The sequence below is a fragment of the Bacillus sp. RZ2MS9 genome, from assembly GCF_001816185.2.
GTDB lineage: Bacteria > Bacillota > Bacilli > Bacillales > Bacillaceae_G > Bacillus_A > Bacillus_A cereus.
On the sequence record NZ_CP049978.1, the window covers coordinates 660343 to 718013 of the forward strand.

Below are 57671 nucleotides of genomic sequence, written 5' to 3' on the forward strand. Positions count from 1 at the left end.
TGTAATCATGACCAGCCTCGCATCGTGTCACGCTTTGGTGATGATGGAAAGTACCGAAACGAATCTGCAAAAATGTTAGCGACAGCCATGCACATGCTGCAAGGAACGCCTTATATTTATCAAGGGGAAGAAATCGGTATGACGAATCCTAAATTTGAGTCCATCGAGCAATATCGTGATGTAGAATCGTTAAATATATACGATATAAAGCTAAAAGAAGGGCTATCAAAAGAAGAGATTATAGGGATTTTAAAGCAAAAATCTCGTGACAACTCTCGCACTCCGATGCAGTGGAATGAAGAGATGAACAGTGGTTTTACAACAAGTACACCTTGGATTTCAGCGGCTGAAAATTTTAAAGAAATAAACGTAGAGAAGGCATTAGAAGATAAAGAGTCCGTATTTTATCATTATAAAAAGTTAATAGAGCTTAGAAAAACGTATGATGTAATTACAGAAGGAGAATATGCTATTTTGGATAAAAATGATCCTAAAATTTGGGCATATACTCGTACTACAGAAAGTGAAGTACTACTTGTTATAAATAACTTCTATGGAGAAGAAATAACGTATTCAGTACCAGCGCACGTTCAGTTAGATGGAATGAAACAAGAAGTACTACTGTCGAATTATAAAGATGCCAGCAAGGATATTGCAAAACTTAACTTAAGACCATATGAATCAATTGTGTATCGATATACGAAATAAAAAGGTTGTATGCCCGAGCGGCATACAACCTTTTTATTTTAAGACACCACTATACAAAATGCTTACTTCTACTTCAGGTTTGAATTTTACTTTTGCATAATCTTTATTCCAATTTTTTTTCTTCCATAAGTTAGGATGATAAGCGATAAGATGTCTTCCAATACCGAAAGCATCACAATTTGCTTTTTGTAGTTTTTGTGTTATTTTTTTCGCTTCTTTCGTGAGTTGTTTAGAAAGTTCTTTATTTAGTTTTTCTCTATCGTCCATTGTATACATATTATCTCTTGGAGATTCAAGTGCTATAACTTTTAATTGGAGCTTAATGTGAGCATAAACATTTCCTTTTTTATCTGTTGTTATTTTTAAGTCGCGTTTTAATTTTCGATTACTAATCTCCATTGTTAAATAATCAGATGTCTTCTCAGATTCATCACTAGTCAGTTTTTGGGTTATACGGGCACTTGTTCCCATTTTTCCGGTTAATAACACGAATAAAACAGATTGTTGCAAAGGTAAATGCCCAGTTAATTTATCATTGTTAAATAAAGCTAACCCGTTTGTAACTACTTCTTTTCCTTTTATTTTTATAGAAGGAAGGGTAAAGTCTTTACCGGGATCTAACATTTTTGTAGCAGCTGTTTCTAAAGTTTCTTTTGGAAATACACTCATATCTTCTAAGCTTTTCACTTTTTTCTTTAGAAAATCTCCAATTAGTAAATTTCCTATTTTCTTTTTTTTGAGTATCTCCGATGTTTCACCATCTACTGCAATAAGTTTTACTAAAGCAGTTGGGTTTGTTGGATCTCGAAAGCTGACATCTAAATAGGGGAGTATACCCTTTTTTAGAATTTTGGTTCCGAGTAATTGAACACCATATTTAAAATAGCGAATATTCCCAGTCACATTTTTTTTTAGGGCATCGCCTGTATCCATTATGTTATGCCCGGTTGCTGAATATATTTCATTCTCAAATGAAGATTGCTCTCCGCTTGAACTTTTTACGAGCTCGATTGTTTGCTGGAGTTTATTCTCTTCCGTAATATCAGCTCCAACGCTATAAGCTAAACTTGCCTCCCTTAATGGTTCTTGATCCCAACAGCCAGAAAGGAGGGAACTAGTACATAATATTAAAAGTAATTTAACTCTTTTTGGGAACATACTGTTCTCCTTTCTTCTTTCTTATTATTGAATAAAGTAGAAATAAAAGAGGGAGGACAACGATGAAAATATAGGTGAACTTATCAGTGAAAGTTGAAATTACTTTTAATTCTTCAGGTGTATCTATAAATAAGGCTACACTAAAAGCAATAATACCAACGATTGGAACAGCCTTTTTATGATTAGCAAGGTTGAATATATGTCCAATTCCGATTGAAGCAGCGCAGTAATAACTAGCAATAGAAGCGACAACTGTTATCATCCAAATTGGGATGAAGATTAGGTCCGTTCGATCTATAATTCCAATATGCAAGGAGCGTAATAAGTAAGCAACTGGCTCTGGAATAAGCTCAATTTGCTTTGGACTAAATACGATAAAGCAAATCCAAACGGTAAAAGTATAAAAAAGAGTTACAAATCCATTGGCGATAGAAATGGCCTTCAGTTTTGCAATAGAACTCCCATTTACTTTTGGGAAAGCGATAAGAATAATTTCAAAACCATACATGGCTGTAATTGTTTCCTTGGATGCTTGAATTATATTCCACCATCCGGCTTCTGTAATAGGAAAAATATAAGAGAAATCAGCTCGTGAAAGCCCTAGGGCAATTAAAAGAGCCATTGGAATAATGAGAATAGAGGCCATGACATAAAATCGTACGATGACTTTAAATGTGTTATAAGCTACATAACAACAAGCTACTGTACATAATATGAGAATTGCAGACCACGGAGTTGCGTGTAAAACCCATACTTTAATGACGTTACAAGCATTCAACATAACCGTCATACCGATAAGGGTAAAATAAAAAACATAAGAAAAGCCCAATAGTTTTCCTAACTTATTACCAAATAGCATACAAACACTTTTATACATATCTGCATCAGGAAATCGTTTTAAGAAAAGCCACATAAGTAAAATAATAAGTTGAATGGCAAGCCCCGCGATGAGCGCAGAAATCCAACCACCACCTTTTGCTATCGGATGAAGCCGGTTAGGTAGAGATAGTATACCGACCCCAATTTGGCATTGAATAACGAAAAAGGTAAATTGAACAAGTGAAATTTTACTTTGCGTGTTTGTCACCGTCCTCATCCTCTCTCGTTACATGTTGGCGCTGCATTTTTTTCGGTTTTGGATCATGTGGTCTTTCCCAAAATGACCAAATTGGTAGTCTTATGAAAGAATCTTTCATATCTTTAATCCGCATCGGGGCAACAGGAGAAAGATATGGTGTATGAAATGAATGAAGCTGACATAAGTGAACGAAAGTTATAATGAGACCGAATGATATTCCTACATATCCGAATATGGCAGCAAGGAGCATTAATGGAAAACGAAGAATCCGAACTGCTGAACTCATATCGTTTGATGGAACGAGAAAAGATGAGATTGCAGTTAAAGCTACAACGATGATCATTGTGTAAGAAACGAGTCCAGCTTTTACAATTGCATCCCCAATTACTAAACCACCTACAATACCGATTGTTTGTCCAACGCGGCTCGGCAAGCGAATACCAGCTTCTCGTAATAACTCGAAAATTAACTCCATTAAGAGAGCTTCAAAAATAGGAGGAAGCGGTACTTTCTCTAATGAAGCTTTAATCGTATACACAAGTTCGAGCGGTAACACATCAGGATGAAAAGCAACAGTTGCAATATATAAAGCTGGTAAGAGAAAGGCAATTAAAAAACTTACTAAGCGAATCATTCGGACGAAAGAACCGACAATCCAACGGTTATTATAATCATCTGGTGATTGATAGAAAGCAAATAATGTAACAGGAACGATGAGCACTGTTGGATCTCCATCAGATAAAATAGCAACACGCCCTTCCATTAAATTAGCAACAGTTCTATCTGGACGCTCTGTATTTAATTGCTGCGGAAATGGGGAGAAAGACGTGTCCTCTATAAATTCTTGTATGTATCCTGGTGGCATAAGTGCATCCGTTTTAATGGTTTCCAATCTTCTTTTCACTTCTATAACTAAATCGTCATTCGCTATATTTTGCATATAAGTAATTGCCACTTTCGTGTGCATTTCTTCACCGAGTGTAAAATACTTAACAACTAAATTTGGACTCTTAATGAGTTTACGAATAGAGGTTAAATTAGTTGCTAGATCCTCTACAAAACCAGTATGTGGACCGCGCACAACTCCTTCATTATCAGGCTCTGCTATATCTCTCTTTAAAGATAAGGTTGTTTCGAAAATACAAAAACTGTCGACGTGTTCATGAAAATATAAGGATTTACCTTGTAATAAAAGTTGTATCCCATAATTTAAATTCGTTTCTTTTTTCATATTTAACGTAGAAAAAGCTTTATCTAAAGATAAATCTGATCGCGTTAATAATGGCTCAAGGACTAACTGATGAATTAGATTTGGATCTGCTAAAGATTCGATATATAAGATTGCTCCTTTTCCGTTTTGAAAAGGGAGATCTAATTTTTTTATATCATCAGAATGAGAAAGTTTATTTTCAATGTAATTAATGTTCTCCGGAAGTGATGGAAACATATGCTTTTGGTTTTTACTCTCTTGTTGTTCTTTTTGCTCTGTCATAATTTCCACCTCTCTTAAAGTGCAATTGTTTCTGTTAATTTTTGTCGTTTGTGAGAAATTTATGCTTGAATTATTTTAAAAAAAGAGGATTGAAGGTTACGTTACATTGTCTTTTGTGCATTATTCAATTTCATAGCAGTACTTCTAACATTTGTGTCGAATTAAGAAGATATATAGGAGGGATATATATGGAAATAGCTGTAGAACGTGTTTTTACGAAAGAGATTTTAAAAAGAGCAGCGAATTTGTTTCATGTAACAGTGGAAGAAAAGCCACTTGGAGATTTTGAGAATTATATTTTTAAGGCGAAGGGTGATAATGATGAAGATTACGTATTACGTTTAACACATTCTTCTCATCGTTCTAAACAAGAGGTAGAGGCCGAACTAGATTTTTTACGATATGTTGCGGAGAATGGGGCAAAGGTAGCAGGACCTCTTTATTCAACGTCTCGAAATCTCGTAGAAAAAATCGTAGCAGAGGATGGAACGTTCTTTTCCGCTTCTTTATTTACATATGCAAAAGGTGAGCAAGTAAAAGGAGAGGAATCGCCTTATTGGGGCGAGCCTCTCTTTGAAGCATGGGGAAAAGCGATTGGGCAACTGCATCGCCTTACAATGGAATATCCTAAAACAGACTATCGTGATACGTGGGAAGAAGACGAGAGTGGGATTGTTAATGAACTAGAAGATGATCAAGTGAAAAAAATCGCTGCGGTATTAATGGATGAGATAAAGGCTCTTTCAATTGAAAGAGAAACGTTCGGCCTTATGCACGGGGATATTCATCCAGGTAATTTTCATTATGATGGTAAAGAGTTAACAATCTTTGATTTTGATGATGCAGCTTATAATTACTTTATACATGATTTAGCGATGGTTCTTTATTACTCTGTTCTATTTACACCGTGGACAGCAGAAGAGAAGACAGATTTTGCTCGTAAACAGTTACAAGTGTTACGAAAAGGATATGAGTATGAGCACAGGCTGGCGGATAGTTGGTATGACTCGTTGCCACTATTTTTGCGTTTACGTGATATAGGTTTATATGGAACGCTTCAGAAGAAGTTTAAAGGGAAAGATATGCCTGATAACTTCTTGAAATTATCAGAAGAGCTATACGAAAGAATTATTAAAAGAGAAGCAATTGTGAATATATAATACATTTAGTTCAAAACAAAGTATATAAAACAAATATATACTTTGTTTTTTTATACAAAAATATGTTTACTTTATTAAAATAATATTGTCCTAGATTCGGTATGCACTTATAATTTTATATATATTCTGAATATTCTTTATAAAGAAGGAGGGGGAATGTTGGAAACTTTCGTAAATTGGTTAAATAATATTGTTTGGAGTCCAGCACTTGTTTATTTATGTTTAGGAGTAGGTTTATATTTTTCTATTCGAACGAAGTTTTTACAAGTAAGGCACGTAGGAGAAATGGTGAAGCTGACATTTCAAGGAGAAAAATCAGAGGCTGGTGTTTCTTCATTCCAAGCGTTAGCACTTTCGTTATCAGGACGTGTTGGGACAGGGAATATCGCTGGGGTAGCAACAGCGGTTGCATTCGGTGGACCAGGAGCTGTATTTTGGATGTGGGCAGTAGCCTTTTTAGGGGCAGGATCAGCTTATGTAGAATCAACACTCGCGCAAATATATAAGACGAAACATCAAGGGCAGTTTCGTGGTGGACCTGCTTATTACATCGAAAAAGGTCTAGGAGTTAAATGGTATGCTTTAGTATTCGTTGCAGCGACAATTCTTGCAACAGGACTTTTACTACCAGGCGTACAAGCAAATAGTATTGCTGTAAGTTTAGAAACGGCTTTTAGTATTAATACTACCGCATCAGGGGCTATATTAGTTGTCGTATTAGCTCTTATCATTTTCGGTGGAGTAAAGCGAATTGTTAACGTAGCGCAAGTTGTCGTACCTTTTATGGCAATAGGCTATATTTTAGTAGCTTGCGTCATTGTTGCTATGAATATTGAAAAATTGCCAGAAGCATTTATGTTAATTATAAGAAGTGCATTTGCATTAGAAGCTGCTTTCGGCGGTATTATCGGTTTAGCAATCTCTTGGGGGGTAAAACGTGGTATTTATTCCAATGAAGCAGGACAAGGGACTGGACCACACGCAGCAGCAGCAGCCGAAGTATCACATCCAGCTAAGCAAGGTTTAGTGCAAGCATTTTCCGTTTACATTGATACATTATTTGTTTGTTCAGCAACAGCATTTATGATGATTATTACAGGCATGTATAACGTATTTGATGCAAGCGGAAAAAACTTTATCGTTAATAAACTAAATGGTGCTCAGCCAGGACCAGGATATACACAGGCGGCGGTAGAATCTGTTTTCCCTGGATTTGGAAACGGTTTCGTTGCAATCTCGTTATTATTCTTCGCGTTTACAACAATTATGGCGTATTACTACATTGCAGAAACGAATATTGCGTACTTAAATCGTGATAAAGACCGTCCTTGGATGTCTATGGTACTAAAGTTTGTATTTTTAGGAGCTGTATTCTATGGATGTATAAAAACAGCAGCAACGGCTTGGGCTTTAGGCGACATTGGGGTAGGAATTATGGCATGGGTAAATATCATTGCGATTTTACTATTACAAAAACCTGCATTAGTCGCATTAAAGGATTATGAAAAACAGAAAAAAGAAGGAAAAGATCCAGTATTCGATCCAGGGTCATTAGGAATTAAAAATGCTGATTTTTGGGAGCATGAATACGGGAAAGATAAGAAAGAAGAAGTATCTTAACAGAATAGAAATGAAGAAGCAAAGGGGAAACTCTTTGCTTTTTTTTATGGACAAATTGAAGCTAAAAGTTATTTTTGGGACTATTTTTGAATATAAAAAGAATGTACATGCATTGTTAGGGGAAGGGGGAGTATGTTGATAGAATTTCGTAATGTAAATAAATATTATGGTAACTTTCAAGTTTTGAAAAATATTAATGTGCAAGTGAAAAAAGGCGAAGTGGTAGTAGTTGTCGGGCCTTCAGGATCAGGAAAAAGTACATTGCTTCGATGTATAAATCAATTAGAGGCAATTACAGATGGAGAATTAATTGTACAAAATACAGAGGTACACAATAAAAAAACGGACATGAATGAATTGCGGCGAAATATTGGGATGGTCTTTCAACATTTTTATTTATATCCACATAAAACGGTTCTGCAAAATATTACATTAGCACCGATTAAAGTAAATAAAGTTTCCAAAGAAGAAGCAGAGAAAACAGCAATGTTTTATTTAGAGAAAGTAGGAATCCCGGAGAAGGCTAACGTATATCCACATCAATTATCCGGAGGACAACAGCAACGGGTGGCAATTGCTAGAGGACTTGCAATGCAGCCGGAAATTATGCTATTCGATGAGCCTACGTCTGCTCTTGATCCAGAGATGATTGGAGAGGTACTTGATGTTATGAAAGCACTGGCTAAAGAAGGGATGACAATGGTCGTTGTCACGCATGAAATGGGATTTGCTAGAGAGGTAGCAGATAGGATCTTATTTATGGATGATGGTCAAATTATTGAAGATACAACACCGGCGCACTTTTTTGCAAACCCTGAACAAGAAAGAGCCCGTTTATTTTTAAGTCGGGTGCTAAATTATTAGAGGAGGAATTTCATGCTTAAAATGAAAAAATTATTTACTTTAATCGTATTTTCATGTTTATTTGTGCTTGTTGTTGCTGGTTGCGGAAGTAAGAAAGATGAGGCAAAGGAAACAAATACGAAGCAAGGCGGGGCTGTTGAGCAAATTAAGAAACGAGGGAAATTAGTAGTTGGGGTGAAGAATGATACGAATTTATTTGGATTAAAAAATCCTTCAACAGGGCAGGTAGAAGGATTCGATGTTGATGTCGCGAAGGCACTTGCGAAAAAGATTCTTGGAGATGAAAAGAAGCTAGAGCTGAAAGAAGTAACGTCTAAAACACGTATTCCAATGCTGAAAAATGGTGATATTGATGCAATTATTGCAACAATGACAATTACGGAAGAACGCAAAAAAGAAGTGGATTTTTCAGATGTATATTTTAAAGCAGGACAATCGTTACTTGTGAAAAAAGGAAGCAATATTAAGAGTGTCGATGATATAAAACAAGGCGTTAAAGTATTAGCTGTAAAAGGGTCAACATCTACAAATAACATTCGTCAAAAGTCACCAGAAGCGACTGTATTAGAGTTTGAAAATTATAGTGAGGCATTTACAGCGTTAAAGGCAGGTAAAGGTGATGTGTTAACGACAGATAATGCGATCCTTTACGGAATGGCAAAACAAGATTCTAATTATGAAGTAGTAGGAAAAATTTTCACAGATGAACCGTATGGAATTGCAGTGCAAAAAGGGGCAGATGATTTAACGAAAGAGATTAATACTTTAATTAAAGACATGAAAGCAAGCGGAGAGTATGACAAATTATATGAGAAATGGATTGGACAAAAACCAGAAAAGTAGATAGTAAAAGTGAGAGGATGAGAGTACTCATCCTCTTCTTGTAAAGAAAGAGGGGAGAATATGTGCCTGATTTTTCTATATTAACGAATAACATTGATATGTATTTAGAAGGATTTAAATATACAGTTATGTCTAGTGTAATTGCATTGATAGGTAGTTTTATTTTAGGAGTAATTTTGGCAGTAATGCGTATTGCACCTATTCGTATTTTAAATTGGATAGGATCAGCTTTTGTGGAGTTTGTAAGAAATATTCCACTCGTATTAATTGCATTTATATTCTATTTTGCTTTACCTGTAATAGGAATTACTTTAAATGGTTTTGTAGCAGGAACAGTTACGCTTACGGTATATACGGCAGCTTTTATTGCAGAAGTAATTCGCGCTGGTATTTTATCAGTTGCGAAAGGGCAGATGGAAGCTGCTCGCTCTTCAGGGCTAACGTATGTGCAGGCGATGTATTATGTTGTCTTACCCCAAGCAGTGAAAATTGTAATTCCCCCTTTAGGAAACCAGTTTCTCAATTTAGTTAAAAACTCCTCAATACTTGGAATTATTGCTGGTGCTGATTTAATGTATCAAGGAGATTTAATTTCAACGAAGACGTTTGTTACGTTTGATGTTTATATATTTGTCGGGATGTTTTATTTAATATTAACAATTCCGCTCAGTATGCTAGTGCGTTATTTAGAAAAACGCTTAGCAAAGGAGGCGGTGTAAATGGATTTCAAGGGAGCAATTACAGGAGATCATATTCTATTTTTATTAAAAGGATTACTTATAACATTAGAGGTAGCGCTCATAGCAATTGTACTTAGTTTTATTATTGGAAGTGTAATCGGTATATTGCGCTACACGAAAATACCTGTCGTCTCACAAATATTAGGAGTTATAGTTGAAGTGATTCGAAACTTACCACTACTGTTAATTATATTTTTCACGTATTTTGCACTTCCAGAAGCAGGCTTGAAATTAGAAATTATAACAGCTGCAATTGTTGCTTTAACAATATTTGAGGCAGCAATGATATCTGAAATTGTTAGAAGTGGTCTATTGTCTATTGAAAAAGGGCAGGTTGAAGCCGCAAGATCTTCGGGATTAACTTATGTGCAAGCGCTGTGGCATATTATTTTGCCACAAGCATTAAGGAGAATGGTTCCGCCGCTTGTCAGTCAATTTATTTCATTGCTGAAGGATACGTCGCTAGCGGTTGTTATATCACTCCCTGAGCTTATGCATAATGCTCAAATTATTAGCGGGCAAAATGTGAATTACATGATTCCAACATTTATATTAGTAGCTTGTATGTACTTTATCGTAAATTATAGTTTATCAATTTTATCGAGAAGATTAGAACTTCGTTGACTCTTACAATATATGTAAGGGTTTTTTCCTTGTTTCTCCTTATTTTCCTCTAAATAGAATCTAAATCTTGCAATAATTCGATTTTTATATTATTTTATCAGAAAAGTTTTAATTTTATATAGAAAATGTAATCGCTTTCGTGTATATTTTTATTATCAGAAAATTTTAACAAGATATAGGGGTATTGGTAGGGGGAGGATTTAGATGCAGCAACCAACGAATGAGAAATTACATCGCACGATGAAGAGTAGACATTTATTTATGATCGCACTTGGTGGTGTAATCGGAACTGGTTTTTTCTTAGGTTCAGGTTACACTATTAATCAGGCTGGACCAGGGGGAGCCATCCTTTCATATTTAGTAGGCGGATTTATTATGTATTTAACAATGCTTTGTCTTGGAGAGTTAACGGTAGCGATGCCGGTTTCAGGATCTTTCCAAAAGTATGCAACGAAGTTTATTGGACCAGGAACGGGCTTTATGATTGGCTGGTTATACTGGCTTGGCTGGGCAGTAACAGTGGGTCTAGAATTAACGTCAATAGGTTTAATGATGAAAAGATGGTTTCCAAATGTTGATGTTTGGGTATGGTGCCTTGTATTCGGTGTTATTTTATATGCTTCAAACGCAATTTCGGCAAAAAGTTATGCTGAATTAGAATTTTGGTTTTCTAGTATTAAAGTAGTTACCATTCTTGCCTTTGTTGTTCTTGGTGGTAGTGCATTATTAGGGTTTATATCATATGACGGAAAAGAAGCAGCACCTCTTTTCTCTAACTTTGTAAGCGATGGTGGATTATTCCCGAATGGACTAGCTGCCGTATTACTTACGATGATTACAGTTAACTTCTCGTTCCAAGGAACAGAGTTAATCGGGATTGCAGCGGGAGAAAGTGAAAATCCAGAAAAAACAATTCCACGCGCGATCCGTAATACAGTATGGCGCATTATGTTATTCTTCATTTTAACAATGACGATTTTAGTAGGGTTAATTTCTTGGAAAGAAGCTGGCGTAATTGAAAGTCCATTCGTAGTCGTATTTGATAAAATTGGTATTCCGTATGCAGCTGATATTATGAATTTCGTTATTATTACAGCGTTACTATCTGTAGCGAATTCAGGATTATATGCGGCAACTCGTATACTATGGTCACTTGCAAATGAAGGAATGGCACCAAAGTCTTTCCAAAAAGTAAATAAACGTGGTATTCCAATTACAGCGTTAGTTGTAACAATTGCTGTAGCTGCTTTATCTTTATTAACAAGCTTCCTTGCAGAAGATACAGTATACATGTACTTATTATCTATAGCTGGTTTATCAGCTGTTTCAAGTTGGATCATTATTGCTTTATCGCAACTTCGCTTTAGAAGTCAGTATATAAAAGGCGGAGGAAAGTTAGAGGACTTAAAGTATAGAACACCACTATACCCGATTGTTCCAATTTTAGCTTTAATTACAAATAGCATTGTTGTTATTAGTTTAGCGTTTATTCCTGAACAAAGAATGGCGTTATACTGTGGTATTCCATTTATCATTTTCTGCTATATATATTATTATATTAGTAAGAAACGGCAGAAACCGATGAAAGTGGAGATGGAAAAAACAAATGAAACTAACAATCAAACACGATGATATAGAAGCAGATTTATCGTATGGTCAATTAGCGATTGGAAAAGAAAACGGTTATTCACCGTTACAATTACTCGTTTCTTCTATCGCAGGGTGTAGTGCAATTGTCTTTCGAACGATTTTAGAAAAGAAACGTATTCCATACGATACGTTTACAATCGAAACTGAAATTGGTAGAAGTGAAGCGTTATCGAAGCCAGTTGAAAGTGTTCATTTGCACTATAAAATTAAAGCAGAAAACATTACAGAAGAGCAGCTGGACAAGGCGCTGCAACTTGCAGTGAAAAATTGTACGATTGTTCAATCTGTAAAAGATAGTATAAAGGTTACGGAAACAATTGAACTAATAAAATGAAACATAAAAACGTGAGAATACGGCTCTCACGTTTTTATGTTTTTAATAAAGGAAGAAAGTATGATGGAATGTTTAGGTTGTAAATTAGCAAACGAAGAGGAAAAAATATATAAAATATATAAAGATGACTATGTAACTTGCTTTTTAGATCATGCGCCTTTCTACCCAGGACATACTTTAATTGTGCCAAAGCAACATGTTGTAGAAGTAGATGAATTAAATGATGTTGTAGCAAAATCCGTTATGGATGCTTCTAAGCTTATTGCAAAAGCGATTAAGATAGTATATAAACCTGACGGAGTTACAGTTTGTCAAAATGGTGGAGTATTTAACGAGTTAACACATTATCATATGCATATCGTACCAAGATATAAAGAGCGTTCGTTTGCTGAGTTTTATATGGTACAACCAGGAGAAAAGCAGAATCATAACTTGGAAGAGACACAGAATTTGTTAAAAGAAGCGATAGAGCATATGCTGCTTACTGAAAAGGCGTAGCGGTCAGGAAAATTCTAATATTAAAAAGCCCAATTTCTCAGTTAAAATAGAGAAATTGGGCTTTTGTTTATTCTATTATTAAATTTTATACATAAAAAGATTTTGCAGTGTCACAAAGTATAGCGCTTATTCGTTATATAGAGTGAGAGGAGGAATTATATGAAAGTTACAAACAACGATTATGAAAAGATGGAAGAGCTATATGAGTTGTATGAACAAAAGATTTATTATGTAGCGTATTCTATTTTAAATAATATTCAACAGGCTGAAGATGCGGTTCAAGAGACGTTTATTACTCTTTATAAGAACTTGGAAAAGCTCCATAGCTTGGCTACTCAAGAGCTTAAACGCTACATTTTGAGGGTCGCGAAAAACAAGGCGATTGATAGTTACCGGAAAAACAAACGACATGAAACATTTTTAGAAGAATATGAAAGAGAATCTGTAGAAGCAGTAGATGAAAATATTGAAGAGTGGGAAAAACGTAAAATGTCTGAGGTTCAAATTGATGCATTGCTAAAAGAGTTAAACGAATCTAATAGACAGGTGTTTAAGTACAAAGTCTTCTATAACTTAACGTATCAAGAAATTTCAAGTGTCATGGGGATAACCGAGGCAAATGTCCGCAAGCAGTTTGAACGCGCTCGAAAACGAGTCCAAAATATGATAGGAGGTATACAACATGACGAATTCAAAGAACTCCAAAGAAATATATGAACTTGCTGAAAAAATTGCTTTAGATGATTTTGATAAACTTGAAGAACAACATGAATTTTCACATACATATACGCGCAAAAAGAAATTGTTTATGGAGGAAATGAAGCCGCAAAATGGACAACCGCTGAAAAAGCGTAAAAGACATCGTATGTTAATTGCTGCTGCTTGCTTATTGATCGGCATGCCGACAACCGTTTTTGGAGCAGTAAAGGTCTATAATATGATTGTTCAAAAACAAAATTATGAAGTAAATATTTCAGTAACAAATAAGGACTCGAAAAAGGCTGATAAGTGGTATAAGCTGAAAATCGATAAATTACCAGAAAATATGGAAGCAATTGATGACTCTGCTATGAAATATTCCTTTAAAGATAACTACGCAATGGGTGGATTTTCATTCGTTCTTTGGAGAGTAGGAGGGAATTCAGATTTTCCAACTCTGTACTCGAAAAATTATGAAGAAAAAGAGATAAATGGTAAGAAGGCAGTAATTGTCCATAGAGAAAATGGTAATAAAGATTTAATGTTTAATAGAGTAATTTTTCTCTATTTTGAGGAAGAAGGAATTATGTTACAAAGTTATATTGGAAATGATATAAACGAAGAACAAATGATAGATGTGCTAGGGAGCATTTCACTTGAGCCCACGTCAAAAGAAAAGTCATCATATATAAGCGATTATGATAAAAAGTATTTTAGCCAAGAAAGTAAAACAACTAAGGTAATTCCTTTGAAGAAGGATAGCAAACGACTATTTCATATAGGGCAAAAGGCTCCAGTAACGATATCTATGGATAACAGTCAAATTGAATATGTGATAGAAAAAGTTGAAGCCTTTGATTCAATCAAAGATTTTAAACAAGAGAACTTTAATGAAATGGGCTTAGGAATACTAAGCAGGAATCAAGCTTTGGATCAAGCTGGACAATTGATACCATATAGAAGAGATAAATATAAAATTGGAAATGGTAAAGATTCAATTGATCAATTAGTAGAATCAAAATTAATTCATCCTAAATTTGTCTACCTGACAACAAAAGTGAAAAATATAGGTAAACAGGCGACAGAAGAAATCTATATGACTCCATCTATAAAAGTTCTTGAAGATAAAGGAAATGTATGGCAGTATGCTGGGAAAGATGGAATCGCAGAAAAAAATATTATGACAGGCGAAGTTGATTATTTAGAACCTCACGGAGATGGAAAAAGTTTTTACAATATTGGCAGTATCACACCAGGAGAAACGGTAAAAGTTAATTTAGGTTATTTTGTAGATGAAGATAAACTAGACTCAATCTTCCTTGATGCTTTCAATTACAGAGGGATTGGTGACACTGAAAATATGAATTCGAAAAATCGTTGGTGGTTTGATATTCGTCAATAATAAAACAATAGGAACAACAGGACAAAGAAGCTGCTTATATTTAGCAGCTTCTTAGTCTTCATACATATGTAAAACTTCTTTTGCACGCATACGTAAACCATCTATCAATTCTATCGGTTCTAAAACTTTTGCATCTTTTCCGAGTCTATAAAATAAAGGAGTAATAAAATTGATTTCTCCTTTATCAATTGTTGAATGTATATATCCTGTCCCGTTTTCGTTTGTTACAACGAATTCTTCAAGGTAAGGCACGCTTTTACATTGGCGTACGCCTTCTGGTGACAGTAAAACATGTAACTGAGTAGGATTATGTACTACGTGAGAGTTAGAGGCAAACCACTCTTCTAAATTCATGAATGTATCTTCATTTTCTTCCGTTAATAATATAGAAAGAATACGATCGACGCGATACAGTAATGTTTTTTCTACATTAAAATCATAAGCAGGTAAATACCATAAACCATCATGCGCATATACACCGATAGGATGAACGTGTTTTGTTTTGATCCTTGATTTAGATTCGTATTGAAAGTGTAAATTTTTATTTTCAATAGCCGCTGTTAACACTTCGTTTAAAAGTGGTGTCTCAATTGTTCTTTTCGGATTCCAAAAGGCGATATAAGAACGTATTTTGTCAACTTTAGCTTTCGCATCATGTTGTAGGGAGCTATATAGTTTATGTGTAACGGAATTTATTTCTGTGTTAAAAGGCAAGTCTCTGTAGTAGCTTAAAGATTGAAAGGCAAAAAAGATAGAGACTGCTTCTTCTTCGGTAAATAAAATAGGTGGAATTACTCTATTCGTTAATACTTTATATCCTCCGTTGCGACCTTGTTCAGCGTAAATGGGTAATCCCATATCACTTAAATCTAAAATGTATCTATGGACAGTACGAACAGAAATATTAAATTCATCGGCTATTTCTTGAGCTGTAAATGCTTTTTTCGCAGAAGCAAATATAAGAATATCTAATAAGCGTTTAGCTTTTGACAAATGTATCACCTTTTTTCTTTTTAAACATGACATAAATTGTCGTGTTTTATTGTTAGTATATTGTTTACATCATAATGTTATCAAGATGAGGTATAAGGAGGAAAAAATATGTCACGTGAAATAGTTTTATTTATTGCGGCGAGCTTAGATGGATATATTGCGAAAGAAGATGATGATTTACAGTGGTTAATGGAAACCGAAGGAGAGGGAGATAACGGTTATACAGAAATGTACGAAACGATTGATACAATAATTATGGGAAAAAGAACGTATGATTATGTAGTAGAGCATATAGAACCATTCCCGTATTTAGATAAAAAATGTTATGTTTTTTCTAACTCAGAAAAAGGTTCAAACGAACACGTGGAGTTTGTAAATGAAGATGTAGTGGAGTTTACAAAAAGGTTAAAAGCACAAGAAGGATCTAAAATATGGATGGTTGGTGGAGGGAGTCTCTTAAGAGAGTTCTTTAAGAATAATCTAATTGATGAATATGTTGTTACGATTACACCTCACATATTAGGTTCTGGAGTTCCGTTATTTCAAGACAAGAACCCGGAAATTAATTTAACTTTAACGGATACGAAACGTTTTGGGCAATTTGTAAATTTATATTATAAAGTAAAGTGATAAAAAACACGACTATTGATGATAGTCGTGTTTCTTTATGGATGGTAATGAAATTATAAAGCAAGACCCATAATCGACTTCGCTCGTTACAGTAATATTTCCGCCGTGTAGTTCTACAATTTCTTTTACGATAGATAGTCCTAAACCAGTTCCGCCTGTAGCTCGTGTTCTCGCTTTATCAACTCGATAAAAACGATCGAAAATGTGAGGGAGGTCTTCAGGTGGAATCCCTTCCCCTTCATCTTCAATTGTAATGGAGATACGTTTATGTTCTTCTGTAATAGAAATGTTTATATGAGAATGTTCTTTTGAATGTCTATAAGCGTTATTTAAAATGTTTACTATAACTTGTTCAAATCGCTGTTCATCTAAGTTTACTACAAGTGTAGGAGGACAAGAGAAAGAAACTTTAATGTACCTTTCTTTATACATAGCGTTAACTTTTTCGGCTATGCGAGTAAGGAAGGTGTGTAAATGCACTTCCTTTACTTGAATAGAAAAGTTATGTTGTTCCATTTGTGCAAGTGAAAATAAATCTTGAACTAAGTTTGTAATATAATCAGACTCATCTTTTATAATAGATAAATATTGTAAACGTTGCTCAGGAGAGGTGCTTTCTTTTAATGCAATGTCTGCATAACCTCTTACGTATGTTAACGGTGTTCGTAATTCGTGAGCAACACTTGCTAGAAATTCACTTCGCTCTGTTTTCATATAATGTAAATCATTTGCGAGCGTTTGAATAGATGATGCTAGTTCACCAATTTCATCATTTCGAGTAGTCGTTAATGAAACGGACAAATCGCCTTTACTCATTTTTTCAGTTGCATGTTTCATGTGTAACAATGGTTTTGTTAATAAACGTGATAATAGGAAAATTGTGATGACTGTGAGTAGAAACGTGATGGCGCCAGCAATAATGAATTGTTTCGTTAATCCATTTACCAACTTTTCAATGGATTTTGTTCCAAGAAACATATACACATACCCTTCATGTTTTCCAGCTACTATGATAGGACTAACTGTACATATATAATTAGATGTTTTCCAATGATTTTCTATAATCGCTCCGTTATGGTCTGTTCGAGTCTGCATGCTACTAATGTGATTTTTTATAGTCGTGTTTATTTCGTTAGATTTAGCTAGCACTTCTTTATTTGTATTTGTAATAACGACAGTTGTTTCAGCTTCAGATTCCATTAATGCTACGTGAGAGATGGTTTGCTCATCGTAATATTTTTCAAGTACATCTCGATGACTATTTCCTCGCTTTAATAAAGCTGTCATTTCTTCATTTACTCTAGTGTTTACGAGACTATAATAGAGCAAAATAAAGAGAACACTTTCAATTAAAAGTGTAACAATTAAAAAATAAAATCCGAATTGAATTGAAATTCGTTTCATCGTTTTGCCCCTTACTGTTCAGTATCAACCCATCGATAACCTACTCCATACACGGTTTTTAAATGATGATCAATAGGGAAATTTGCTTTTCGCAATTTATCACGTAAATTACGAATATGCGAATCGACTGTGCGATCTTCTGTATTTGTGTTTAATCCCCAAATTCGTTCGATGAGCTGATCACGGTTTAATACGTAGTTCACATGGCGTAAAAATAATCCGAGTAAAGAAAATTCAATTGGTGTGAGAAGGAGTTCTTCACTATGGACAGAAACGAAGTGTTTTGTTTCATCCCATACAATACCGTGATATTGGATTTGTTTATGTTCATTTGTACGTCTTAAAACGGCTTCAATTCTTGCGAAAAGTTCTTCTTCATGGAAAGGTTTCGTTACGTAATCATCGGCTCCAAGTTTTAATCCTTGAACGACATCTACTGTTTGATCACGAGCTGTAACCATAATAATAGGAATGTTACTAAAAGATCGGATTTTTTTGCACGTTTCCCATCCGTCCATCTTTGGCATCATAATATCGAGTAAAACAAATTTAAAGTTTCGATTTTCTATATGTAAAATAGCTTCTTCTCCTGAAGTCGCACATACGCAGTTATATCCAATTGGGGTAAGATAAAGCGTTAATAATTCAAGCATTCTCGGTTCATCGTCTACGAGCAGTATATCAATCATAGAGAGCCCTCCATATTTATAATCGTTACTTAAAGTGTAATGCAAAATCATGAAGAAATGGTGCAGATTATGATGCGTCTGCATAATTTCTTCAGAATTGCTTGTTATTGTGGAGTTGAAATTACATTTTAGGTAATCATATTGGCTCAAAAATGATTAATACGGAGGCGGTATAGTGAAAAAAATGACCCGAATTTTTGGGATAACAATAATTACAGCAGTTGGTCTTGCTGCATGCGGACAAACGAATACAGACCATAAAAACCATGAATCTACAAAAGAGAAGAAAACAGAGCAAAAGGAAATGAAAATGAATCAGGAGGTAACGGCGCCAAAAGAAATGAACGAAGGTGCATCTAATGATTTATTAACGACAAGTCTAAAAAATGTGACGAGGTTAAATACAAATGACCCCCTAAAAATGGCAGTATTAACTTCGCAAACGATATGGCCAGCAACTCATAAGGAGAACCAGCCAGGTGCTGTTATTTTAGTACCAGCAAGCGAGTGGCAATTAGGTATTGCGAGTGCAGACCTTATTCATCATCCGAATAACGGGCCGATTTTATTTATAGAAAAAGAAAAGATACCGGAAATGACGTTAAAAGAAATAAAACGATTAAATCCAATCGGAACGAAAGACGGGACACAAATTATGGTGATGGGAGATGTAGGTACTAGCGCGCTTGAACAATTAAAAGGTTATAAAGTAAAACAAATAAAAGAAACGGACCCAGCTATATTTGCGAAGGATGTTGATAAGGAGTATGCCGATATAACAGGAAGCTACCCAAATAGTGTTATTATTGGTTCGTCTGCAGAAGAAGGCCGTTTATATACAACACCCGCTGTAAATTGGATTTCTCATATGCCGGAACCACTACTCTATACAGAAAAGAATAAAGTGCCAGAAGCGACAATAGAGGCATTAAAAATGAGAAAAGACAAAGCAAATATATATGTATTAGGGCCAGAAAAAATTGTTTCAAAAGAAGTGGAAAAAGAGCTGAGCAAATACGGGAAAGTAACGCGTATTAGTGGAGAGACTCCAACAGAAAATTCGGTTGCGTTTGCGAAATTTAAAGATGAAAAAACAAAATTTGGCTGGGGATTCACAAAACCTGGTCACGGTTTATCATTTGTTTCAAGCAAAACACCAGATTTAGCAGTTGCTGGGGCACCTTTTTCACATATGGGTAAACACGCACCTGTTGTCTTGTTAGAAGAAGGGAAAGCTTCACAACCAGTGTATGACTTCCTTGCAAGCATTCAGCCGAAGTTTAAAGATAATCCAACACTTGGACCATATAATCATGGCTTCTTATTAGGAAGTACGAGTGATATTTCATTTGAAACACAAGGAATACTAGATGAGAGGTTAGAAATTGTTCAGGAAAGTGGTCAAGGACACGGTGGACATTAATGAAATGAGCAAAGACGCTACTGATATAGCGTCTTTTTTTATTTTCCTCGACAAAATATGACAAAAAAGTTGTAACTGTTTCTGTTATGATAGTTTCGGAAATCTTACATTTTACATAATCGGAGGAAAAGAAATGTATAAAAAATTGGGTACTATTGCTTTAACAGGTGCACTTGCTTTTAGTTTAGCTGCTTGTGGTGAAACTGAAGTTAAAGAAGTGAGTAAAAACGATGCTCCTAAACAGGCTGAAAAGAAAGATAAAAAGGAAAAAGCTGAAAGCAAGATTTATAAAATTGGAGATACGGTAGAAGTTAATGGCTTACAACTTACTTTCAGTTCAGCTAAATTCGTTGAGCCTAACGAATACGTAAAAGCTGAAAAAGGGAAAGTACTAGAAATCGCTTTTAATGCTAAAAATAATGGCAAAAAAGATATATATTTTGGAACTTCTGAATTAAAAATTGCTGATACTAACGGCAACCAATTCAAAGAGTACTTTGGTGGGGAAAATACGTTTATAAACGAAAATATTGCGCCAGGTAACCAAATTACAAACAAAATGTTATTTGATGTACCAGAAGGTGATAAGTTTGTTGGTACATTTAAACCTACATTTACATTTGACGAGAAATCAGTGAAATTTGAATTTGAAGTTGCTAAATAAGGAGAGATTGAAATGAAAAGAACAGCTGAATTTGTATTAGGTCTTATTGGAGGTATTTTTGGTATTATTTGTGCATTTGTTGCTTTATTGATCGGCGGTATGGGAGCTGCTTTTGAAGCTGATGGAGCAAATACTGTTATTGGTTTAGGTTGGGGAGCTGTGGCTCTATCGATCTTAGGAATTGTTGGATCTGTTATGGTAAGAAGTAAAGCGAAGGTTGGCGGTATTATGATGACTGTGGCTGCTATCGGTGGATTTATTTGTATTTCTATAATTTACTTATTACCAGGCGTATTACTATTAATCGGTGGGTTAATGGGTATATTCCGTAAGGATAAAGCAACTGTATCTGCATAAAATGAGCACTCGAAAGAGTGCTCTTACTATTTTCATTAAATTAGCATAAACTCCTCTAATCCTAAACCATCCAAACTAAACCTCATATATGAAGTGGAAATATCTATAGAACTTTAAATGAATTCCCTTGGTAGCTAATATCTTGATCCTTGGATTATTCAATTAAATGAACTAAATTACATGTGCATTTTTCATTCATCCAAACAAAGTTCTCTTCATTTGACATACTGTAGAATCCGAAATCATTGTACGTTAAATCAACAATAGATGATAGTATATTTAAAGTTTTCCTGATATTCTCAGAAAAGAAGCTACGAAGGTAACATCTTTTTTCGGAAACTTTTACATAGCAAAAAATCTTCTACTCGTTATATAATAGCCTTCGTGCAGTCGGCTAGATTTTCTTATGGAGAAAATCAAATGATAAAGGAGTAGAGGAGTGGTATTTTGTTTCAAACGATAAAAAATGATTGGTTTTCTAATGTGAGAGGGGACGTGTTATCAGGAATTGTCGTTGCTTTAGCTTTAATTCCTGAAGCGATAGCCTTCTCTGTTATCGCTGGTGTGGATCCGACCGTTGGACTATACGCAGCCTTTTGTATTGCAGTTACCATTTCATTTGTTGGCGGAAGAACTGGGATGATTTCAGCTGCAACAGGTGCAATGGCATTATTAATGGTGACGCTCGTTAAAGATCATGGTTTCAATCGGAACGTTTGATTGGAACTCTGTAACAACAATTCATAAAGTACCAAAAGGAAACGCATTTGTTATGATCGTAACAGTAATTAGTGCGGTGTTATTTGCATTCAATATGGCAAAGATTCACGTGAAACATTTATATATTGAAAATAAGAAAATATACGAAATTCACGGTCAACTTTTCTTTGTAGCTACAGCCGATTTCATAAATAATTTTTCATTTAAAGAAGATGTAAAAGGAATTGAAATGAATTTTACTCATGCGCACGTATGGGATGATTCAGCAGTGGCATCAATTGATAAAGTTATCATGAAGTATGAACAAAGTGGTGTGAAAGTAACTATAACAGGATTAAATGAACGTAGTTCAAAACTTGTTGCAAATTTAGCGACTTATAATAAAAGAATTGCTAGTTAAAAGCCTCCTTTTTAGGGGGCTTTATTATATAATACGAGTAGGATAACGAAAAGGGGATTCAGCATATGTACAAACAAATTATATTAGCATGTGACGGTTCTGAACATGCACTTCGAGCAGCAGAGCATGCAACATATATTGCGAAATGTAGCGAAGAAACAAATGTTGAAGTTGTGTACGTAGTAGATAATAGAACGGCAAAATCAGATATTATACAAGGTCAAACAGATTTAGAAACAATATCGGCTAGTCGAAAAGATAAATTAAAAGAGATTGAAGGTTTATTAAAGAAAGAGAACATTTCTTATACAATTACGATATTACATGGTGATCCTGGAGATACAATTGTTCAATATGTAAATACAGGAGATATAGATCTTGTCATTGCTGGAAGTAGAGGGCTCAATACACTGCAGGAAATGGTGCTTGGAAGTGTAAGTCATAAAATAGCAAAACGAGTGAAATGTCCGGTGATGATTATAAAATGAAATAGAATGTAACGAAGACCTTAGTATAACTGAGGTCTTTTTTTATGTATAAATGACTCTTATTTGTGGAAATACTAGATATATAAGTTGAAAAGATGTTAACTTACAAATTTGTAAGTTAGTTGTTAGAGAAATCGATGTTATGAGATTTTTCCCATTGGTAAAATAAAAGTATCAAAGGGGAGATAGGGAGGATGGAAGTAATGAAATCATTTCAAAATTTGTCATATAGTCAAGGTGTCAGTCTTATTTGTTTAGGGGGATTTGCTGCATCTGTTACGTTAGCTGTTTTAATAAAGGTGTTTCATCAAATCTTTTAATCTTATAGTAGGGAAGGAATTGGTTGTTATCATTAGTAGGAACAGCAATGAAAATAAAAAATAGCTCTTAGCATGTATGTAAATGCTAAGAGCTATTTTTATGCTTGTTATATATTATTTAAGCTTGTTTTGATTTTACTGACCCTGTCTTTAAAGTAAGAGCAAGGAAGAACATTGCAAGTACGCAAGATGCAAGTAATAAGATGAATCCGCCATCCCATCCGAATGCATCCACGATAAAGCCCATAGCTGCACTAGCGAAAGCGGCTCCGCCTAAGTAACCGAAGAATCCAGTTAAGCCTGCTGCAGTTCCAGCAGCTTTCTTTGGTGCTAAATCTAGAGCGTGTAGACCAATTAACATAACCGGTCCGTAAATTAGAAATCCAATTGCGACAAGTGCGATACTATCAACCATTGGATTACCAGGAGGGTTTAACCAGTAAACAAGAACTGCGATAAATACACCGACCATAAATAGAATACCAGCAGGTGCACGACGTCCTTTAAATAGTTTATCACTCATCCATCCGCAAAGAAGTGTACCTGGAATACCAGCCCATTCATATAGAGCGTAAGCAGTACGTGAGCTACTATGAGTAAAGCTTTTTTCTTCTACTAAATAAGTAGGAGCCCAGTCTACAACGCCGTAACGTACGAAATATACGAAAACGTTCGCAATAGCGATGTACCATAAAAACTTATTGTTTAATACGTATTTAAATAAAATTTCCTTTACTGAAAGCTCGCGTTCGCGGTCTTTTACTTTTTCATCTGGTGGATATTCTCCAGTATGTTCTTCAATAGAAGGTAGTCCACAAGATTGAGGCGTATCTTTCATCGTAATTAATACATAAATACCAACTAAAATTGAAAGAATACCTGGGAAGTAAAAAATACTTTTCCAGTCATCTGCGAAGAAGTATAAGCCTAATGTTACAAGTGAAGGCATAAGCGCTCCGCCAACATTATGAGCGACGTTCCAAATAGACATTTTTGTACCACGTTCGCTAATAGAGAACCAGTGAACCATCGTACGACCACAAGGAGGCCATCCCATACCTTGTACCCATCCATTTAAAAACTGAAGTACAAACATAAGTATAATGCTCGTTGTAATGAAAGAAAATGAGCCGAAAATAATATTAATGATACCTGATAAAAATAGCCCAGCTGCTAAAAAGTAGCGAGGATTACAACGATCGGATACGATACCCATAAGAAATTTACTTAATCCGTAAGCGATAGAAACTGCTGAAAGGATAACCCCAAGTTCCCCTTTACTAAAGCCTTGCTCGATTAAGTATGGCATTGCTAGTGAAAAGTTTTTTCGAACAAAGTAGTAACCTGCATAACCGATGAAGATACCTAAGAATACTTGTAAACGTAATTTACGGTATTCGCTATCAACGCGATCAGCTGGTAAGCGTTCCGCGTGGGGCGCAGGTTTAAATAATTGTGTGAAAAACATAAAATGAAAATCCTCCCCTAATTAATTCGAAGCGTTTTAAGACAGAGAACATAAAAAGGCCATGAAATATAAAAAAGTTTCCTTTTTTATGATTCATAGCCGTGTACTCCGTTTCTCCGTGACTGTCAATATTAACTTCGTCGAAAATTATACAACTTTGTGACAAAAATGTAAACGTTTTTATGAATAAAAGTATTGACGGATTTTGTTCGTGGGATTAATATTTAAATACATTAAATATTTTATTGTTTAAATAAGAGGTGGATAACATGCCAAATGATATGACGCATATCGATAAAATTCAAGCTCTTGCCTTTTCGATTGGAAAGAAAATGCAGACGGAGTTATTAGAACAAATGCAAGCGACAGGACTTACACCACCGCAGTTTTATATTTTAAAGATTTTAGATCATTATGGGGCTTCAAGAGCGACAACATTAGCGAAAAAGATGTATGTGAAGCCTAGCGCGATTACAGTGATGATTGATCGTCTAATCGATCAAGAACTTGTAGAACGCTATCACGACAAAGATGACCGTCGCGTTGTCATCATCGAGTTAACAAAAAAGGGGAAAGCTAGAGTAGAAGAGGCAATGACAGCTCGTAACGAGCATATTGCAAAATACTTTTCACATTTAGAGTTGCAAGAAAGAGAAGATTTATTACGTCTCTTTGAGAAGTTAGAAACCATTATTTGCGGGACACAAGAGAAAAAAGAGAATAACTAAGAGGAATTGAGGAGATTACATGGAGCAACAAGAAAATCAAAATAGAAAGTTGTTGTTAATCGGTTTAGTAATCGCGATGCTATTTGCTGCATTAGATGGAACAATTGTTGGTACAGCAATGCCACGTATCGTCGGTGACCTAGGCGGATTAAGTTTAATGACATGGTTAACGACAGCTTATATGTTAACATCAACGACAGTTGTACCAATTGCAGGTAAATTAGCGGATTTACTTGGTCGTCGTAACGTATATATAACAGGGCTAGTTATTTTCATGATTGGTTCGGCGTTATGTGGTATGGCGAATGGTATGACAGAATTAATTATTTTCCGTGGTATTCAAGGTCTTGGTGGCGGTATTATGATGCCAATGGCTATGATTATTATTGGAGATATGTTCACGGGAAAAGAACGTGCGAAATGGCAAGGTATTTTTGGTGCGTTATACGGTCTTGCTTCTGTAATTGGACCGCAAGTTGGTGGTTGGATTGTAGATGCAGTGAACTGGAGATGGGTATTCTACATTAACTTACCGGTTGGTATTTTAGCAACAATCTTTATTGCAATGGGATTAAAATCGCATAAACAAACAGGACCAATTAAAATCGATATCGCTGGAATCTTTACGATGATTCTCGGTGTTGTAAGTTTATTACTTGCGCTAACGTTTGGCGGAAAAGATTATGCATGGGATTCTTGGCAAATTATCGGTTTATTTGCACTAGCTGTAATTGGTATCGTTAGCTTTGTTATCGTTGAAACGAAAGCTGAAGAGCCAATTTTACCAATGCATTTCTTTAAAAATCGCACATTTACAATACTGAATGCGATTGGATTCTTTATGAGTATTGGAATGTTCGGCGCGATTATGTTCGTACCATTCTTCATGCAAGGTATTGTAGGAGTAAGTGCTGCTGAATCAGGAACAATTATGACTCCAATGATGATTACAATGATTGTGATGAGTATTATCGGTGGGCAACTTGTATTAAAAGTTGGTGTAAAACCACAAATTATCGCAGGTATGCTTATTATGGCCGGTGGTTTCTGGTTATTAACAACGATGGATATGCACACAACGAAGCTTACAGCTACTTCTTATATGATGGTTATCGGTTTAGGAATGGGTCTTGTAATGCCGACATTAACATTAGCGTTACAAGAAAGCTTCCCGAAAAAAGACCTTGGTGTTGTAACATCATCAAGTCAGTTCTTCCGACAAATCGGTGGTACATTTGGTATTACAATTTTAGGATCAATTATGAATAACACTTCAGGTGCGACATTAACAAAGAATTTAGTACCTGTATTAGATACATTCCCGAAAGAAGCGGGACAAATGGTAACGAAATTTAAAGATATGATTCACACAGATCCACAAGGTTTATATTCAATGCTATTTAGCCCAGAGGCATTAAAACAAATGCCAGAAGCGTTCGCTAACAGTATTGTACCTATTTTGAAAAACTCTTTAGTAGACTCGCTTCATACTGTATTCTTAACAGGATTAGTATTTATCGTAGTAGGTGCCATCTTTACGATTTTCTTACAAAAAATTAAATTGTCAGATCGTAAAAAAGATGCTAAAGAGCCTGCTGTAGAAGAAAAAGAAAAAACTGTATCATACTCGTAATGAAGAAGCATCGCCTTATGGCGGTGCTTTTTTGAGTATAACCTTAAAAGCTTTTTAGTGAGAAATGATTGACGTATTTTTAGAAATACGTTATATTATTTTCTGTAAACGGTTACATGAAATGAGGAGAAAAGAGAATGAGTACGATCAAAGACGTTGCGAAATTAGCGGGAGTATCTGTTGCGACCGTTTCCAGAGTTCTAAATAAAAATGGATATGTTCACGAAGATACATTAAAAAAGGTAGAACGTGCAATTGAGATGTTAGATTATAAGCCTAGTACAGTAGCGCGTTCACTGTATAATAAAAAGTCTCGTTTAATTGGCTTAGTTGTTCCAAATATCGTGAATCCATTCTTTCCGGAAGTTGCACGTGCCGTAGAAGATGTAGCACATAAACAAGGTTACACAGTTGTCCTTTGTAACTCTGATGAAAGTTTAGAAAAAGAGAAACAATATATTGATGTGCTTAGACAAAATAATGTAGATGGATTTATTGTAGCAACGAATCCACAAAATAGTGTTAATTACATGAATTTATCTATTCCAATTGTTGCGATTGACCGTATGTTTAATGAGCGTATTCCTACTGTATATGCAGATAACTATGCAGGAAGTCAGGCTGCGACAAAGTTGTTACTAGATAAAGGATGTAAACATATTGCACATATTCGTGGTCCACGTGATGTGAGTACTGCAAATGAACGTTTTGAAGGTTTTGTAGACGTTATTACGCAAAATAATCTTTCGTATATGATTGCAGAGAGTACGTTTGATCCAGCAAATAGTGAGCGTGTAGCGATGGAATTATTAGAAGAATACCCGCATATTGATGGTATTGTTGCTGGGAATGATTTAATTGCGATTGGTATTGTAAAGGCTGCACTTCAAAAGGGGATTGTCATTCCAAATGATTTACAAATTATCGGATTTGATGGAATTTCTTTAACGGAAATGATGTATCCATCTATTACAACAGTTGCACAACCGATATATGAAATGGGGAAAATTGCAACAGAGTTGTTGTTAGAGCAAATGGAAGGAAATACATTAGAAGAGAAACACTATCGTTTGCCGATCGAAATTATAGAACGAAATACAACAAAGTAAGGAGATGAAACAGATGCCAAATATTGCAGTAGTAGGAAGCATTTCAATGGATTTAGTGGCTGTTTCAAAAAAACGGCCGAAAGCAGGAGAAACAGTAATTGGTGAAGCGTTTCATACAATCCCAGGAGGGAAAGGAGCAAACCAAGCAGTTGCTGCAGCTAGATTAGGAGCAAATGTAGCAATGGTTGGAGCGGTAGGAAATGATGATTATGGAACAGTAGTTAGAAAAAATCTAGAGAACGAACGCATTTTTATCGATTATGTGGTACCGGTTACAGATAGAACGACAGGAATTGCTCATATCGTTTTAGCAGAAGAAGATAACAGTATTGTTGTCGTACAAGGGGCAAATGCTCTTGTAAATAAGTCAGTTGTAGATCGCTCCAAAGACCTTCTTGTAAAAGCGGATATGGTTGTTCTTCAACTAGAAATTCCACTTGAAACAGTAAAATATGTATTGGCTATTTGTGAGGAACATAATATTCCTGTTATGTTGAATCCAGCGCCAGCACAAGTTTTATCAGAAGGAATTTTAGAAAAGGCGACTTATATTACGCCAAATGAACATGAGTGCCGCATCGTATTAGATGATTTTACATCACCAATTGAAGATTTATTGGCGAAGTATCCCAATAAATTATTGATGACAGAAGGTTCTAACGGTGTTCGTTTCCATAATGGCACGGAGATTGTACATGTTCCTAGCATTGCTGTTGATGTAGTGGATACAACTGGAGCTGGTGATACATTTAATGGTGCGTTAGCAGTTGCACTTTCTGAAGGAGAGACACTTCAAAAAGCAATTCGTTTCGCGAATATTGCCGGTGGTCTTTCTGTAACGAAACTTGGGGCGCAAGGCGGTATGCCAACGAGAGATAAAGTACGTGAAGTGCAGGTGATTGTTGGATGAAGAAGCACGGCGTATTAAACAGTGAGATTGCATCAATCCTTGCTTCACTTGGGCATACGGATACGATTGTAATTGCTGATTGCGGTTTACCAATTCCTGACGGAGTAAAAAGAATTGATTTAGCTGTTGAAATTGGAAAACCTAGCTTTTTAGATGTATTGCAAGTGGTAGCTGATGATATGGCAATCGAAAAAGTGACGTTAGCAGAAGAAGTCATTATAAATAATGCGGAAGTAAATAAAGAAATAGAGCAGAAATTAATAGAGCCAGCATTTGAGTATGTATCTCATGAGCAATTTAAAGAGCATACAAAGAAAGCGAAGGCGATTATTCGTACAGGCGAGGCTACGCCTTATGCAAATGTAATTTTACATGCAGGCGTGATTTTTTAATAAAGGGAAGTGATGGGAATGCATATTGAAATGAAAAACATTTCAAAGGCGTTCAATGGAAATCCTGTTTTGAAGAATGCACAGTTTATGATTGAAACAGGAGAAGTCCATGCATTGATGGGGGAAAATGGAGCGGGTAAATCAACGCTCATGAAGATTTTAACAGGTGTATACAAAAAAGATGGTGGGACAATCACGATTGATGGGCAAGAGCGCACCTTTAAAAATGCGAAAGAAGCTGAAGAGTACGGCATCGCATTTATACATCAAGAACTAAACATATTGCCGAATTTAACAGTAGCTGAAAATATGTTTCTCGGTAAAGAGTTAATGTATGGGAAAACAGGTATTTTACGCACTCGACAAATGAACGCGATTGCGCAGCAGCAACTAGCGGAGTTAGGGTTGCATGTAAGAGGCGCTATGTTAGCAGAGGAATTATCGGTTGGACAACAGCAAATTATCGAAATTGCGAAAGCATTAATGACAAACGCGAGCGTTATTATTATGGATGAACCTACTGCGGCACTGACGGATCGTGAAATTGAAACGCTCTTTACAGTAATCAATAAGTTACGTAAAGAAGGTGTTTCATTCGTGTACATTTCGCATCGTATGGAAGAGATTTTCTCAATATGTGATGCTATTACGATTTTGCGTGATGGAGAATTCGTCGGAAAGAGATTAATTCCAGAAACATCATTTGATGAAGTAGTGAGTATGATGGTGGGGCGCAGCATTGGTGAACGTTATCCAGAGCGAAATAGTCAAATTGGTGATGTCATTTTTGAAATGCGTAACGGAACGAAGAAAGGGAAATTTGAAAATGTTTCGTTTCAAGTGAGGAAAGGTGAAATCATTGGTGTAGCTGGTTTGATGGGGGCTGGTCGCACTGATATTATGAAAGCGATATTTGGATACGAACCTTTAGACTCTGGACAAATTTTTATAAATGGACAAGAAGTAAAGATTGATAGTCCAATAGATGCAATTAGACAAAGAATTGCTTTCATTACAGAAGATAGAAAGTCTGAAGGATTAGTGTTAGATTTTTCAATTCGAGAAAATTTAACTTTACCGAATTTAGAAAGTCTTTCAAAGGGAAGTGTTCTAAGCAACGAGCTAGAACAACAGTTTACGGCGGATATGATGAAACTTCTTAATGTGAAAGCATCTAGCGGAGAGCAGGCAGTGAAATCTCTTTCTGGTGGAAATCAGCAAAAGGTTGTAATCGCAAAATGGCTAGGCATTCATCCGCAGTTACTCATTTTAGATGAACCAACAAGGGGTGTTGATGTTGGAGCGAAAAAAGAAATTTACTCTATTATGAATAAGCTTACGGAGCAAGGAGATGCCGTTATTATGGTATCATCTGAGCTTCCAGAAGTTTTAGGGATGAGTGATCGTGTTCTTGTTATTCATGAAGGAAAAGTAGGCGGAATTTTAGGGAAAGATGAGGCATCACAAGAGTCTATTATGGCACTAGCTACAGGGGGAGAGTAAGGATGACTAAGAAGGGGAATGTATTACAACAACTCGGTTCTTTAATCGGTTTAGTATTAATTATCGTCGTAATTACAGCTTTAAATCCAGCGTTTATTGAAATTCCAAATTTATTTAATATACTGCGTCAAGTATCGATTAATGCGCTTATTGCATTCGGAATGACCTTCGTAATTTTAACAGGGGGTATTGACTTATCGGTAGGTTCTATTTTAGCATTATCAAGTGCACTTGTTGCTGGAATGATGGCAAGTGGCATGGATCCGTTCCTTGCAATGGCAGTTGGATTATTAGCAGGTCTTGTAATGGGAATTGTAAACGGTATCATCATTGCGAAAGGAAAAGTAGCTCCATTTATTGCAACTTTGGCAACAATGACTATTTTTCGTGGGTTGACGCTTGTTTATATGGACGGACGTCCGATCACTGGTCTTGGTGATCATTTAATGTTCCAAATGTTTGGCCGCGGTTATTTTCTTGGTATTCCGGTACCAGCTGTTACAATGATGATCGCTTTCGCAGTACTGTACTTCATTTTGAAGAAAACGACATTTGGTCGCCGTACATTTGCAATTGGTGGAAATGAAGAAGCAGCAGCACTATCAGGTATTAATGTTACGAGAATTAAAGTAATGATTTACGGTCTTTCCGGAATTTTGGCAGCGCTTGCAGGTATTGTCTTAACATCACGATTAGATTCTGCACAGCCGACTGCAGGTACTTCTTATGAATTAGATGCAATTGCAGCAGTTGTATTAGGTGGAACAAGTCTTTCTGGGGGAAGAGGATGGATTGTTGGTACATTCATCGGTGTACTTATTATCGGTGTATTAAATAACGGTTTAAATTTATTAGGTGTATCTTCTTTCTTCCAACAAGTTGTAAAAGGACTTGTAATCTTACTAGCTGTATTAATTGATCGCAGAAAAGAAGCGTAATGGAGGGACAGTTCATGAAGAAATGGTTACTTATACTCGTTGCATGTATTATGGTCATTACTGCTGGTTGTTCAATGGAACCGCCAGAATGGGCAAAGGATTCTAGCGATAAAGGTCGAAATAAAACTATTAAAGTTGGATTCTCTGTTTCAACTTTAAATAATCCCTTTTTTGTAACTTTGAAAAAGGGTGCAGAAAAGAAAGCGAAAGATAGTGGCATCGAATTAATTGCTGTTGATGCACAAAATGATGCAGCAAAGCAAACGAACGATGTTGAAGATTTAATTCAAAAGGGTGTCGATGTAGTTGTTATTAATCCGACCGATTCAGATGCTGTTGCTTCAGCAGTAAGTGCGGCGAATGCAGCAAATGTTCCTGTTATTACAGTAGACCGCGTTGCGAATTCAGGTAAGGTTGTTTCTCACATTGCTTCTAACAATATTGAAGGTGGTCAAATGGCTAGTGATTACATTCGGGAATTAGTTGGCGAAGGAGCAAACGTTGCTGAGTTAGAAGGAATCCCTGGATCTTCCGCTGCTCGTGAACGTGGGAAAGGATTCCATAACGTAGCCGATAAGTCTTTAAAAGTAGTTGCAAAACAAGCGGCTGATTTTGATAGAGCGAAAGGATTATCTGTTATGGAAAACATTTTGCAAGCAAATGGTGATATTAAAGCCGTGTTTGCGCATAACGATGAGATGGCATTAGGTGCACTTGAAGCATTGAAGTCTGCTGGAAAAACAGATGTAGTCGTTGTTGGATTTGATGCAACAGACGATGCAGTGAAAGCGGTTAACGATGGGCGTATGGCTGCAACAGTTGCTCAAAAACCGGAATTAATCGGGGAGAAGGCGATGCAAACAGCAAAAGAGATAACACAAGGTAAAAAAGTGGACAAATCTATTCCGATTGAATTAGAGCTTATTAAGAAAAATAAATAAATATAAAATGAAAATTAGGAAGGAAGAACAACAAATGAAATTCTTTATTGATACAGCAAACGTTAACGAAATTAAAGAGGCAAATGAATTAGGTGTATTAGCTGGAGTAACGACAAATCCATCACTTGTAGCAAAAGAAGGCGTAGACTTCCACGAACGCATTCGTGAAATTTGCAACGTTGTAGAAGGACCTGTAAGTGCAGAAGTAATTAGCTTAGAAGCTGATAAGATGATTGAAGAAGGAAAAGAACTAGCGAAGATTGCTCCAAACGTTGTAGTAAAAGTTCCAATGACAACAGAAGGTTTAAAAGCAGTAAAAGCGTTCTCTGATTTAGGAATTCGTACAAACGTTACATTAGTGTTCTCAGCAGTTCAAGCATTACTTGCAGCTCGTGCTGGTGCAACATACGTTTCACCATTCTTAGGTCGCTTAGACGATATCGGTCATAACGGTATGGACTTAATTCGTCAAATCGCAGAAATCTTTGCAATTCATGGCATCGAAACAGAAATCATTGCAGCATCTGTACGTCACAGTGTTCACGTAACTGACGCAGCATTAAACGGTGCACATATTGCAACAATCCCAGCAAACGTAATTGCTTCATTAGTGAAGCACCCATTAACAGATCAAGGAATTGAGAAATTCTTAGCTGATTGGGAAAAAACACAAGAGAAATAATAGAAAAGCAAGAATCCTAGTTTAATTGACTAGGATTCTTTTTTTTATTTAAAAGAATTTTCATGCAATTTTGCATATTGTCTTTTAAATTTGTTATATAAGATATTTAATATATATCACATAACTCTTTATTTTTCATATTTCGACATAAAGTGAAACTTTAATCAGTGGGGGCTTTGTTCATCCCCCCACTGATTATTAATTGAACCAAGGGATAAAAAGATAGAGGGTCTGACCAGAAAACTGGAGGGCATGATTCTATAACAAAAAGCTTAATGTTTATAGAATTATGTCTTTTTATATAGGGAGGGTAGTAAACAGAGATTTCGACAAAAACGCACCAATTTATCTGAATTTTAAGTTTTATAAAAGGGGAGAAATGGAATGAGAAGAAAAGCACCATTTAAAGTGTTGTCATCATTAGCAATTGCGGCAATTATCGGATGTACATCTGTAATGAGTGCTCCGTTAGCATATGCAGAAACGGCAGCAAAAAAGAAAGATAATGTATCTACAACACCAATTGATTACAATTTAATTCAAGAAGATCGTTTAGCGGAAGCACTGAAAGAAAGAGGAACAATTAATCCATCATCTTCTAAAGAAGAGACGAAAAAAGCTGTTGAGCAATATATTGAAAAGAAACAAGGAGATCAGGCGAATAAAGAAATTCTTCCAGATGCTCACTCACAAGAAACGTCTGATTTCACAAAAAAAGTAAAAGAGAAAAAGATGGAAGAAAAGGAAAATGTAAAAAAGGCTGAAAAAAATGTTAGCCTTGAGCAAAAGCCAGAACCAAATAAAAATCAATTGAATGGGCAAGTTCCAACTTCAAAAGCAAAGCAAGCTCCATATAAGGGATCTGTTCGATCAGATAAAGTATTAGTGCTACTCGTTGAATTTAGTGATTATAAACATAATAATATTGATCAAACACCAGGTTATATGTATTCGAAAGACTTTAGTAGAGAACATTATCAAAAGATGTTGTTCGGTAATGAGCCGTATACTTTATTTGATGGTTCAAAAGTAAAAACGTTTAAACAATACTATGAAGAGCAGTCTGGTGGTAGTTATACGACAGATGGATATGTAACGGAGTGGCTAACTGTTCCAGGAAAAGCATCTGATTATGGAGCTGATGGTAGCAGTGGGCACGATAATAAAGGTCCGAAAGGTGCACGTGATTTAGTGAAAGAAGCTTTGCATGCAGCTGCTGAGAAAGGACTAGATTTATCCCAGTTTGATCAATTTGATAGATATGATACAAACGGGGACGGGAATCAAAATGAACCTGACGGTGTAATTGATCATTTAATGGTAATCCATGCTGGTGTTGGTCAAGAAGCTGGTGGCGGTAAATTAGGTGATGATGCGATCTGGTCACATCGTTCAAAATTAGCAGTAGATCCAGTAGCGATTGAAGGTACGAAATCAAAGGTAGATTACTTTGGTGGTAAAGTAGCAGCACATGATTACACAATTGAACCAGAAGATGGAGCTGTAGGTGTGTTTGCACATGAATTTGGACATGATCTTGGATTACCAGATGAATATGACACGAAATATACTGGAAATGGTTCACCAGTCGAAGCTTGGTCATTAATGAGTGGAGGTAGTTGGACAGGGAAAATCGCAGGAACAGAGCCGACTAGTTTTTCACCACAAAATAAAGACTTCTTACAAAAGAATATGGGTGGCAACTGGGCAAAAATATTAGAAGTAGATTACGATAAAATTAAGAGTGGTGTGGGAGTTCCTACCTATATTGATCAAAGTGTTACGAAATCAAATCGTCCAGGCGTTGTACGTGTTAACTTACCAGGTAAAAGTGTTGAAACGATTAAACCGGAGTTTGGAAAGCATGCATATTATAGTACAAGAGGCGATGATATGCATACAACGTTAGAGACACCATTCTTTGATTTAACAAAGGGAACAAATGCAAAATTCGATTATAAAGCAAATTATGAGTTAGAAGCAGAGTGCGATTTCGTCGAAGTACATGCAGTAACAGAAGATGGAACGAAGACGTTAATTGATAGACTTGGAGAAAAAGTAGTCCAAGGAGATAAAGATACAACAGATGGGAAATGGATTGATAAATCATATGATTTAAGTCAATTTAAAGGCAAAAAAGTGAAACTACAATTCGACTATATTACAGATCCGGCTGTAACATATAAAGGTTTTGCGATGGATAATGTAAATGTAACTGTTGATGGACAAGTTGTATTTTCTGATGATGCAGAAGGACAGTCTAAAATGAATTTAAATGGTTTTGTTGTTTCTGATGGGACAGAGAAGAAAGCTCATTACTACTACTTAGAATGGAGAAACTATGCGGGATCAGATAATGGATTAAAAGCAGGAAAAGGTCCAGTGTATAATACAGGTCTTGTCGTTTGGTATGCAGATGATAGTTTTAAAGATAACTGGGTTGGGATGCATCCAGGTGAAGGATTCCTTGGTGTTGTTGACTCTCATCCAGAAGCGCTAGTTGGTAATTTAAACGGGAAACCAGCATACGGTAATACGGGCATGCAAATTGCAGATGCTGCATTTTCATTTGATAAAACACCAGCATGGAGTGTAAATTCATTAACACGTGGTCAGTTTAACTATTCTGGATTACAAGGTGTTACAACTTTTGATGATTCAAAAGTATATAGTAACAAGCAAATTGCAGACGCAGGAAGAAAAGTTCCAAACCTTGGACTTAAATTCCAAGTTGTTGGACAGGCAGAAGATAAATCGGCAGGTGCTGTTTGGATTAAACGTTAATAACATAAAAGCACATTCTTCATATGAAGAGTGTGCTTTTTAATTTGTACAGTAAGTTATTATTTTAGTTTATGTAATACAAGTTTTTATTCATGTGTAGTGTATCAAATTATGTGGGGAAAGGAAATATTTCCGAGGAAATTGTCGAAGTATCGTCAGTATTTATAAACTTTCTGTTTAAAAGAAGAGATGTATTATTGCCTTTACGGCTCAATTTATTTACATTGTTATTTGGTTATACACAAAAGTAATATATTCGGCAGTAAAAGAGCGCTATTGGATAGTGTTCTTTTTGTAGATAGAAAGGAGTTGAGTTAAATGAAAGAAATAATTGAATGTCCACAGTGTGAAGGAGAGATTACTGCGCAACATATTATTGATCTCCCGCATCCTTTTTCATTCAGATGTCCACACTGCAAGGTGAGGTTAAAAGAAATGAGAATCACACCGTGCTTAATATTAGCAGCAATTTGTATCATTCCACTGTTTATTATAATTGGAGAGAGTATTAAGGAATTACTAGTAAAATATTTTTCTATTATAGATGATGTACCAACTGTACTTATTTTCTTCTTATTTTGTTATCCATTGTATTATTTCTATGAAAAATATAATGCTATATTGTTTATTAAATACGGCTTATTGAAAGTTAAAAGTTGAATTGAATAGGAGATTATCATAATGCTTTGGAAAATATATTTAGTTATTGTAGCAATGTTAGCTATTATTTCGTTAGTAAGGGGCATGTTTCAAACACCAATTCAAAAGTTTGACTTTGTAGTTTCTATTATTACGTGGATAGGGCTCTTTGGTTTTGTATTTGATATACAAATATTAACCTCAATTGTTTGGAAATGTATCTTCTTGTTTAGCGTCATTTGGACTTTAACTGCAGTTTTTGTTTTTCGTTTATATGAAGAGCGAGATGAGCCGTTACCTTTTATATTTAAATTAATTGGCATTATTCCAACGCTTCCATTATATTACGGATTATATCAATATGCATTTTAAAAAAGACAATGATGGATTATCCCATCATTGTCTTTTTTACTTTGCTTCTTACATAAATCATCCCAGCAAATGTTAATAAAAATGCTGTCCCGATAATGAAGCTGATGCTAGGTGATGCTCCGATTGCGCCGACTGTAAAGGAGCCAGCAACAACTCCTAATGAGAAGAAGGCATAAAATAATCCGAATGCCTTTCCGCGATTATCGTCTGTAGTATTTTCAACAAGTAAAGCGTTAATAGACGGGAAGAGGATTGCGAATCCAATTCCATAAATCATCATTACGATAAAGAGCATACCTTTTGTAGCAAATAATCCGAGTAAAGATAATGCGAATGCCATAACTGCAATTCCGATTAGCATTAGTTTCGAACGATTAAATCGATCGTAAATACGATTTGTTGGAAGCAAGAAGAAGAGGATAGCAGTTATACCAAATACACTTAACATCATGCCTGTTGTGGATGCTTTAAGCGCTAATGCCTCAACTTTTACTGGTAACATATAAGTGACAATTCCTTGTGAAAACATTAATGTGAAAGCACCAATATATGCTTGTAATAACGGTTCTGATTTTAAAAGTTCAACCATATCTTCTTTGTTCATTATTTGCGTTCTTGATGTATCTTTTCTTGATACGTTATTTGGTAAGAAGAATAGAGATACGATCGTACCAAGAGCCATTAAAATAGAAATAGTAATGAAGACCCATTCTACGCCAGCTGTTGCTTTCATAATACCGCTGAAAGCCGGTCCTACGATTGCGGCTGTTCCAACAGCAGCACCAGACAGAGCCATTGCTTTTCCTTGTCTTTTTGCATTTGTTTGTTTTGATAAAAATGTAAAGGCAGCAGGAATTAAAAAGCCATCACTAAATCCATGCATAAAGCGAACAACTAATAGTTGTTCACCACTTTGAACAACGGTGTATAACAAGACTATGAAACTCGTAATTCCCATGCTTATATAAAGGATTTTTTTTGCACCAAATTTATCGACAGCTGCTCCTGCAATAATATTCCCGATCATATTAGCGAATGAGTACATACCGACAACTAGCCCGATAATAAGAGGGGTTCCTCCAAGGCTTTGAGCGAAAGTACTCATAATAGGTAATTGTGAAAATGTATCTAAAAATGCCACGATAACGATAAAGTAAATAAAATATTTCAAGCGATATTCACCTCTCCTATGCTATTATGGCACAATGCTAATTTCACCTGCAATGAAATTGAATTAACAGATGTGGAAAAAAGTACAAAGTGACAAAATATTGAACGTTATTTGTAAAAAATTAGTAGAGATACGATTGTTTTTTTGAAATATATGGATAGAAGTATTATAATAGAATTGTAAACTTCACCAGGTTAAGTATATACATAGAGAGGGATGTATAAAATGAAAGCACTACTTTGGCATAATCAACGTGATGTACGAGTAGAAGAAGTACCAGAACCAACAGTAAAACCAGGAACAGTGAAAATCAAAGTTAAATGGTGTGGTATTTGTGGGACAGACTTGCATGAATATTTAGCAGGGCCTATTTTTATTCCAACAGAAGAACATCCATTAACACATGTGAAAGCACCTGTTATTTTAGGTCATGAGTTTAGTGGTGAGGTAATAGAGATTGGTGAAGGAGTTACATCTCATAAAGTGGGAGACCGCGTTGTTGTAGAACCAATTTATTCTTGTGGTAAATGTGAAGCTTGTAAACATGGACATTACAATGTTTGTGAACAACTTGTTTTCCACGGTCTTGGCGGAGAAGGCGGCGGTTTCTCTGAATATACAGTAGTACCAGAAGATATGGTTCATCACATTCCAGATGAAATGACATATGAACAAGGTGCGCTTGTAGAACCAGCAGCAGTAGCAGTTCATGCAGTACGTCAAAGTAAATTAAAAGAAGGGGAAGCAGTAGCAGTATTTGGTTGCGGTCCAATTGGACTTCTTGTTATCCAAGCAGCTAAAGCAGCAGGAGCAACTCCTGTTATTGCAGTTGAACTTTCTAAAGAACGTCAAGAGTTAGCGAAATTAGCAGGTGCGGATTATGTATTAAATCCAGCAACTCAAGATGTGTTAGCTGAAATTCGTAACTTAACAAATGGTTTAGGTGTAAATGTTAGCTTTGAAGTAACAGGTGTTGAAGTTGTACTACGCCAAGCGATTGAAAGTACAAGCTTCGAAGGACAAACTGTAATTGTTAGTGTATGGGAAAAAGACGCAACAATTACTCCAAATAACTTAGTATTAAAAGAAAAAGAAGTTATTGGTATTTTAGGATACCGTCACATCTTCCCAGCTGTTATTAAATTAATTAGCTCTGGTCAAATTCAAGCAGAGAAATTAATTACGAAAAAAATTACAGTCGATCAAGTTGTTGAAGAAGGATTTGAAGCACTTGTAAAAGATAAAACACAAGTGAAAATTCTTGTTTCACCTAAATAAGATAGAATTGAATAGAGTAGCCCTTTTCTAGAAATAGAAGAGGGCTACTTTTTTTCTATACTGAAAGGTGATAGACTTTCCTTTGACTAAATGTATTTTTGTTTGGAAGGGAGAATCTAATGCTTTCATTTTTGTTAACTTTAAAGCGAATGTTAAGAGCCTGTTTACGAGCGTGGAAAGATAAAGAATTTCAAGTATTATTCGTATTAACAATTTTGACTTTAATATCGGGTACGATTTTTTATAGTACAGTTGAAGAATTACGTCCTATTGACGCTTTATATTTTAGTGTGGTCACGTTGACGACTGTCGGTGATGGGAATTTTAGTCCGCAAACTGATTTCGGAAAGATATTTACAATCTTATACATATTTATTGGGATTGGATTAGTGTTTGGATTTATTCATAAGTTAGCAGTTAATGTACAATTGCCAAGTATATTATCGAATAGAAAAAAAGAGTAAAGCATTCAGATGCTTTACTCTTTTTTTACATTAGTTTAGACAAGCCTTAATAATAGTTTATTAAAATGAAAGTGTATTCATTCATTATATTCACTGTGTATAAAGTTATAATGATATGAACATTTGCATATTTTAATTTATTGATAGAAATTTCGTGAAAGGTGGGATATTCTAGTCATAGGTTAACCGGATGACATCATAGGATCCTAACAAAATGTTTACAATAATTCAATTATAAAATGGAGGATTTTATATGAAAAAGAAAGTACTTGCTTTAGCGGCAGCTATTACATTAGTTGCTCCATTACAAAGTGTTGCATTTGCTCATGAAAATGATGGGGGACAGAGATTTGGAGTTATTCCGCGCTGGTCTGCTGAAGATAAACATAAAGAAGGCGTGAATTCTCATTTATGGATTGTAAACCGTGCAATTGATATTATGTCTCGTAATACAACACTTGTAAAACAAGATCGAGTTGCACTATTAAATGAATGGCGTACGGAGTTAGAGAACGGTATTTATGCTGCTGACTATGAAAATCCTTACTATGATAATAGCACATTTGCTTCACATTTCTATGACCCTGACAATGGGAAAACTTATATTCCGTATGCAAAGCAGGCAAAGGAAACTGGAGCTAAGTATTTTAAATTAGCTGGTGAGTCTTACAAAAATAAAGATATGAAACAAGCATTCTTCTATTTAGGATTATCTCTTCATTATCTAGGGGATGTAAACCAACCGATGCATGCAGCAAACTTTACGAACCTTTCGTATCCACAAGGGTTCCATTCTAAATATGAAAACTTTGTAGATACGATAAAAGATAACTATAAAGTAACGGATGGAAATGGATATTGGAACTGGAAAGGTACGAATCCAGAAGATTGGATTCATGGAGCGGCAGTAGTTGCGAAACAAGATTACGCTGGCATTGTAAATGATAATACGAAAGATTGGTTCGTGAGAGCTGCTGTATCACAAGAATATGCAGATAAATGGCGCGCTGAAGTTACACCAATGACAGGTAAGCGTTTAATGGATGCACAACGTGTTACTGCTGGATATATTCAGCTTTGGTTTGATACGTACGGAAATCGTTAAGTATTTAAAAAAGGTCAAATCTCAGAATAGAGTATTTGGCCTTTTTATCACTATACAATACATGGAGGTATGAAACGTGAAAGGTAAATTGCTAAAAGGTGTACTTAGCTTAGGTGTTGGTCTAGGAGCTTTATATAGTGGAACGTCAGCTCAAGCAGAAGCGTCTACAAATCAAAACGATACATTAAAAGTGATGACGCATAATGTATATATGCTATCAACAAACTTATATCCGAACTGGGGACAAACTGAGCGTGCTGATTTAATCGGGGCGGCAGATTATATAAAGAATCAAGACGTAGTTATATTAAATGAAGTGTTTGATAATAGCGCATCAGATCGTTTATTAGGGAATTTGAAGAAAGAATATCCAAATCAAACAGCAGTATTAGGTCGTAGTAGTGGAAGTGAATGGGATAAAACGTTAGGAAACTATTCATCTTCAACTCCTGAAGATGGTGGCGTTGCGATTGTGAGCAAATGGCCAATCGCTGAAAAGATTCAATATGTATTTGCAAAAGGATGCGGGCCAGATAATTTATCGAATAAAGGATTTGTATACACGAAAATTAAGAAAAATGATCGCTTTGTTCATGTAATTGGTACGCATTTGCAAGCGGAAGATAGTATGTGCGGAAAAACTTCACCTGCATCTGTACGTACAGACCAATTAAAAGAAATTCAAGACTTTATTAAAAATAAAAATATACCAAATAATGAGTATGTGTTAATTGGTGGTGATATGAACGTAAATAAAATAAATGCAGAGAACAAGAATGACTCAGAGTATGCATCTATGTTTAAAACATTGAACGCTTCTGTACCATCTTATACTGGACATACAGCGACTTGGGACGCAACGACAAACAGTATTGCAAAATATAATTTCCCTGATAGTCCTGCTGAGTATTTAGATTATATCATTGCAAGTAAAGACCATGCGAACCCATCGTATATAGAGAATAAGGTGTTACAGCCGCAATCTCCACAATGGACTGTTACATCATGGTTCCAAAAATATACGTATAATGATTACTCTGATCATTATCCAGTAGAGGCGACTATTTCTATGAAGTAGTTTCAAAAAGTTTCTTCGTAAAGAAGAAACTTTTTTTATTTGCAAACAGGAAAATCACACTTTTTTTCCAATATGTATAAGACATATTGAGAAGAGGAGAGAAAAATGTGGATCGAGGAATTTTTAAAGAAGTTCCATTACCGTGTGCATTTTTGGATGAAGTGGCTTTAGATAGAAATATTCAATCGATTATAGAGTTAAGTGGAAATAAAAAGATTCGTATAGCGAGTAAATCGTTACGCTCTGTTCCGATTATGCAAAAGATACTAGCTGCAAATGATCGATTTCAAGGTATTATGTGCTTTTCACCTAGAGAGATTTTATTTTTAATAGAACAAGGATTTAATGATTTATTGCTTGGATATCCTGCTTACGATGAAAGAGCTCTGTATGAAATTAGTTTGTTAACAAAGAAAGGTTTCATTATAACTTGTATGGTGGATTGTGAAGAGCATATTGTGTATTTAGAAAACATTGCTGAGCAATCTAAAGGATGTTTTCGTGTTTGTTTGGATATTGATATGAGTAGTTGCTTCTTTCAATTTCATTTTGGTGTACAAAGGTCCCCAGTAAAAAATGTGCAGGATGCGTTGAAAGTAGTAGAAAAGGTGAGAAGGTCATCATATTTAATGTTAGATGGTGTAATGGGATATGAAGCTCAAATTGCCGGGGTGGGCGATTATATACCGAATCAATGGTTGAAAAGTAAAGTGATTTCGTATTTAAAGCAGAAATCAGTGCTAGAAGTTAAAGAAAGAAGAGAACATATTGTAAAAGCAATACAAAACATTGGTATTGAGCTAAGGTTTGTAAATGGAGGCGGAACAGGAAGCATAAAAACAACCGAGAAAGATAATTCAGTTTCAGAGATTACAATAGGTTCTGCTTTTTATTCTCCGAAGCTGTTTGATTATTATAAAGAGGTGAAATTTCATCCAGCGGTCGGATTTGCCTTACCAGTTGTGCGTAAACCAGTCTCGTTTATTTACACTTGCCTAGGTGGTGGATATATTGCTTCAGGAGCAGTTGGAAAAGATAAAGAGCCTGAAGTTTGGAGACCGAAGGGTGCAAAATTATTAGCTTTAGAAGGTGCTGGCGAGGTACAAACGCCAATTTTTTATAACGGCGAGGAACGAGTGGATATAGGAGAGACCATTTTGTTTCGTCATAGTAAGGCTGGTGAATTATGTGAACGCTTTCCTTTTTTGTATCGTGTTAAAAAAGGAGAGATTGTCGGGGAGTATTCAACATATCGGGGGGATGGCCAATGCTTTCTATAAAGGGACAAAAGTGGAGAAATTGGACAGGGAATGTAGAAGGAACGCCGCATTATACGATGTATCCAGAAAGTATACAAGATGTAGTAGAAGTTGTGGGGCTTGCGCGAAAAAAGGGAAAGAAAATTCGTGTTGTCGGTTCAGGACACTCGTTTACCCCCCTTGTGCAAACGGAAGAAGTTTTAGTTTCTTTAGATGAATTGAAGGGTATTGTGAATATTGATGCAGAGAAGATGGTTGCTGAAGTATGGGCAGGAACAAAGTTATATGATTTAGGGAAGTTACTTGAGGAAAAAGGTTATGCGCAAGAAAATTTAGGGGATATTGATTCGCAATCTATTGCAGGAGCGATTAGTACGGGGACTCATGGAACGGGTATTACCTTTGGGAGTTTATCAACACAAGTTATAGAGATTACGGCAGTTCTATCTAATGGTGAGAATATAGTTTGTTCGGAAGCTGAGAACGTAGAATATTGGAGAGCGTTTCAGTTGTCACTTGGAATGTTAGGTATCATTGTAAAGATAAAATTGAAGGTTATTCCAGCGTATTCACTCGTTTATGAAAGTGAAAAACAGTCATTATCCACTGTAATGAACAAACTAGAAGAATATAAGAAGCATCGTCATTTTGAATTTTTCGTTTTTCCTTATTCTGATGAAGTACAAGTGAAACTTACGAACGAAACAACGAATAAAGGCAGTGATTTGAAATGGCATAAACTAAAGGTGGAGTTACTTGAAAATAGGATGTTCTCTTTACTATCTAAAGGATGTAAATGGTTTCCTTCTATAAGTAAAGGCGTGAGTCGGTTATCAGCTAAAGCTGTACCAAGCACAAAAATAATTGGCCCGAGCTATGAAGTATTTGCTACATCACGTACGGTGCCATTTTATGAAATGGAGTATAGCATTCCTTCAAAGTATATGAGGACGGTTGTAGAAGAAATCTCAAATCTTATTGAAAAGAAAAAGTATAAGGTGCACTTCCCAATCGAATGCCGCTATGTGAAAGGGGATGATATATGGCTTAGTCCGGCTTATGGAAGAGATTCAGCATATATCGCTGTTCATATGTATAAAGGTATGAAATATGCTGCTTACTTTGGCGAAGTGGAAAAGATTTTTCTAAAGTATGAAGGGCGTCCACATTGGGGGAAAATGCATACATTATCATATGAGCAATTACAATATATATATCCAGAATTTCATTCGTTTTTACAGGTGAGGAAATCTCTAGATGAACTTGGAATGTTTTTTAATCCTTATGCGGAGAAGTTATTTATCCCGCTATTTGTCAGGCAGTAAGACCCCTACCTCAAAATTCAGTGGAAGCAAAGAAGTTAGGTGAGGGCTAATTAAAGTTTCACATTATGTATATGAAAAAGCTGACAAATAATTATTTGTCAGCTTTTTTTAGTGTAATTGCATTTCTTGTATGACTAATATGTTCATAAAATAGTAGTTTATCACGGCTAAATACATGTAGTAAAACATGAATAATAAATAGGCCGTTAATGATGAATAAGAATAACAATGTAACGAGTAATACTAAAGGCTCTGTGTGATTTAAAATAGAGCTACTAGAAAGAATATAATTGATTCCGCCTAACGCAAAATAAAATATACCGTAGCGAATAAATAGTTCTTTTAATGTAATACGATTTGATTTTCCTTTCACGTGAATGCGAAGCAATGCTTTCCCAATTGTTTTTCCGTTAGTAAAGTATGGAATAATAATAAAGTAAATAAGGATTGAACACGTAATGAAAATGAGTTCATACATATTGGTGTAAGATTGCATATTAGAAACGAAGAAAGAATTTCCTTTGTTTTTAACGACAGGTACGACGATAGATAAGAAAATCCAATCAATTTGCATCGCGATAAGGCGACGAATGAATCCGACTGGTTTCGTTTCCAAATCAATATGACTATCTAACTCGTTTGTCTTCGGAAGGAAGTACGTAAATATTGGTGCAATGATAAAACCAATTACGCCACCTAATGTATTTAAAAACAAATCATCGATATCAAATAATCGGTATGCACAATTGTATATACCGTATAATCCAGTCACTTGTGTTAGCTCGAAAAATAGTGAAAGGAAAAAGGAAATGCAAATTGTTTGTAAGAAACTACGTCGGAAATAATAACGTAAGTAAATACCGAATGGAACAGTTAATAGAACGTTAAAGGCAACTTGTAAAAACGCAGACTCTTTTAATAAGTAGAAATAAGTAGCTGGTTTCGTTAAAACTGCCGATGTATGACTACTAATCTCTTGTATGAAATAAAATGGTGCGAGTTGCATGTGTTGTGTATTAGCCGGTTGTAGGCTACAAGTATCAAACGTTTGTGGCAACGGCAAAATAACAAGAAAATAGGCATTTAATAAGTAAAGTAATAATGAGTATAAAATAAATGAGCGCCATTTATTTAAATAACCGTATTTTCGATAATTAAATATTAAAAAAGGGATTAAAAGAAACATTGCTAAAAAAGGAAATAAAATAAATGCTGTTTTCACTGGAAATAAATATGCAGTCAAAGTAAAACTCCTTTCAATAAAAATTCGTTTATCATTATAGCGCTAAAAATATTTAAATACAAAGTTAAAACCTTTCGAAATAGAAAAAATCACTAATTTGATAGGGATTAAGTTATGATAAATTTAATATGAGGATATTGTGATTATATAAGTTGAGAGAGGGTACAAGAGATGCGATATGAACTTTTTTCTGTAAGTGGGGATCATATTACGACTTTTGAAAGTGCATGGCGTTTTCAGGAGGGAGAACAGATTTTTGTTCATGATGATCAAACAAAACGAAACTTTATTATTATTCGGCTGACGCATGATGTATTTCAACAAAATAAACATGTTATTCGTTTGTATTGTCAAGAGAAGAAAGTGTATGCATAAGAGAAGCCCTCTTACAGTATGAAAAGTAAGAGGGTCCTTATCTCGTTATTTGTGAACAGCCCAATTGATGAGGGCTGATTAATTTAACTTTATCATTTTGGCCCTCGTAAGGAATAAAAAGAGAAGGATTAATGCACATAGGTAGCATTTGATTTGGAAGAAAGGATATAGCCTTGTATTTTGTGCTTCAAAGTTTCATTGCCTTCTTTTTGAGAAAGCCATGTATGGTAATCTTGTTGTGTTTTCCATAACATACGAATCATATACTCTGCCTTATCATTTGTACGATGAACAGGTGAAAACTCTATGTTAATACAACCGTTCGTTCCGGGGGAAGGATAATATTGTTTAAGCCCATAAAGTAGCTCATTTTCATATTCGTACTTAATGTGAATGAGTTTAGTAACTATAAACATATAAACACCTCTTTTACGATAATAGTAGGAAAGATAGAATTACTGTAATAGTGAACTTGATAAATATTATACTATTCTGAAAATTATAAGTAAATAATAGGTTTTAACTTAATAAAGGTATAAAAAAGCGAGTCATTCTATTACACTAGATGACTCGCTTTTAATTTGTAAGTTTTACTTTATAAGAAAATAAGAGTAAGTACACCTACGATAATACAATAGAAAGAGAAATATTTTAAATTTCCTTTTGCCATAATGTTCATAAACCATTTTAGTGAAATATACGTCATGATAAATGTTGCGATAAATGCAACGACATATGGTACGAATAATGTGTCTAGATTTGGGTCATTTGCAATGTCTGTAATGCTTAACAATAAGCCACCTAAGCTAACAGGAATGTATAGTAAGAATGAGAAGCGAAGAGCTGTTTCTTGCTTCATACCAAGTAACATTGCTGCTACGATTGTGGCACCAGATCGGCTTATTCCGGGAATCAGTGCGCAAGCTTGTGCTAATCCGACGATGATTGCATCTTTCATAGAAAGGTCGCCATCATTTTTACGACCGCGTAAATTTCTAATAATCCAAAGGCCGACAGCAGTAATAAGAAGGGAAACCCCAACCATCTTCACACCTTTTAAGTACTGATCGATGTAATCTTTAAATAAAACACCAATAACACCTGCTGGAATGGTTGCAATAACAAGATAAATAATAAAGAAGAAATCTGATTTTGCGTCTTCTGCTCTTGTAAATATATAAGAGAGACCATTCTTTGTTAGACGAATTAAATCATTTCTATAAATAAGTAATACAGCTAATAATGAAGCTGAATTAACAAGTAGTTCGAAGCTAAACCCTTCTATTTTTAGTCCTAGCAAATGTTGTGCTAAAACGAGATGACCACTTGAAGAAATCGGAATTGGTTCTGTTAGTCCTTGGAACAGACCGAGAATTAAATATTTTAAAACGTAGTAAAATTGTTCCATAATAACCTCCTTGTTTATTAGTTGAAAGAAACAACTTTTCCATTATAACAAAGATATGGATGAATATTGAAAAGAAATAAATATTCAAAATAAAATAAAAATCCCTTATAGCAGTATAAGGGATTCTTAATTTTAATTAAGAAGTCACTGTTCCTTGAAGACTTTTAGATAATTGAACATCGACTTTTTCAGCATCATGAATATGATTCATAATAGTAGTATTTAATTTTTGGAACATTTGTTGTGTGTTAGCGAATTCTCGTAATATGTCATCATTACAAGACTTTTGGTTTTCGATAGCCTTAATAACATTTGTAGCACCATTTTGTAACGTTTGAATCATAACTAAAATATTTTCAATTCTAGCATTTGTATCGGCGCTCATTTCTACACCTTCATCGACTAAATGTAAATTATCTTTTGTGTTATCATATGCTTTTTCAATTTCTTCTTGTATTTTTTTCGTTAAGTTGCCGATGTTTTTTGTACTTTCTGCTGTACTTTCCGCTAGTTTTCTTACTTCATTGGCAACGACGGCGAATCCTTTACCGTGCTCTCCAGCACGTGCGGCTTCAATACTCGCATTTAATGCAAGTAAATTTGTTTGTGCTGCAATGTTTTGAATGACTTCTACAATTTGCTCGATTTCCTTTGAGCGTTCGCTTAGATGATTCATACTATTAGACGTGCGTTGAGATTGTTCACCTAATTTATTAATTACAATAAGTAAGCGGTGAACGGATTCTTTTCCTTCATTAGAGCAGTCAATAATTTCTGCAATAGACTGAATTAAGCTTTGTTCCTTTTGTAACATTTCATTATTTAACTCATTGGAATGTGTCGTACGTGTTGAAACATTTTCGAAACATGAACTTAATTGTTGAACTAAATTTTGAAGTGTATTATGTTGGTTATTTACAAGTTGATGCTCTTGGATAACGCTTTGTACACGATCGTGGATAGTAGAAATAGTCTCCTGCTTTTCGATATCTTTTTGTTTTAATTCTGTTTCTAATTCTTGTATACGCTCTTGTAATTGAGCAATTGTATGTTGGAGTGATTTTTTTTGAGTAAACATGTATTTATTTCAACCGCCTTCGAAAGTTATATTTTCTCTATATTTGGATTTTAGCATCTTTTGTATTTTTTAAATATAGGAATTGTTAAATATTTAAGAATCTATTACATTTTATTCATAATTCTCTTTTTTTCGTCACGAAAAATAAACTGTATTTAATCGTTTTGTAAACAAACTGTAAAATAAATCATGTATAACTGTATAAGAAGGGAGTCGGATTATGAACTATTTTAAGCGAATCAGCTGTCTAGTATTAGCAGGAATTATCGGTCTTTCTAGTACAGTCGCTGTTAAAGCAGAGTCAAACGACGAGAAACTTAACAACATGCAACAGCAATTGCAACAAAACGATGCAGAAATGCAAAAGAAAGAGCAAGAGAAGCAAGCTGTTAGTAAAGAAATTAAAGGTATCGAAAACGAACTACATAATTTAAATAATACAATTGCAAAAAATAAAGAGGATCAAGCTGCTATTCAACGTAAAATCGATGAAACACATAAGCAGATTGAGCAAAAAAAGCAAGAAATTGTCGTTTTGGAGGATAAAGTCCTTGCTCGTAAAGATATTATGAGAAAACGTATGGTTTCTGTTCAAAACAGTTCAAATACAAGTTTAGTAGTAGAAGTTGTAGTAGAATCAAAAAACTTTGCAGACTTCTTACAACGTATGAACGCAGTTTCTACTATTCTAGAAGCTGATAAAGAAATTTTACGTCTACAAGAACAAGATCTTCGTCAAATTGAAGAGGACAAGAAAACAATTGACGAAAAAGAAGCATCTTTAGTAGTAGACAAACAAAAATTAGCAAAAGCGCAAGCTGAACTGCAAGATAACTTGAAAAAACGTCAAGATAACTTACAAACAGTTCAAGCTAAATATAATGAAGTTGCAAGTCAACTTAATTTAGCAGCGGAAGAAAAAGCTAAAATTGAATCAAATATGAAGACAGTACAAGAAACGATTGCTCGTGAGCAAGAAGCAGCAAGAATCGCAGCGGAAGAGCGTGCAAAAGCAGAAGCGGCTGCAAAAGCAGAGCAAGAAGCTTTAGCGAAAGCACAAGCAGAAATTGCTGAAAAGCAAAAGCAGGAAAAAGCTAGTAAACCAGCTGAACCTGTAGCAAAAAATACAGAAACACAGTCTAAGCCTGATACGAAACCAACTCAAGGTGGAAAAGAATTTTACGTAACAGCAACCGCTTATACAGCTGATCCATCTGAAAATGGCTATAAACCGGGTGAAACTGTAAAATCTAAGTTAGGACATAATTTAACTGCAAATCCAAACATGAAATTAATTGCTGTAGATCCATCTGTTATCCCATTAGGTTCTACTGTATATGTAGAAGGATATGGAACAGCAATTGCTGGAGATACTGGTAGTGCAATAAAAGGGCATATCATTGATTTATTAATGCCAAATTCAGCTCAAGCTAATGACTGGGGTAGAAGAACAGTTAAAGTTAAAATTTTAAATTAATATGTAATCCAACTTTACAATACGTAGAGTTGGATTTTTTTATAATAATAATGTTAAGTTGAGTTTACATTTTGTTAAGGATAGCATACAATAATGGTGAGAGGTGGTAAATTTGACCATTTTAAACAGAGTAAAAGAATTAAGAGCTCGTTTTAACTTTACGCAAAGCGTATTAGCAGAAAAGGTTGGAGTAACGAGACAAACAATTGCAGCAATTGAAAAAGGGGATTACGTTCCTTCGTTGTTATTGGCACTTACGATTTGTGATGTGTTTCAGTTAAAGATGGAAGATGTGTTTGTTTTAAATAAGGAGGGGGAAAAGGATGAATAGAATTGTTTTTTCTTATATTATAAATGTACTCTATACTGCACTAGCATGTTGGACATTTGTTGAATTTTATAGTGTTATTACAGAGTTAGCAGATATAATTAAAAACGAGAAATTCCCGTTTGAAGTATGGTTTAATGGAGTACCATTCATTTTATTATTTATTGGAGCAATTATAGTTACAATTTTTTATAGAATTCAAAAGAAAAAATATAAGAATTTATCTTTTTGGATGTATCCATTATTATTTCCACTAGAAGATGAACGTGAAAAAGCGATTACGGATAAAGCTTGTAGAACAACATTTGTATCGTTATGGTTTGTCTTACCTTGTGCAGTTGGATTTTTAACTTTTTCGCCTATTATTAATGAATATCTTCCTGGATACCCATTATATATTCTATTTTCTATTTTCTTTATTCAAATGACAGTATTTCACGTATCACTATACAGAAATAAATTAGCTTAAAAAGAAACCTTCTTGCACCGGCAAGAAGGTTTCTTTTCAGCTAATACTTGTACATATAGCGATATTATTTTATCATTTTATATAGAGTAAGATTTTGTAAGGGAAAGGAACAGTGTATGAATAAGCAAAGAATTTATAGTATAGTAGCAATTCTGCTATTTGTTGTAGGTGGCGTGTTAATTGGAAAGCCATTTTATGATGGATATCAGGCTGAAAAGAAACAGACTGAAAATGTGCAGGCTGTTCAAAAGATGGATTATGAAAAGCATGAGACGGAATTTGTAGATGCTTCCAAAATTAATCAACCAGACTTGGCGGAAGTAGCGAATGCATCATTAGATAAGAAACAAGTAATTGGTCGTATTTCGATTCCAAGTGTTTCAGTAGAACTGCCTGTTTTAAAAGCTTCTACTGAAAAAAACTTATTATCAGGTGCAGCGACAGTAAAAGAGAATCAAGTTATGGGAAAAGGAAATTACGCATTAGCAGGACATAATATGTCTAAAAAAGGTGTTTTATTTAGTGATATAGCTTCTTTGAAAAAAGGCGATAAAATTTATTTGTATGACAATGAAAATGAATATGAGTATGCGGTTACTGGTGTATCTGAAGTGACTCCTGATAAGTGGGAAGTTGTAGAGGATCATGGGAAAGATGAGATAACGCTTATTACATGTGTATCTGTAAAGGACAATTCTAAGCGTTATGTTGTTGCTGGTGATTTAGTAGGAACGAAGGCGAAGAAGTAAAAAAGAAGGTGAACTCTTTAAAGAGTTCACCTTCTTTTTTACTAATGTTGAGAAATAATAGAATATTTCGGTTCGTATTTAAGTATTCTTCTATTTATGTATAATAAAGTTATAATTCTATATTTTGGGAGGAACAAGAGTGAGACAACAGGTGAAGAAACTTCTTTTAACAACGAGTATAGCGTTATTGGTAGCTCCAATTTCAGCTTATGCGCATCCAGGGCGTACAGATGCTAATGGCGGACATACGTGTCGTACAAATTGTGAGAAGTGGGGATTACAGTACGGGGAATATCATTATCACAATAAACCAGCTTCTAGTAGTGGCGCAACGAGCCCAGCTCCTAGTCAGAATAATAATAGTGCTGTAGAAGCTGAGAGACAAGCAGAAGCACAGCGCAATACTGAGGCTGAAAAACAACGTGCTGCAGAAGCACAGCGTAAAGCTGAAGAAGAGAGACAACGTGTAGCCGAGGAACAAAGAAAAGCTGAAGAGGCACGTAAGCAAGAGGAAGCGCAGCGCCAAGCTGATATGGAAAAAGGTCAACTTGAAGGTCAAAAGAATGGAGAAACTGATTTTAAAGCAGGAAAAAATGATGCAGAAGTGCATGTAGCTGGAAAATCTGATGCATATAAACAAGCGTTTAAAGCGACTTATGCAGCCGCATGGTCTTTAGAAGAGCAGAAGAAAACGCATTTTGAAAAAGGAAAAGAACAAGGTTTAGCACAAGAGACAATGGACGATAGTCAAGTTGCTCCAGAGTTTAAGGTAAACTTTGCAGACGGATTCAAAGTAGGGAATAAAGAAAGAACAGAAAAAATTGAAAAAGAGCAAGCTGAATTAGGGGAAAAGACAGGGAAAGAACTAGCTGAAAAGAATCCTGGAAATAGAGAGAAAGAAGTATACGTGAAGGCATATGAAAAAGCGTATGAAAAAGGCTATAAGTCTACAAAAAAGGCAGTAGAAAAGGCTGGCTATAAGTATGCATTTGAAAACTATGATTTAAAAGTTCCTGCTAAGTATGAACGAAATGAATTGTTAAAGAAATGGTTTACTGAAGGATTTAAATCGAATAAAAAAGCAGCGGAAATTCGAGAAGAAGGGTATAAAAAGGGAGATAGCTGGTTCTCATTTTTCTATAAGAGTTTCGTACCAAGTGAATATAAAGAACATAAAGAGCTGTACGAACAAGCAATAGAAAAAGGTAAAACAGTATAAAAAAAGATGAGGAGAAATTCCTCATCTTTTTTAATCCATCCATTTCACTAATTTCTTAGAAATTAATAATAAAACACAGCCTAATACAATTGCCACAGCGCCAATAACTGTGAATACTTCAGCGTATCCAAGTGAAGTTGTGAAGCTTGCAAGTTGTCCGCCTAAAATGTTGGCGATACCTGAACTTGCTAGCCATACACCCATTAATAAAGATGCTAATTTTACCGGAGCAAGCGCACTAACCATTGATAGTCCGACAGGTGATAAGAATAGCTCACCTAACGTATGGAAAAGATACGTAAAGACGATAAACAGTAAGTTTGCTTTTTCTGTAATGTTATGTTCATCACTACCTGTTTTTAATGTAGCGATAACGAGAATGATATAACCGATACCGAGTAAGATCATACCAAGTCCCATTTTAGTTGGGATTTTTAAATCACCCTGCTTGCGAGTTGCAAGTTTTGCCCATAATGCAGAAATGACTGGAGCAAGTAAAATAATAAATAATGGATTGACCGATTGGAACCAAGATGTTGGAACTTCCCATCCGAACACAGAGCGGTCTACAAATTTGTTTGTATATAATGTTAATGAGCTACCAGCTTGTTCAAAGCCAGCCCAGAAGAAGACAACGAAGCATGTTAAAATGACAATAACTGCGGTACGTTGTTTTTCTTTTTTGGTTAACGGTGTATCTCCTACTGATGGTTGTCCAGCAGCTGTTTGTAAATCGCGAGTTGGTTTTTTACCGATATTACCAAGGAAGCGATTTGATAGTGTTGTAAATAAAATTTGTCCAATGATCATTCCGATTGAAGCGGCTAAGAAACCGTAACGGAATCCGTAATGTACAACGCCATCAACTGTTGTTTTGAATAAATTTTCTGATAAAAATCCGCAAACGAGTGGAGCTAAAAATGACCCGACGTTAATACCCATATAGAAAATGGTAAATGCACTATCACGTTTTGGATCGTTCTCTTCGTATAATTCTCCAACCAGTGTAGAGATGTTCGGTTTGAAGAATCCGTTACCTATAATAATAAGCGCTAATCCGAGGTATAGGCCTAATTGGTTTTGCAAGGCAAATAGTGTAAGGTTACCGATTGCCATTGTTATACCACCAATTGTGATTGCTTTTCGTCTACCTAGAAAACGGTCTGTTAAGTATCCACCAATCATTGGTGTGAAATAACAGGCTCCAGTATAAAATCCGTAAATAGAGAGTGCCCATGCGGGACTAAACCCAAGACCACCGCTTACTAAAGCTGTCGTTAAATATAATGTTAATAATCCTCGTAATCCATAGTAACTAAATCTTTCCCACATTTCTGTAAAGAAGAGTAAGTATAAACCTGGAGGATGTTTCTTTTTTCTTTGTTGTTCTCTTTCTAGTTGTATCGCTGATTCCATGTTATTTTCCTCCTGACACAAACAAAAACAAAGTTAATAATTTTGTACATTTAATATTTTACCTTATTAACTATTATAAGTCAATAAAGGTTGATTTTTCAGAAGAAATTGGAAAAGAGGAATAGCTATAGAATGGGTGTTTCTTTTGTGATAGACTATGGACTATGTTTTCTTTGTAAGGAAGCGGGTTATTGTACTTTTTTATATGTGAAATTGATTTCATAAAAGATGAAATTAAAGAAGGAGAAAGAAATGAAATTGTTACAGAAAAAAGAAATTTTACTTATTAGCCTTATGTTATTCTCTATGTTCTTTGGAGCAGGGAATCTTATATTTCCACCTTTCCTTGGGTATGAAGCAGGAGAACATGTTTGGATTTCATTAGTAGGGTTTATTATATCAGCAACAGGTCTTCCTATATTAGGTGTTATCTCTATTGCAAAAGCAGGAAGTTTTCAAACGTTAGCGGGTAGGGTTCATTCTTCATTTGCAATTATTTTTCCATGTATCGTGTATGTATTTATTGGACCTGGGCTTGGTATACCACGTGCGGGAAGTTTAGCTTTTGAAATGGGGCCAGGTCAGTTATTCCCTGAAGCAGGAAGCGGACTATTGTTGTTTTACACAGTTATTTTCTTTAGTATTGTTTACTGGTTAAGTTTATCTCCATCTAAATTAATGGGATTGTTTGGAAAAGTATTGACGCCGTTATTATTATGTATGATTGCACTTATTTTTATAAAGAGTATGTTTACACCGGTAGGAGATATGAAAGAACCAATAGGGAACTATGGACAAGCTCCTATGTTTCAAGGGTTTTTAGATGGATATTTAACAATGGATGCGTTAGCTGCTTTAATCTTTGGAATTGTTATTGCAAATGCATTACGTGCAAAAGGTATTGAAGATGATAAAAGTTTAGCGAAATATATGAGTATTGCTGGCATTGTGGCAGGATTATTATTATCGATTATTTATGTCATCCTTGGATATGTGGGGGCAATTAGTGGCTCATTAGGAACATTCGATAACGGTGCGAAAGTGTTAGCGCAAGTTATGACTACATTATTTGGGCAGGGCGGAGTCGTTTTATTAGGTCTTATTTTTACTATCGCATGTTTATGTGTTTCAATTGGACTTGTTACGTCTTGTAGTCAATTTTTTGCGAGTGCATTTCCGAAAGTATCTTATAAAGTGTGGGCATTTATAGTAAGCGTTGTTAGTATGATCTTAGCTAATTTAGGATTAACGCAAATTTTAAAAGTATCAGTTCCAATTCTTGGATTTATTTATCCAATTGCATTAACTCTTATTATTCTAGGGTTATTCCATAAGTATATTGGAAAGTATGCATACGTATATGCAGTAACTGTTTTGGTTGTAGCGATATTTAGTGCAATTGATATTTTAAATAAAAATGTAATGATGAATCAGTGGACGTCAGCATTAAAATACATTCCGTTTTATACAGAAGGTGTTGGGTGGATTGTTCCAGCTATTGTAGGCATGTGTCTTGGTTTCATCGTTAGCATTGTTTTAAATAAGAATAACTGAGTAAAAAGGTGTTTTCCGATTTTGGAAGACGCCTTTCTTTTTTGGAAAAAATACTATTGAAAATGAATAGACTAAGAGTATGATAAAGATAATTGGTAATATATAGGTTTAATGAGAGTTACAAATGAGGGGGGAGCGTATGAAGAAGGATTTGGATAAGAAAATAGAAGCACTCGAAACGGCAATTGAAACAATTCAAGAAGCACTTGCTGAATTAAAAGTGAAGCAAAGGGAAATAGAAGTAGAAAACGCTCAGCAACATGTTAGTAAGAACAAGAAAGAATATATTGAAACGGTAATGGAGGAAAAGCCAAAAGAAGAAATAGTTAAGATAAAAGAGCCTTTGCAAGAACGTGAGGTAAAACAAGTAGATATATCTGCTTTTAAACCAGAGCCATTTAATATTATTAAGTTTTGTCAAACATGGTTACCGCGTGTATTTGTCGGTATTATGTTGCTTGGAGTGATCTGGTTATTTAAAGCAGGGGTAGATGCTGGCTTATTAACACCAGCGATACGAATTGTGTTTGGTATCGTATTATCTATCGGATTGTATTATATAGGAGATATTCAAATTAAAAGAGAGCGGCAGGCGTTAGGGTTAGTATTAGCTGGAGGAAGTATTACCGGGATTGTTCTAACAACGTTTGCAGCACATTATTTATATGGATTTATTCCGGCAAGTGTCGCGTTTCTCTGTAATATTGCATGGGTTATTTTAGGTATTTATTTAGCGAAAAGATATCAATCGGAATATCTCACTATTTTCGTAGCGGTCGGAGCGTTCTTCGTACCATTCTTGTTAAATAGTACGACTCCTAATCCTTATATTTTCTTTGGATATGAGACAGTATTAACACTTAGTTTATTATGGTATGCGTTGAAAAATCGTTATAAATACTTATATATGATTTCTTACGCTGTTGCTGCCATTGTCCTTTTCGTTTTCTTTGCTGTTATGTCAATGTTAGTAGAGAACTTGCAAATACAGTTAACGATTGTATATGGTTTGATTCATTTACTATTATTTTGGCATATGTTTACGGAGAGAAGTTTTATACTAGAACCACGTTTGGCGATATTTAGTGCAAATGCAGTGTTCTTTATACTAGCTATTTCAAAAATACATGATTTTACAACATGGGGATTAATTATTAGTGCAATCGTGCATGCCGCTATGTTCGTATTTGAATATAGGAAAAATAGACATTCTACATTTACAAATCTCTTATTTGGTTTCGCAATGGGAGCATTTAGTTTAGCAATTTTATATGAGTATAGTTTAGTGAATGCAGCGATTGTACTATTATTACAAGGTTTCCTCGGCATGGTCACTTCTATTAAAGTAAAACAACAGATAAAATTGTATGTTAGTGCGACGGTTTACGCAATTGGAATGATACAGACTATTTTTAGCCCGTTTGATCAATTTATTTCGGCAGGCTTTGTTGCTCATCTTATTTTAATAGGAACGTTCTATTATTGCATGAGAGAAGCGAAAGAAGTATTAGCGAGCTTCGGCAAATATATGTATTCTATAGTGCTCTATTGGTTTATGATAATTGTATTTATTACAATTACGAGAATCGGTGAAGTTTTATCTACAGATGGAAGCGTA

At 35.1% G+C, this 57671-nt stretch carries 56 protein-coding genes and 2 pseudogenes (2 of these 58 only partly in view); 45 read left to right on the forward strand and 13 right to left on the reverse strand.

Features of this window, described 5'->3' with window-relative positions; genetic code table 11:
• Positions 1 to 708, forward strand: the end of a protein-coding gene (gene treC / locus BHV55_RS03325) for an alpha,alpha-phosphotrehalase (protein ID WP_000656144.1). 954 nt of this gene lie to the left of the window's left edge; 708 of the gene's 1662 nt are visible here — the last part of the coding sequence; its start codon lies beyond the left edge, outside the window; it ends in the stop codon at positions 706 to 708.
• Positions 709 to 741: 33 nt separating this feature from the next.
• Here treC and BHV55_RS03330 read toward each other — a convergent pair whose 3' ends face one another.
• Genes BHV55_RS03330 through gerKA form a run of 3 tightly spaced genes read right to left on the reverse strand, consistent with a single transcriptional unit; the run spans position 742 to position 4436 of the window.
• Complete coding sequence (locus tag BHV55_RS03330; RefSeq protein WP_070758211.1) at positions 742 to 1866, reverse strand: Ger(x)C family spore germination protein; 1125 nt, start codon at positions 1864 to 1866, stop codon at positions 742 to 744.
• Positions 1847 to 2953: a GerAB/ArcD/ProY family transporter gene (locus tag BHV55_RS03335; RefSeq protein WP_000185796.1), complete on the reverse strand. Its 1107-nt coding sequence runs from the start codon at positions 2951 to 2953 to the stop codon at positions 1847 to 1849. The genes BHV55_RS03330 and BHV55_RS03335 overlap by 20 nt, the downstream gene beginning before the upstream one ends.
• The gene (gerKA, locus tag BHV55_RS03340; RefSeq protein WP_061655590.1) at positions 2934 to 4436 is read right to left on the reverse strand and encodes a spore germination protein GerKA; all 1503 of its coding nucleotides are present in this window, start codon (positions 4434 to 4436) and stop codon (positions 2934 to 2936) included. Before gerKA ends, BHV55_RS03335 begins: the two co-directional genes overlap by 20 nt.
• A gap of 188 nt (positions 4437 to 4624) precedes the next feature.
• Between gerKA and BHV55_RS03345 the strand changes: the two genes are divergently transcribed.
• The 11 genes from BHV55_RS03345 to BHV55_RS03395 all read left to right on the forward strand — a co-directional run bounded on the left by BHV55_RS03345 (position 4625) and on the right by BHV55_RS03395 (position 14870).
• Positions 4625 to 5596: a phosphotransferase enzyme family protein gene (locus tag BHV55_RS03345; protein ID WP_070758209.1), complete on the forward strand. Its 972-nt coding sequence runs from the start codon at positions 4625 to 4627 to the stop codon at positions 5594 to 5596.
• Between the two features lie 159 nt (positions 5597 to 5755).
• A complete protein-coding gene (locus tag BHV55_RS03350) occupies positions 5756 to 7216 on the forward strand; it encodes an alanine/glycine:cation symporter family protein (RefSeq protein WP_070758207.1) in 1461 nt (486 codons plus the stop codon).
• Between the two features lie 132 nt (positions 7217 to 7348).
• Complete coding sequence (locus BHV55_RS03355) at positions 7349 to 8080, forward strand: amino acid ABC transporter ATP-binding protein (protein ID WP_070758205.1); 732 nt, start codon at positions 7349 to 7351, stop codon at positions 8078 to 8080.
• Positions 8081 to 8092: 12 nt separating this feature from the next.
• The gene (gene glnH, locus BHV55_RS03360; RefSeq protein WP_000916491.1) at positions 8093 to 8923 is read left to right on the forward strand and encodes a glutamine ABC transporter substrate-binding protein GlnH; all 831 of its coding nucleotides are present in this window, start codon (positions 8093 to 8095) and stop codon (positions 8921 to 8923) included.
• 62 nt (positions 8924 to 8985) lie between these two features.
• Positions 8986 to 9642, forward strand: a complete 657-nt coding sequence (locus BHV55_RS03365; protein ID WP_001112667.1) for an amino acid ABC transporter permease — start codon at positions 8986 to 8988, stop codon at positions 9640 to 9642.
• On the forward strand, positions 9643 to 10287 hold the full coding sequence (locus BHV55_RS03370) for an amino acid ABC transporter permease (protein WP_000345955.1): 645 nt from the start codon (positions 9643 to 9645) through the stop codon (positions 10285 to 10287). It begins immediately after the preceding gene.
• Between the two features lie 204 nt (positions 10288 to 10491).
• Complete coding sequence (locus tag BHV55_RS03375) at positions 10492 to 11919, forward strand: amino acid permease (protein WP_001187113.1); 1428 nt, start codon at positions 10492 to 10494, stop codon at positions 11917 to 11919.
• Positions 11894 to 12271 (forward strand): OsmC family protein, encoded by a 378-nt coding sequence (locus BHV55_RS03380; RefSeq protein WP_016117157.1) that lies wholly within the window; start codon positions 11894 to 11896, stop codon positions 12269 to 12271. The genes BHV55_RS03375 and BHV55_RS03380 overlap by 26 nt, the downstream gene beginning before the upstream one ends.
• A gap of 63 nt (positions 12272 to 12334) precedes the next feature.
• Entirely contained in the window at positions 12335 to 12769 is a 435-nt protein-coding gene (locus BHV55_RS03385) for an HIT family protein (protein WP_070758203.1), read from the forward strand.
• A 159-nt stretch (positions 12770 to 12928) separates the two neighbouring features.
• Positions 12929 to 13486, forward strand: a complete 558-nt coding sequence (locus tag BHV55_RS03390; RefSeq protein WP_000869272.1) for an RNA polymerase sigma factor — start codon at positions 12929 to 12931, stop codon at positions 13484 to 13486.
• On the forward strand, positions 13452 to 14870 hold the full coding sequence (locus tag BHV55_RS03395) for a DUF4367 domain-containing protein (protein ID WP_070758200.1): 1419 nt from the start codon (positions 13452 to 13454) through the stop codon (positions 14868 to 14870). Before BHV55_RS03390 ends, BHV55_RS03395 begins: the two co-directional genes overlap by 35 nt.
• 51 nt (positions 14871 to 14921) lie before the next feature.
• Here the strand turns inward: BHV55_RS03395 and BHV55_RS03400 are convergent, their stop codons facing one another.
• Positions 14922 to 15896, reverse strand: a complete 975-nt coding sequence (locus tag BHV55_RS03400) for a helix-turn-helix transcriptional regulator (RefSeq protein WP_139147434.1) — start codon at positions 15894 to 15896, stop codon at positions 14922 to 14924.
• Between the two features lie 75 nt (positions 15897 to 15971).
• On the opposite strand from BHV55_RS03400, the gene BHV55_RS03405 reads away from it, so the two are divergent.
• Positions 15972 to 16493 carry a dihydrofolate reductase family protein gene (locus tag BHV55_RS03405; RefSeq protein WP_000085764.1) on the forward strand — a complete coding sequence of 174 codons (522 nt, stop codon included), beginning with the start codon at positions 15972 to 15974 and terminating at the stop codon, positions 16491 to 16493.
• Between the two features lie 12 nt (positions 16494 to 16505).
• Here the strand turns inward: BHV55_RS03405 and BHV55_RS03410 are convergent, their stop codons facing one another.
• Together BHV55_RS03410 and BHV55_RS03415 are read right to left on the reverse strand one after the other, a co-directional pair.
• Complete coding sequence (locus BHV55_RS03410) at positions 16506 to 17897, reverse strand: sensor histidine kinase (protein WP_070758196.1); 1392 nt, start codon at positions 17895 to 17897, stop codon at positions 16506 to 16508.
• 11 nt (positions 17898 to 17908) lie between these two features.
• On the reverse strand, positions 17909 to 18586 hold the full coding sequence (locus BHV55_RS03415) for a response regulator transcription factor (protein WP_000565484.1): 678 nt from the start codon (positions 18584 to 18586) through the stop codon (positions 17909 to 17911).
• A gap of 175 nt (positions 18587 to 18761) precedes the next feature.
• Here BHV55_RS03415 and BHV55_RS03420 point away from each other — a divergent pair, with 175 nt between their 5' ends.
• From BHV55_RS03420 to BHV55_RS03445, 6 genes and pseudogenes are all read left to right on the forward strand, one after another.
• Positions 18762 to 20009 carry a hypothetical protein gene (locus tag BHV55_RS03420; protein WP_000738868.1) on the forward strand — a complete coding sequence of 416 codons (1248 nt, stop codon included), beginning with the start codon at positions 18762 to 18764 and terminating at the stop codon, positions 20007 to 20009.
• A gap of 133 nt (positions 20010 to 20142) precedes the next feature.
• A complete protein-coding gene (locus BHV55_RS03425) occupies positions 20143 to 20673 on the forward strand; it encodes a DUF4352 domain-containing protein (RefSeq protein ID WP_000277056.1) in 531 nt (176 codons plus the stop codon).
• Positions 20674 to 20685: 12 nt separating this feature from the next.
• Entirely contained in the window at positions 20686 to 21030 is a 345-nt protein-coding gene (locus BHV55_RS03430) for a DUF4064 domain-containing protein (RefSeq protein WP_000831286.1), read from the forward strand.
• A 447-nt stretch (positions 21031 to 21477) separates the two neighbouring features.
• Positions 21478 to 22150: pseudogene (locus BHV55_RS03435) on the forward strand (sodium-independent anion transporter).
• A gap of 65 nt (positions 22151 to 22215) precedes the next feature.
• Positions 22216 to 22638 carry a universal stress protein gene (locus BHV55_RS03440; RefSeq protein WP_000277998.1) on the forward strand — a complete coding sequence of 141 codons (423 nt, stop codon included), beginning with the start codon at positions 22216 to 22218 and terminating at the stop codon, positions 22636 to 22638.
• A 203-nt stretch (positions 22639 to 22841) separates the two neighbouring features.
• The gene (locus tag BHV55_RS03445) at positions 22842 to 22958 is read left to right on the forward strand and encodes a DUF4027 family protein (protein ID WP_000834733.1); all 117 of its coding nucleotides are present in this window, start codon (positions 22842 to 22844) and stop codon (positions 22956 to 22958) included.
• 118 nt (positions 22959 to 23076) lie between these two features.
• On the opposite strand, the gene glpT is transcribed toward BHV55_RS03445, so the two are convergent.
• On the reverse strand, positions 23077 to 24426 hold the full coding sequence (glpT, locus tag BHV55_RS03450) for a glycerol-3-phosphate transporter (protein ID WP_000466383.1): 1350 nt from the start codon (positions 24424 to 24426) through the stop codon (positions 23077 to 23079).
• Between the two features lie 269 nt (positions 24427 to 24695).
• On the opposite strand from glpT, the gene BHV55_RS03455 reads away from it, so the two are divergent.
• The 12 genes from BHV55_RS03455 (at position 24696) to BHV55_RS03510 (ending at position 37057) form a co-directional block, all read left to right on the forward strand.
• Complete coding sequence (locus tag BHV55_RS03455; RefSeq protein ID WP_001132365.1) at positions 24696 to 25154, forward strand: MarR family winged helix-turn-helix transcriptional regulator; 459 nt, start codon at positions 24696 to 24698, stop codon at positions 25152 to 25154.
• A 19-nt stretch (positions 25155 to 25173) separates the two neighbouring features.
• The gene (locus BHV55_RS03460) at positions 25174 to 26787 is read left to right on the forward strand and encodes an MDR family MFS transporter (protein ID WP_000437645.1); all 1614 of its coding nucleotides are present in this window, start codon (positions 25174 to 25176) and stop codon (positions 26785 to 26787) included.
• A gap of 137 nt (positions 26788 to 26924) precedes the next feature.
• Positions 26925 to 27896: a ribose operon transcriptional repressor RbsR gene (gene rbsR / locus BHV55_RS03465; protein ID WP_000104034.1), complete on the forward strand. Its 972-nt coding sequence runs from the start codon at positions 26925 to 26927 to the stop codon at positions 27894 to 27896.
• A 13-nt stretch (positions 27897 to 27909) separates the two neighbouring features.
• Positions 27910 to 28806: a ribokinase gene (gene rbsK, locus BHV55_RS03470; protein ID WP_001132867.1), complete on the forward strand. Its 897-nt coding sequence runs from the start codon at positions 27910 to 27912 to the stop codon at positions 28804 to 28806.
• Entirely contained in the window at positions 28803 to 29198 is a 396-nt protein-coding gene (rbsD, locus tag BHV55_RS03475; protein ID WP_048568075.1) for a D-ribose pyranase, read from the forward strand. Before rbsK ends, rbsD begins: the two co-directional genes overlap by 4 nt.
• A gap of 18 nt (positions 29199 to 29216) precedes the next feature.
• On the forward strand, positions 29217 to 30701 hold the full coding sequence (gene rbsA, locus BHV55_RS03480; RefSeq protein WP_070758250.1) for a ribose ABC transporter ATP-binding protein RbsA: 1485 nt from the start codon (positions 29217 to 29219) through the stop codon (positions 30699 to 30701).
• Between the two features lie 2 nt (positions 30702 to 30703).
• Complete coding sequence (locus tag BHV55_RS03485) at positions 30704 to 31639, forward strand: ABC transporter permease subunit (RefSeq protein ID WP_000162129.1); 936 nt, start codon at positions 30704 to 30706, stop codon at positions 31637 to 31639.
• 14 nt (positions 31640 to 31653) lie between these two features.
• On the forward strand, positions 31654 to 32580 hold the full coding sequence (rbsB, locus tag BHV55_RS03490) for a ribose ABC transporter substrate-binding protein RbsB (RefSeq protein WP_000758974.1): 927 nt from the start codon (positions 31654 to 31656) through the stop codon (positions 32578 to 32580).
• Between the two features lie 34 nt (positions 32581 to 32614).
• A complete protein-coding gene (fsa, locus tag BHV55_RS03495; RefSeq protein ID WP_000667698.1) occupies positions 32615 to 33262 on the forward strand; it encodes a fructose-6-phosphate aldolase in 648 nt (215 codons plus the stop codon).
• A gap of 384 nt (positions 33263 to 33646) precedes the next feature.
• Entirely contained in the window at positions 33647 to 36046 is a 2400-nt protein-coding gene (gene inhA2 / locus BHV55_RS03500) for a M6 family metalloprotease immune inhibitor InhA2 (RefSeq protein ID WP_001252962.1), read from the forward strand.
• A 318-nt stretch (positions 36047 to 36364) separates the two neighbouring features.
• Entirely contained in the window at positions 36365 to 36706 is a 342-nt protein-coding gene (locus tag BHV55_RS03505; RefSeq protein WP_000658667.1) for a hypothetical protein, read from the forward strand.
• Positions 36707 to 36727: 21 nt separating this feature from the next.
• Positions 36728 to 37057, forward strand: coding sequence for a hypothetical protein (locus BHV55_RS03510; RefSeq protein ID WP_000964465.1), 330 nt, complete (start codon positions 36728 to 36730; stop codon positions 37055 to 37057).
• A gap of 16 nt (positions 37058 to 37073) precedes the next feature.
• Here BHV55_RS03510 and BHV55_RS03515 read toward each other — a convergent pair whose 3' ends face one another.
• On the reverse strand, positions 37074 to 38228 hold the full coding sequence (locus tag BHV55_RS03515) for an MFS transporter (RefSeq protein ID WP_048568077.1): 1155 nt from the start codon (positions 38226 to 38228) through the stop codon (positions 37074 to 37076).
• 225 nt (positions 38229 to 38453) lie between these two features.
• Between BHV55_RS03515 and bdhA the strand changes: the two genes are divergently transcribed.
• The 6 genes from bdhA (at position 38454) to BHV55_RS03545 (ending at position 44737) form a co-directional block, all read left to right on the forward strand.
• Positions 38454 to 39506 carry a (R,R)-butanediol dehydrogenase gene (gene bdhA, locus BHV55_RS03520; RefSeq protein WP_000645827.1) on the forward strand — a complete coding sequence of 351 codons (1053 nt, stop codon included), beginning with the start codon at positions 38454 to 38456 and terminating at the stop codon, positions 39504 to 39506.
• A gap of 119 nt (positions 39507 to 39625) precedes the next feature.
• On the forward strand, positions 39626 to 39970 hold the full coding sequence (locus BHV55_RS03525; RefSeq protein WP_000948209.1) for a potassium channel family protein: 345 nt from the start codon (positions 39626 to 39628) through the stop codon (positions 39968 to 39970).
• Positions 39971 to 40223: 253 nt separating this feature from the next.
• Complete coding sequence (gene cerA, locus BHV55_RS03530) at positions 40224 to 41075, forward strand: phospholipase CerA (protein ID WP_000730997.1); 852 nt, start codon at positions 40224 to 40226, stop codon at positions 41073 to 41075.
• Positions 41076 to 41151: 76 nt separating this feature from the next.
• Complete coding sequence (gene sph, locus BHV55_RS03535; RefSeq protein ID WP_000676797.1) at positions 41152 to 42153, forward strand: sphingomyelinase C; 1002 nt, start codon at positions 41152 to 41154, stop codon at positions 42151 to 42153.
• 107 nt (positions 42154 to 42260) lie between these two features.
• Positions 42261 to 43433 (forward strand): amino acid deaminase/aldolase, encoded by a 1173-nt coding sequence (locus tag BHV55_RS03540; RefSeq protein ID WP_070758194.1) that lies wholly within the window; start codon positions 42261 to 42263, stop codon positions 43431 to 43433.
• Complete coding sequence (locus tag BHV55_RS03545; protein ID WP_070758192.1) at positions 43421 to 44737, forward strand: D-arabinono-1,4-lactone oxidase; 1317 nt, start codon at positions 43421 to 43423, stop codon at positions 44735 to 44737. Before BHV55_RS03540 ends, BHV55_RS03545 begins: the two co-directional genes overlap by 13 nt.
• 91 nt (positions 44738 to 44828) lie before the next feature.
• Here the strand turns inward: BHV55_RS03545 and BHV55_RS03550 are convergent, their stop codons facing one another.
• Complete coding sequence (locus tag BHV55_RS03550) at positions 44829 to 45980, reverse strand: VanZ family protein (RefSeq protein ID WP_000128013.1); 1152 nt, start codon at positions 45978 to 45980, stop codon at positions 44829 to 44831.
• A 171-nt stretch (positions 45981 to 46151) separates the two neighbouring features.
• Between BHV55_RS03550 and BHV55_RS03555 the strand changes: the two genes are divergently transcribed.
• Complete coding sequence (locus BHV55_RS03555; RefSeq protein WP_001268332.1) at positions 46152 to 46355, forward strand: hypothetical protein; 204 nt, start codon at positions 46152 to 46154, stop codon at positions 46353 to 46355.
• A gap of 128 nt (positions 46356 to 46483) precedes the next feature.
• On the opposite strand, the gene BHV55_RS03560 is transcribed toward BHV55_RS03555, so the two are convergent.
• The 3 genes and pseudogenes from BHV55_RS03560 to BHV55_RS27820 form a co-directional block, all read right to left on the reverse strand.
• Positions 46484 to 46771 carry a hypothetical protein gene (locus BHV55_RS03560; protein ID WP_000471239.1) on the reverse strand — a complete coding sequence of 96 codons (288 nt, stop codon included), beginning with the start codon at positions 46769 to 46771 and terminating at the stop codon, positions 46484 to 46486.
• A 179-nt stretch (positions 46772 to 46950) separates the two neighbouring features.
• Complete coding sequence (locus BHV55_RS03565; protein WP_000434796.1) at positions 46951 to 47763, reverse strand: undecaprenyl-diphosphate phosphatase; 813 nt, start codon at positions 47761 to 47763, stop codon at positions 46951 to 46953.
• A 136-nt stretch (positions 47764 to 47899) separates the two neighbouring features.
• A pseudogene (locus BHV55_RS27820) lies at positions 47900 to 48430 on the reverse strand (methyl-accepting chemotaxis protein); the annotation flags it as partial.
• A gap of 631 nt (positions 48431 to 49061) precedes the next feature.
• Here BHV55_RS27820 and BHV55_RS03575 point away from each other — a divergent pair.
• The 5 genes from BHV55_RS03575 (at position 49062) to BHV55_RS03595 (ending at position 53083) form a co-directional block, all read left to right on the forward strand.
• Positions 49062 to 50318: a 3D domain-containing protein gene (locus BHV55_RS03575; protein ID WP_001105785.1), complete on the forward strand. Its 1257-nt coding sequence runs from the start codon at positions 49062 to 49064 to the stop codon at positions 50316 to 50318.
• Between the two features lie 112 nt (positions 50319 to 50430).
• Entirely contained in the window at positions 50431 to 50649 is a 219-nt protein-coding gene (locus BHV55_RS03580; protein WP_000154020.1) for a helix-turn-helix transcriptional regulator, read from the forward strand.
• Positions 50642 to 51115, forward strand: coding sequence for a DUF2178 domain-containing protein (locus BHV55_RS03585; protein WP_001080043.1), 474 nt, complete (start codon positions 50642 to 50644; stop codon positions 51113 to 51115). The genes BHV55_RS03580 and BHV55_RS03585 overlap by 8 nt, the downstream gene beginning before the upstream one ends.
• 116 nt (positions 51116 to 51231) lie before the next feature.
• A complete protein-coding gene (locus BHV55_RS03590; RefSeq protein WP_001041724.1) occupies positions 51232 to 51864 on the forward strand; it encodes a class A sortase in 633 nt (210 codons plus the stop codon).
• A 139-nt stretch (positions 51865 to 52003) separates the two neighbouring features.
• The gene (locus BHV55_RS03595; protein WP_001249813.1) at positions 52004 to 53083 is read left to right on the forward strand and encodes a YHYH domain-containing protein; all 1080 of its coding nucleotides are present in this window, start codon (positions 52004 to 52006) and stop codon (positions 53081 to 53083) included.
• Between the two features lie 30 nt (positions 53084 to 53113).
• On the opposite strand, the gene BHV55_RS03600 is transcribed toward BHV55_RS03595, so the two are convergent.
• The gene (locus BHV55_RS03600) at positions 53114 to 54499 is read right to left on the reverse strand and encodes a peptide MFS transporter (RefSeq protein WP_000443143.1); all 1386 of its coding nucleotides are present in this window, start codon (positions 54497 to 54499) and stop codon (positions 53114 to 53116) included.
• A 252-nt stretch (positions 54500 to 54751) separates the two neighbouring features.
• Between BHV55_RS03600 and brnQ1 the strand changes: the two genes are divergently transcribed.
• Both brnQ1 and BHV55_RS03610 read left to right on the forward strand, forming a co-directional pair.
• On the forward strand, positions 54752 to 56053 hold the full coding sequence (gene brnQ1, locus BHV55_RS03605; protein WP_000771700.1) for a branched-chain amino acid transport system II carrier protein BrnQ1: 1302 nt from the start codon (positions 54752 to 54754) through the stop codon (positions 56051 to 56053).
• Positions 56054 to 56192: 139 nt separating this feature from the next.
• Positions 56193 to 57671 carry the 5' portion of a DUF2339 domain-containing protein gene (locus BHV55_RS03610; RefSeq protein ID WP_048568086.1) on the forward strand. Its footprint extends 243 nt past the window's final position, so 1479 of the gene's 1722 nt are visible here — the first part of the coding sequence; the start codon lies at positions 56193 to 56195; its stop codon lies off the right edge, out of view.

Excerpts from the sequence above, each read along its gene's own strand:
- BHV55_RS03430 (WP_000831286.1), top strand. The coding sequence starts at position 20,686 with ATGAAAAGAACAGCTGAATTTGTATTAGGTCTTATTGGAGGTATTTTT.
- cerA (WP_000730997.1), top strand. The coding sequence starts at position 40,224 with ATGAAAAAGAAAGTACTTGCTTTAGCGGCAGCTATTACATTAGTTGCT.
- BHV55_RS03385 (WP_070758203.1), top strand. The coding sequence starts at position 12,335 with ATGGAATGTTTAGGTTGTAAATTAGCAAACGAAGAGGAAAAAATATAT.
- rbsR (WP_000104034.1), top strand. The coding sequence starts at position 26,925 with ATGAGTACGATCAAAGACGTTGCGAAATTAGCGGGAGTATCTGTTGCG.
- BHV55_RS03345 (WP_070758209.1), top strand. The coding sequence starts at position 4,625 with ATGGAAATAGCTGTAGAACGTGTTTTTACGAAAGAGATTTTAAAAAGA.
- BHV55_RS03460 (WP_000437645.1), top strand. The coding sequence starts at position 25,174 with ATGGAGCAACAAGAAAATCAAAATAGAAAGTTGTTGTTAATCGGTTTA.
- brnQ1 (WP_000771700.1), top strand. The coding sequence starts at position 54,752 with ATGAAATTGTTACAGAAAAAAGAAATTTTACTTATTAGCCTTATGTTA.
- BHV55_RS03565 (WP_000434796.1), bottom strand. The coding sequence starts at position 47,763 with ATGGAACAATTTTACTACGTTTTAAAATATTTAATTCTCGGTCTGTTC.
- BHV55_RS03380 (WP_016117157.1), top strand. The coding sequence starts at position 11,894 with ATGAAACTAACAATCAAACACGATGATATAGAAGCAGATTTATCGTAT.
- BHV55_RS03390 (WP_000869272.1), top strand. The coding sequence starts at position 12,929 with ATGAAAGTTACAAACAACGATTATGAAAAGATGGAAGAGCTATATGAG.
- BHV55_RS03355 (WP_070758205.1), top strand. The coding sequence starts at position 7,349 with ATGTTGATAGAATTTCGTAATGTAAATAAATATTATGGTAACTTTCAA.
- BHV55_RS03585 (WP_001080043.1), top strand. The coding sequence starts at position 50,642 with ATGAATAGAATTGTTTTTTCTTATATTATAAATGTACTCTATACTGCA.
- rbsB (WP_000758974.1), top strand. The coding sequence starts at position 31,654 with ATGAAGAAATGGTTACTTATACTCGTTGCATGTATTATGGTCATTACT.
- BHV55_RS03505 (WP_000658667.1), top strand. The coding sequence starts at position 36,365 with ATGAAAGAAATAATTGAATGTCCACAGTGTGAAGGAGAGATTACTGCG.
- BHV55_RS03510 (WP_000964465.1), top strand. The coding sequence starts at position 36,728 with ATGCTTTGGAAAATATATTTAGTTATTGTAGCAATGTTAGCTATTATT.
- BHV55_RS03410 (WP_070758196.1), bottom strand. The coding sequence starts at position 17,897 with ATGAAACGAATTTCAATTCAATTCGGATTTTATTTTTTAATTGTTACA.
- BHV55_RS03440 (WP_000277998.1), top strand. The coding sequence starts at position 22,216 with ATGTACAAACAAATTATATTAGCATGTGACGGTTCTGAACATGCACTT.
- BHV55_RS03560 (WP_000471239.1), bottom strand. The coding sequence starts at position 46,771 with ATGTTTATAGTTACTAAACTCATTCACATTAAGTACGAATATGAAAAT.
- BHV55_RS03400 (WP_139147434.1), bottom strand. The coding sequence starts at position 15,896 with ATGTCATGTTTAAAAAGAAAAAAGGTGATACATTTGTCAAAAGCTAAA.
- rbsA (WP_070758250.1), top strand. The coding sequence starts at position 29,217 with ATGCATATTGAAATGAAAAACATTTCAAAGGCGTTCAATGGAAATCCT.
- BHV55_RS03445 (WP_000834733.1), top strand. The coding sequence starts at position 22,842 with ATGAAATCATTTCAAAATTTGTCATATAGTCAAGGTGTCAGTCTTATT.
- rbsD (WP_048568075.1), top strand. The coding sequence starts at position 28,803 with ATGAAGAAGCACGGCGTATTAAACAGTGAGATTGCATCAATCCTTGCT.
- BHV55_RS03370 (WP_000345955.1), top strand. The coding sequence starts at position 9,643 with ATGGATTTCAAGGGAGCAATTACAGGAGATCATATTCTATTTTTATTA.
- BHV55_RS03485 (WP_000162129.1), top strand. The coding sequence starts at position 30,704 with ATGACTAAGAAGGGGAATGTATTACAACAACTCGGTTCTTTAATCGGT.
- BHV55_RS03590 (WP_001041724.1), top strand. The coding sequence starts at position 51,232 with ATGAATAAGCAAAGAATTTATAGTATAGTAGCAATTCTGCTATTTGTT.
- BHV55_RS03415 (WP_000565484.1), bottom strand. The coding sequence starts at position 18,586 with ATGATTGATATACTGCTCGTAGACGATGAACCGAGAATGCTTGAATTA.
- BHV55_RS03425 (WP_000277056.1), top strand. The coding sequence starts at position 20,143 with ATGTATAAAAAATTGGGTACTATTGCTTTAACAGGTGCACTTGCTTTT.
- inhA2 (WP_001252962.1), top strand. The coding sequence starts at position 33,647 with ATGAGAAGAAAAGCACCATTTAAAGTGTTGTCATCATTAGCAATTGCG.
- fsa (WP_000667698.1), top strand. The coding sequence starts at position 32,615 with ATGAAATTCTTTATTGATACAGCAAACGTTAACGAAATTAAAGAGGCA.
- rbsK (WP_001132867.1), top strand. The coding sequence starts at position 27,910 with ATGCCAAATATTGCAGTAGTAGGAAGCATTTCAATGGATTTAGTGGCT.
- BHV55_RS03375 (WP_001187113.1), top strand. The coding sequence starts at position 10,492 with ATGCAGCAACCAACGAATGAGAAATTACATCGCACGATGAAGAGTAGA.
- bdhA (WP_000645827.1), top strand. The coding sequence starts at position 38,454 with ATGAAAGCACTACTTTGGCATAATCAACGTGATGTACGAGTAGAAGAA.
- glpT (WP_000466383.1), bottom strand. The coding sequence starts at position 24,426 with ATGTTTTTCACACAATTATTTAAACCTGCGCCCCACGCGGAACGCTTA.
- gerKA (WP_061655590.1), bottom strand. The coding sequence starts at position 4,436 with ATGACAGAGCAAAAAGAACAACAAGAGAGTAAAAACCAAAAGCATATG.
- BHV55_RS03555 (WP_001268332.1), top strand. The coding sequence starts at position 46,152 with ATGCGATATGAACTTTTTTCTGTAAGTGGGGATCATATTACGACTTTT.
- BHV55_RS03575 (WP_001105785.1), top strand. The coding sequence starts at position 49,062 with ATGAACTATTTTAAGCGAATCAGCTGTCTAGTATTAGCAGGAATTATC.
- BHV55_RS03395 (WP_070758200.1), top strand. The coding sequence starts at position 13,452 with ATGACGAATTCAAAGAACTCCAAAGAAATATATGAACTTGCTGAAAAA.
- glnH (WP_000916491.1), top strand. The coding sequence starts at position 8,093 with ATGCTTAAAATGAAAAAATTATTTACTTTAATCGTATTTTCATGTTTA.
- BHV55_RS03545 (WP_070758192.1), top strand. The coding sequence starts at position 43,421 with ATGCTTTCTATAAAGGGACAAAAGTGGAGAAATTGGACAGGGAATGTA.
- BHV55_RS03455 (WP_001132365.1), top strand. The coding sequence starts at position 24,696 with ATGCCAAATGATATGACGCATATCGATAAAATTCAAGCTCTTGCCTTT.
- BHV55_RS03600 (WP_000443143.1), bottom strand. The coding sequence starts at position 54,499 with ATGGAATCAGCGATACAACTAGAAAGAGAACAACAAAGAAAAAAGAAA.
- BHV55_RS03330 (WP_070758211.1), bottom strand. The coding sequence starts at position 1,866 with ATGTTCCCAAAAAGAGTTAAATTACTTTTAATATTATGTACTAGTTCC.
- BHV55_RS03405 (WP_000085764.1), top strand. The coding sequence starts at position 15,972 with ATGTCACGTGAAATAGTTTTATTTATTGCGGCGAGCTTAGATGGATAT.
- BHV55_RS03525 (WP_000948209.1), top strand. The coding sequence starts at position 39,626 with ATGCTTTCATTTTTGTTAACTTTAAAGCGAATGTTAAGAGCCTGTTTA.